Raw genomic sequence first — 57230 nt, forward strand, 5'->3', positions numbered from 1 at the left:
CTGCCCCATACTGCGTTGCGTGCAGCTCATCGGCTCGGTATGGCGTGTCGGGTTGCCCCTTGTGGTTGTCGCGAGCACCGCCCTCGCGCTGGTGTCAGCTATTCGTGCCCGAGCAGAGCCGTCACCGATCTCGCGTCCCCACGGCTGGCTCGTCGCCCTCATCTGCCTCACGCTGGCCGGCGATGCCGCACTCGGGGATCAGCGCCCAGCATTCGAACGGCAATGGAAGGGCGCCGCCGCAGTACTTCTCGGCCTGGCCGCCACTACCGTCCTGTGGAAGCACTACCGCTCGCGACGATGTGACCCTGCTACAACCCGGCAGAAGCAGCCCACCCCCGCGGTCACACTGGCCAACACCGCACGGCACGGCGACCTCGCCGTGTTTGTCACGATGCCGGCATTCGGCGAGCACGTCGTCGAGGCCACCGTGACACGCTGGCTCAAACATGTCGGCGACACCGTCGAGGCAGGCGAACCGCTGGTCGAGGTCTCCACCGACAAGGTCGACACCGAGATACCCGCGCAAGCTTCCGGCACCCTGCTGGAGATCAAGGTCGCGGCAGGAAAGACCGCACCGGTCGGGGCGGCAATCGCAGCGATCGAGCCTTCTGCCGGCACGTCCGACGGCAGCCAGCGGAGTAACTGACCAGCCGAACAACAGCACAGCCCGAACCGGCCGGCCAGTTCCCGGTTAACAGCTCGTAGCGCGCGGCTCGCGGCAATAGCGGATGTGCCGGGAAGGGCTTCGAGTGCCCGGTACGTTACGCCGTGAGGGTGGGGATGGTCCTCAAGGCTGGTGCCCGTACGCGGGCGAAGCTCGGCGTGCTGACTCCAAGGCGGATCGCCGCAGGGTGCTGATCAATGTTGCGGTGCTGGCTGTCATCGCCGGCCGCGCGACGGTCCGTGAGCGTTGCTATGCGGAGGCTCTCAGGGGCTCAAGGGCGGCTAGGACGAGGTCGAGGCCGAAGATGAACTCCTCCGCCGGGTCGTAGCCGGCAGCGACGAGCGCCGCGGCGGACTCGTTGAGGTAGGGGAACTCGTCGGGAGGAAGCTGGGGCAGGAAGACGTCCTCGGTCATGTCCGCGAGCTCGTCGGCGGTGTCGAACGGCAGGCTGGCTTCCTGCAGGGCGAAACCGTAGACATAGCTGTCGAGCAACCAGTTGGCGTGCGTCGCCATCACGACCGGGAAGCCGGCCCTGCGCAGGCAGGCGGTGACCGCTTCGCGGTGGCGCAGGTTCGCGGGCCCGGGCGATGTCCGCGACTCCATCAGGCCGATCGCCCACGGGTGGCGTGCGAGAACCTGTCGGGCGGATACCGCCCGCCGTCGCATCGCTGACTGCCAGTCGGTCTTTTCGGGCGGGAGCTCGATCTCCTCGAACACGACGTCGATCATGGCGTCCAGCAACTCCTCCTTGCTGGCCACGTAGTGGTAGAGCGACATCGCGCCCGCGCCGAGCGAGCCGGCCAGCCGGCGCATGCTCAGCCCGTCGACCCCCTCGCGGTCGGCGAGCCGGACCGCCTCGACCACCACCCGCTGCTTGCTCAGCCCCGCGTCTGACGCGACCTGGCGTTGTTCCCTGGCGGCCACGGGTCTCCTCGCTCCCTTGAACGGCTTGACGATCGTACGTTGTACGCCCATAGTACAGTGTACGACGTACAGCGTACGAGCCAGCGAAAGTCCACCGCGGACGTGAGGAGCTTCTGTGGGAACCGAACAGCGATCCAATGCCGGAGACCGCCTGGTGCCACGGGACGCAGTAAAACGCCTGCGTCCCAGCGGGCAACCTCGTGTCCGCGCCTGCCAACCTGTCGGTCGTGGACGCGGCAGCGGTCCCGACGCCGGCCATGACGGCGTTGCAGGCGTTACGCGACATCGCGAACGTTTCGACCGGGCCAGACGGCGCTGGTCACGGGCGCGTCGGGCGGCGTGGGCTCCTTCGCCGTGCAGATCGCCAAGGCGTTTGGCGCCGAGGTGACGGGTGTGTGCAGCACCCGCAACGTCGACCTGGTCCGATCGCGCGGTGCCGACCATGTCGTTGACTACACGAGGACCGACTTCACCCGCACCGAAAAGCGCTACGACGTCATCCTCGACAACGTGGAAGCCCAGCCCCCGGCGGATGTCCGCCGAGCGCTGACGCCCACCAGCACCCTCATCCCCAACAACGGACCCGGCGGCCGCCGGCTCGGCCCCCTCGGTCGGATCGTCAAAGCGCGCGTGCTGTCCGGGTTCACCCGTCAGCAGCTGAAGTCCTTCCTGTCGGTCCCGAAGCGCCAGGACCTGCTCACCCTGACCGCCCCCCTCACGACCGGGCAGGTCACGCCGGTCATCGACCGCACCTACCCCCTCGACGAAGCAGCCGACGCCCTCCGCTACGTCGGGGCCGGCCACACCCGAGGGAAGGTCGTCGTCACCGTCTGACAACCGGACCCGACGAGAACGACCCAACCCGTGCTCATGCACGCCCAGACCTGCCGCCACACCGGCGGACGGGCCGCTGCTGTCGAAGGAAGACCCGATGACCATCCGAACGAACACCCCGAACCTGCTCGACAACCCGCCATCGGACTGAAACGAAGGAGCAAGAGATGAGATCACCGCAGAACACCGCCACCACGCCAGCCCGCAGTTGGTTCGTTCGAGGCCGGCTCGTCGGCGCCGCGGCGATCGCGTTCACGGTGTCGGTGGCGATAGAGAACGCGGTGCTCGCGGGAACGGGCGCGCCGACCTACGGCGCTCCGATCGACAAAGTGCTGGCCTACTACGCGGCCAACCGCGACGCGGTCGCGATCGCGTCCGGTCTGGTAGCCCTCTACCTGCCGCTGCTGCTCGTGTTCCTGACCGGCCTGCACGGCCTCGTGCAGCGGCGCGGCGCAGCGGGCACCGACTGCTCGCGCCTCGCCGTGACCGCTGGCGCGACGCTGTCGGCCACCTTCGTGCTTGTCAACGCCCTACAGATCGGGCTCGCGCTCTCCGCCGGCGGGCTCGCCGAGCCGACGCCCGCGTTCGAGCTCGTCTGGCAGATTCACGCGGCGGCGTTCGCACTGGCGCTGCCGACGCTCGGCACCACCTGCATCGGCGCGGCCCTCGCCACGCACGCGAGCGGGCTGACTCCAGCCTGGCAGCGCCTGCTCGGCCTCGTGGGCGGGAGCCTGCTGCTCGCCGCGGGACTCGGCAACCTCGCGATCGCCGACGGCTCGCCGCTGATCTTCGGCGGGCTCCTAGGGTTCGCCGCCTGGCTCGCCTGGCTACTCGCGACCGGCGTACGCCTCGCCCGGTCCTGACCCAGACGAGGACAGCGCCAAGGTCGCGCCGAGGTCGCCGACCTGATCGCTATGCGGGACCTGGCGGTTGAGGATTGCCCGTCCGGATCAGTTCACGCAGAGGCAGAAGGGGTGACCTGCCGGGTCGAGGAAGACCCGGAAGGACGTACCAGGCTGGTGCGGGTGTTTTGTTGCGCCGATCGAGCACTGCCACCTCTGCGGCATCGAGGTCGTCAACGATTACATCGACGTGCATCTGCAGAGCACGCCGAGGACGATGCCAGACGGGCCCGGCTGATCCAGGTGACCGCCGATACGGACGTACCGGCGCCAGGTGATTCCACCTCGAAGCCTGACATCGTCACCGAGGACGACGGATCCGGTATGGCCGGCGGCGCTTCCGGCAGCAGCAGCGGTGGTTCCGGGATACCAGGCCACCCAGATGCTGCCCGCTGACTCGCACCGTGCCTCAACCGCCCAGTCCAGGGCTACCGGTAGGTGGAGCCTCAGGCACTATGCGGCCCGCCAGGGCGCAAGTCCAAAAGCTCCACCGGCAACACCCGCCTCATCGTCGACGCCAGCGTTGTCCTCGGCTGCGGAGATCGCGTTGGAACGCGCTGCGTACCGCGCTCGGACGGTTCAGCGTTGGCAGGAACAGCAGCGTGCCGCGGCTGAAGCCAAGCGCCTGGCCGGCTTCTGGCCTTTGTGGTGGATGCGCAGACATGGCCGCAGCGGGCCGGGTCGGCTGTCATGGTCAGGTTCTGCCTGGATGCGCGGTTGTAGCCTTGATCGTTTTGGGGTCACCTGCGGGTCGGCCAGCGCGCGGCCGGGTCGCGCATCGCGGCCACGAGCGCGCACGTCGCGGCGACCGCGATGCCTGACCAGCGCAGGTGGGCGGGCGTCCACTCCCGGCCGAAACCGACCAGCATCGGGGCCTGTGGAATCGACGCGGCCAGCAACAGCCCGGCTAGAAGCAGGGGCGTGGTGATGATGCCGGGCTGGTCGAATCCTTGGCGGCGGGCCCACGCGGCCACGGCCCATGTCACGGTGACCGCGGCGGCTAGCTCGGTCGTGAGGCCGAGGCCGAGGCTCCACCGATCGCCCGCCGCAGCCGAGGGGAGGTAGACCGCGAGCACCGCCGCCCACACCGGCGCGACGACCGCCACGGCACAGCCGATCCGCAGCCACAGCCGGCGCGCCAGGCCGTACGGGCTGGCCTGCAGCGTGATCGCGGCGCTGTCGTCGAGCGCGTAGCCGCTGCCCAGGGCCAGCAGCAGACCCACGACGCGCAGGTCGCCGATGGCGTCGTGCGGGTGGCCGAGGCGAGCCAGCAGGTACGCGGCGACAGCGGCGGCGCTGGTGGCGAACGGGGCCAGGCGCAGGCTGCGTACTAGGTGGCCGCTGCGGACCAGTTCTCGGGCCACAGGGGGTGTCATGGCAGCTGGAGCCCGCCGAGGACGAGGGTAGCGGCCAGGACCGGCCCGCCGATGAGGACCAGCCGGCGGCCGTGGGAGCGGTACACGGCGGCGATGGCGGCGCAGGCGCAGAGCCCGGTCAGGTACGCGACGTGCAGCCACGGCCGGCCCGGCGGCGGCTCCCAGCCCTCGAACGTCATCCCGGTCGTCCACCACATCCACCAGGTGCCGCCGTGGATGCGGCGGAACGCGACGAGACCGCCCAGCGTCGCGGCCAGGAAGGTGACCAGCACGCCGCCGGCGAAGGGCAGCCAACGGGCGGCGAGGACGCCGAGCAGTCCGGCGCCGGCGATGACGAGCGGAAGCTGGGCCAGCTCGCCGGCGTTCATCAGGTCCTTGGCCGGGATGTCGTTGAGGCCACTGATGACGGCCATGGCCGCCGCCGCGACGGCGCCGATGCCGGCCAGAGGCAGCGCGATGCCCAACGCCATCGCCCAGGTCCGGCGGGTGTCCGAGGTCGGGGTGACATGCAACATCTCCTCGGCCCGGCCGCGGCGGGCACCGCTGGCGACCAGGTTCGCCGCGAACAGCACGATGATCGGCCCGAAGAACGCGACGGCGATGAAGATGGTGACGTACCAGTAATCGGCGTCGCGGCCGTCGCTGGCCGAGTCAGCGGCGGAGGTCACGGCGACAACGACCGGCACCAGCCACAGCACGGGGTGCCGCAGGAGACGGCGGGCCTCCCGGCCGATCAGGATGGCGGTGCTCACGAGTGGGTGACCTCCAGATCGGGCTCGCCCATGAGCAGGAGGTACGCGTCCTCCAGCGTGGGTGGGATCAGCTCGGCGCCGGCCGGCGGGTCGCCGACGTTGCGGTAGACGCCGTCGCCGGTGCGCCACGCCGCGAGGGCGGCGGCCGACCTCTGGGTGCCGGCCCACACACGGCCTGCGGCCTGGGCGGTCAGCTCGTTGGGGGTACCGGTGAATCGGACCCGGCCCTGGTGGAACACGGCGATCCGGGTGCACAGGGCGGCGATGTCCTCGGTCTGGTGGCTGGACAGGACCACCGTGCGCCCCTCGCCGGCATGGGAGATCATCTCCCGGAACCGCAGCCGCTGCTCGGGATCGAGGCCGACCGTCGGCTCGTCGAGGACGAGCAGCTCGGGATCGCCCAGCAGGGCCTGGGCCAACCCGACCCGCCGCCGCATGCCGCCGGACAGGGCCCGGATCCGCTTGGCGCTGACCGACGCCAGCCCGGTCAGCCCGATGACCCGGCGAACCTCGTCGTGCCGGGCCCGCCGGTCGGTCATCTGCTTCAGGATCGCCACGTAGTCGACGAACTCGAAGACGGTGAACCCCCGGTGGAAGCCGGCGTCCTGCGGCAGGTAGCCCAGGCGTTCACGGATCCGGGTCCGGTCGTCGGGGCGCGACGGATCACGGCCCAGCAGCCTCACCGTGCCCCGGTCCGGCGCCAGGACGGTGGCGATGATCCGCAGCAGGGTCGTCTTGCCGGCGCCGTTCGGGCCCAGCAGGCCGGTCACCCCCTGGCCGGCGTCGAGGTCGACGCTGTCCAGCGCCGTCGTGCGACCGAAGGATTTCGTCGCGCCCCGCACCCGTACAGTCATCCACTTCTCCCCAGTTTGATCGTGACGGTGTTACGGGTGACGGCGAGCCACAGGCCGCCGCCGACGGCCACCGCGAGCCAGAAGATCTGGGCGCCGACGCCGAAGGCGACGTCGAGGTGGCCAGCCATGGCCGTCGGCGTGGTCACCAGCACCCAGGCCGTGGCCACAACGCCGACCGCGACGACCGGTGTCATCCGGGCCGTCAGCACCAGCGCGGCGCAGGTGAGCCCGGCCGTGGGCAGCAGCCAGGCAGCGGCCAGCCAGTGCGAGCCGGGTAGCGCGAGCCCGGCCGCGGCCACGATCGGCACCGTCACCGCAAGGACCGCGGCCGTGCGGATCAACAGCAGTCGCAGTCCCGAGTACGGCGCGGCCAGCCCGATCTCCCGGGTCGGATCGAGGCCGCCCGCGAACGCGAACGCGACACCGGCCAGCGGCCCGAGCGGAGCGGCCACGAGCAACATCCGCAGCAGGCGCTCGTCGACCTGAGCCGCCCAGACGGACAGCGCGAGTACACCCGCGATCCCCAACAGCCACGGCCCCCGCAGCGTCGGCGTGGCGGCGACCAGGCGCGCCGTGGCCTCGCCCACGCCGAGCCGGGCCAGCATCCGTTCGGGCCAGCTCGGCCGTGGCGCGTCGACCCGGTCGACCACCTCGTGCCAGATCGCCTCGACCCGCCGGGTATCGACGTGCGACGCGATCGCGTCCCGGCACGTCACGCACTTCATCAGGTGCGCCTCGGCCGACGCGGCCAGGCCCGGCGGGGCAATCCCCTGCGCGTACCGGCGGATCGCCTCCGGATCCAGGTGCCAGACGGTCATCGCAACCTCCCCGTCATGCCAGCCGCTCCCGCAGCAGGGCGCGGGCGCGCATCATCCGTGTCTTGACCGTGCCGGGCGGGATGCCCAGCAGCCGGGCGGCCTCTCGCGTGGTCAGCCCGTCCAGGACCGTCGCCTGTACGACCGCCCGCAGCTCCGGGGACAGGCTGGCCAAGGCCGCGCCGACATCGCCGTACTGGACGGCGAGCAGGACGTGCTCCTCGGCCGACCTCTCGACGCCAGCGAACCCGGTCAGCTCAACGCCCGGCGGCCGGCCCCGCCGCAGCGCATCGACCAGCCGGCGGATACCGATACCCCAGATCCACGCGGCCACCTCGCCCCGGCCGTCCCACCGCCCGGCCGACCGCCAAACCACCACAAACGTGTCCTGCACGACCTCATCGACAAGCTCCGGCGACGAGCACCGCCGCCCCAGACGTACCAACAGCCACGGCAGATGCCGCCGGTACAGCTCAGCGAACGCCTCCCGGTCACCATCCACGATCGCCGCGAGAAGCTGGGCATCCTCCCGACGATCCGGCGATCGCGTCAGCACGCGCGACCTCCCGGTTCTCGGACCTCGACGAGGCCAAGAGTCACATGCCCCGCGATCCGGCTCCCATCCACGCCCTGTTCGTCGCACCCGGCGGGGCGAACGGTTCACCAGACGTGGCGCAATCACTCAGAGTGAGCCTGCGCGGGTTCGACCCGTCTGGTCCGCCGGTGCCGCCGCTGGTGGCGGTGCGCGCGTTCCTCCAGGCACTCGGCGTACCATCCACGGCGATCCCCGCCGGCCTGGACGCGCAGGTCGGCCTTTACCGAAGCCTGTTGGTCGGCAGGCGAATGCTGGTCGTGCTGGACAACGCCCGCGACTCCGACCAGGTTCGCCCGCTGCTCCCCGGCTCGGCCGAATGCGTGGTCGTCATTACCAGCCGCCACCAGCTGACCAGCCTCGTCGCCGCCGATGGCGCGCACCCCCTTGGCGCTGGACCTTCTCACCCCTACCGAGGCACACCGGCTGCTGGCGCAGCGCCTGGGAGAGCACCGCCTCACGGCCGAACCCGCGTGCCTGCCGCCGCCAGCCTCGCCGGCATACCCGCACGCCGGGCACGACAACTCCTGGCCGAACTGAGCAGCGCCCACCTCACCACCGAACACCTGCCCAACCGCTACACCTTCCACGATCTGGCTGTGCGAGTACGCCAGCGAACAGGCACACGCCCACGACACCGGCGAACAGCGCCGCGCCGCCACCGGTCGAATGCTGGACCACTACCTGCACACCGCCAACACCGCCAGCCTCCTCCTCGGCCCGCACCGGGATCCGATCACCCTCGCCCCGCCCACCCCCGACCTCACGCCAGAACCGCTCACCGACCACGGCCAGGCACTGGACTGGTTCACCCGGGAACATCCGGCGCTGGTAGCGGCAATCCATACCGCTGGCACGCCGGCTTCTATGCCCACACCTGGCAACTCGCCGACGCACTCGGCCGGTTCTTCAACCGCCAAGGACGCTGGCACGACTGGCACAGCACCGCCCAGGCGGCGCTGCACGCGGCGCGGCGCGTACGCGACCGCCGTGCGCAGGCCAGCGCGCACTGCTGGCTCGCCGAGCTCTACGCCTGGATCGGCCGCCACGACACCACCTCAGCCGATACCAACAGGCCACCACCTGCTACCAGCGCGCGCTTGAGCTGTTCCGCGACCTTCGCAACCGCTACTACGAAGCCAAAGTCCTCAACCGCCTCGGCGACACCCACCACACCGCCGGCCAACCACACGCCGCACACCACACCTGGCCACTCGCCTGGACCATCCTCCATCAACTCGACCACCCCGACGCACCCACCGTCCGCGCCAAACTCACCGTTGAGTGCTTGACCTGCGATGAACAACCTCGAACGGGCTGCGCACCGGACAGCGCCCGACCGCCGAGCTTGTCGACCGCTACAACGTGCGCTGCAAACCGATCCGGGACCTGCTCGTGCGGTACTGCCAGGAACGCCGCGCCGGCATGGACTACGGCTCATTCCGCGGCCTGTCGGACTCCTCGCCGGCAGCTTCTGGGCCGACCTGGAACAGCACCACCCCGGGATCGACTCGCTCAACCTGTCCAACGACGTCGCGCTGGCCTGGAAGGAGCGGACCCGCCTCACCCGCGACCGGCGGTTCCCCGGCCGGGAACGACGTGACCGGGCCGCGTTGTTCTTCCGGGTCCGTGCCTTCTACCTCGACATCGCCGAGTGGGCGTTGGAAGACCCGTACTGGGTGCAGTTCGCCGCGCCCAGCCCCGTCCGCCGCAGCGACACCCGAGGGCTACACCAAGACCAAGAAGCAGGTCACCGCTGCGATGCACCAAGCGGGTCCGCGAACGTCTACCGCAACTGCCGGGCGGCATACTGGGTGGGTGCCGATGGGATCTGGCAGGTCGGCGCTACCGCCGATCGTTCAGCCGTGCGTGACTACCGCGAAGTCCTTGGGCACGCGGGCGCGCATACTGCTGTCGCGGGCCTGTCCTCCGGCTGGCGGCTAAACGTTGTGGACGCTCATGCAATTGGGCTCTGGCGATGATCTTGTGGTGAGTCAGCTGTTGGCGTGTCGCCTGCCGTCCGATATGGACTGTGGTAGCTGACCGCGGTGCGATCTTGAGCGGCTGTTGCCGCACTTGGCGGAGGTCACGATCGACCGGATTCACGAGGCCGACGGATCCTCGAGGCGGTGCGTGAGCGCGGTGTGCCGGCGCCCGGCACCGGCAGTGCGCACCGCGATCGCGAGGGCCTTGCGGCTGCCGACGAGCACGACGAGGCGTTTGGCGCGGGTAGCCGCGGTGTAGAGCAGGTTGCGTTGCAGCAGGGTATAGGCGGCCATGGTCAGTGGGATCACGACCGCCGGGTATTCGCTGCCTTGGGAGCGGTGCACGGTGATCGCATAGGCGTGCTGCAACTCGTCCAGTTCGTCCATTGAGGTCAAGGGCGCCGCGCACTACCTCCCGGCACACGCCGGGAACCTCGACACCATGACCACGGCCGGCCTCAAGGCCGCCGAGCGGATCGCCGCGAGCCGCGTGGCAGAAGCGGAGCGCGAGCGATGAGTGCCCCGATCTTCGTCCAGGATGGCACCCTACTCAACGGCAGGCACGCGGTACGCCACCGGCCACAGCCGAGAAGGTTGGCGAGATCGCGCGCGCGCCGGACGCAGCGGGTGTCGACGCGATCGAGGTCGCCGGTCGCGGTGTCACTCATCGGCGTAGACATCCTTCGCGGCTGCGACGCCGCCGCCCGCCGTCACCGAAACGCTGAAGCCGCGGAGCACCTGCTCCAGTGCGGCGAGCGTGGCTAGGACCGCGTCAGTCCGGGCGTTGTAGCCCATCGTTCCGATCCGCCACACCCGTCCGGCCAACGGGCCGAACGAGGTGCCGATCTCGATCCCGAAGTCGGCAAGCATGGCCGCCCGCGCCTTGTCGCCCGGCACGCCATCGGGTATCCGCACGGCGACCACGTTGTTCATTTTGTGCTCGACGTCGCCGAACACATCCAGCCCGAGCCCTGTGACGCCGGCGAGCATCGCCCGGCCGTGCAGCTCGTGGCGGGCGACCGCGTGGTCGATGCCCTCCTGGACCAGCAGCCGGGCGCACTCGCGGGCGGCATAGAGCATCGAGGTGGCCTCGGTGTGGTGGTTGAGCCGGCGCGGTCCCCAGTAGTCCATGATCTGCGCGAGGTCGAGGTAGTTCGACGCGATCGGGGTGCCGCGTTCGACGTCGTCGGCGTCGCGAATGCCCTCCTCGATGTGCTTGCGGGCGTCGATCACCGCGACCGCCCGGGGCGAAATCGTGATCGGCGCGCTTCCGGACGGCCCGCCGAGGCACTTCTGGAGGCCGGCGGTGACGACGTCGACACCCCACGCGTCGGTGCGGAACGAGTTCCCGCCGAGGGTCGCGGTGGCGTCGCAGTAGAGGAGGGCGTCGTACCGCCGGCAGATCTCGCCGACGTCGGACATCGGCTGGCACATGGTGGTCGCCGTGTCGCCGTGGACCACGGCGAGCACCTTCGGCCGGACCCGCGCGACGGCGGCCTCGATCAACTCGGGCTCGAACACCTCGCCCCAGGGCACCTCGATGGTGTGGACCTCGGCCGCGCAGCGCTTGGCGATCTCGACAAGGAGGTGGCCGAACCGGCCGAAGACCGGCACCAGCACCCGGTCACCCGGCTCGATCAGTGAGACCAGCGCAGCCTCGATGCCGGCCCGCGACGTGCCGTCGACCAGGAACGTCTGCTCGTTCGAGGTATAGAAGACCGCGCGGTACAGGGCCATCGTCTCGCTCATGGCGTGGGTCATCGCCGGGTCGAACTGTCCCACGAGCGGTGCCGCCATGGCGCGCAGCACCCGTGGGTCCGCGGTGATCGGGCCAGGTCCCATGAGCAGGCGTGGGGGTGGGTTGATCGGTTCTGGAACGCTCACGTGCTTCTCCTGAGCCGGAAGAGGAGGTCGTCCGCCGCCCATCGGGGTTTGGTTCACGCCAAGCTCACGGCGAGATCGAGCAGGTCTCTGTCGCGGCCGGTCGCGGCGACGAGGCAGACGCCGGTCGGGAGACCCGACTCGGTCCGCAGCGGCAGGCTGACCGCCGGGAGGCCGCCGAGCCCGGCGAGACACGTGAGCCGCATGGTGGCGTCGCGGACCGCCGGGAGCCCGCCGCCGGCCGGCGGGGCGACGGAGGACGCGCTCGGGAGCACGAGCACTCGGTCGCCTATCAGGTCGCGGATCGTGCGCCGGGCGGCACCGGCCGCCCGGCGAGCGGACGCTGCCGTGGCGGCGTCGATGGTGGCCGCGTGCTCGAACCTTCTCCGCACGTCGTCACCGAGGGTGTCGAGCCGGGTGGCCAGCCAGCCACCGTGGCGCTGCCAGGCCTGGTACGCCTGCCAGGTCTGGAAGGCCCGTCGCCAGTCGTCGATGCCGATCCCTGGCCACCGTTCCGTCGCCGCTCCCCGCACGCGTAGCCAGGCACCGACCGCCGCCGCTATCTCGGGTTCGGCGAGCGCCAGCAGCGCGGGTACGACGACCAGGTTGGTGGTGCCGCCCGGCCCTTCGGGAGGCAGCAGCACCTCGCCGACCGCTTTGAGGACCTTGGCCGACCGGGTCAGCCAGCCGACGGTGTCGAAGTCGGACGCGAGCGGCAGCAGCCCGGCTCTGTCGACGACACCGTGCGTCGTGCGGATCCCGAAGCAGCCCTGGTAGGCGGCGGGCACCCGGATCGAGCCGCCGGTGTCGGTGCCGAGCCCGACGGTGGCCTGTCCTGCGGCGACGGCGCTCGCGCTGCCGCTGGAGGATCCGCCCGGGAGCCGGCCCGGCGCCGCCGGATTGGGCGGGGTGCCGTAGTGGGCGTTGGTGCCGGCGAGCGAGTAGGCGAACTCGTCGGTGTGGGCGATACCGCGGACGGCGGCACCGGCGTCGAGCAGCCGGCGAACGGCGCCGGCATGGTCCGGCTCGACACGGGCGGCGGCAAGCCAGGCCGGATTGCCCGCGCCGACCCGCTCCCCCGCGACGGCGTAGAGATCCTTGACCGCGACGGTATGGCCGGTGAGGGGGCCGACTCCGGTGGCCGGCACCAAGGGGTCGCCGATGACTCGCCACACCGTTCCGGCGAACTCCGGCGTGCCCGCGGGTCCATCGCTCATCCGAAGTCTGCCTTGCGAATCGTGGCGTGCACGCCCTTCACCACGTCGACAACCTGGGAGATCCGGAAGTCGGTGGCGGCGGAGAGGTAGGCGTAGGCCAGGCGGGGGTCCATCCCGAACCCTGCCTGGAGCAGGGCGATCGCGGCGCGTACGCAGTCCTGCACCGCTTTGTCGAGATCCTCGTCGAGGCCGGTCGGGATCAGGTACTCCGTCGTCTCGGCCAGCGGCCCGACAAGTTGCCCGAAGCGCCGCAGCGCCTCCTCGCGGGCGACCACGTCGAACCGCAGAGTGACCCTCAGGCTCGCCTCCATGGCGGTCAGGGCGACCTCCCCGTCCCCCTGTGCGAAGTGCGGGTCGCCGACATAGGCGAGTGCGCCGGCGACCTGTACCGGTAGGTAGAGGGTGCTGCCCGCGGTGAGCAGGGCGATGTCGAGATTGCCGCCGTGCCGCCCCGGCGGCACGGAGCTCGGCCGTTCGCCGCCGGGCACCGCGACCCCCATCACGCCGAGGAACGGTGCGAGCGGGAACCGGACCCGCCGTTCGCCGCCCTCGACCAGCGGCAGCCGGCCGTGCCCGCCGTCCGCGTCGACCGTGGCGTACGCGCTGTAGACGGGCGCGTCGCCGAGGGGGTACTCGTCAGGTAGCGCGCCCTTGCGGTGGCGGTTCGAGATCACGCCGTACGGCACCCGCGGCGTCGCGTCGATCACGGTCATCGACAGCAGGTCGCCCACTCGTGCGCCGCGCACCTCGATCGGCCGCGACACCACGTGTGGGCCGTCGACGCCGAACTCGTGCGGGGCGGTGCTGCCCGCGAGCGCGACCGCGTCGTCGAGCACCTCGCTGGCGCCGTACCGCCCGAAGAACACCTTCGGATCGCGGCCCTGGTCCTCAAGGATCCCCTCATGACTGAGCGTGTCGACGGTCACCTCGGCGCCGGGGTCGATCCGCAGCACCGGCGCGTCGGCCGCGCACGGCAGGCGACCCCACAGCACGAGGTCGGGCGCGGCCGGTAGGTAGGTCGCCGCCCTGATCGGACCGGCGCCCGGCTGCAGGACGGGAGGGCCGGCGGTGACGTTCATGGCGTGGACCTTTCGCACGGGAGGAGACGCATCAGGAGACGGCGGACCTGGCGAGGAACCGACCGCGGCCAGGCGCACCGACATACCTGCCGTCCTCGACGATCCGCTCGCCCCTGCTCCACACCTGTGTGATCCGCCCCGACAGGACCCACCCCTCCCAGGGCGTGTAGTCCATGCGCTGATGCTGGGTGTCGGCACTGATCCGGGTTTCGCCGTCGGGGTCCAGCACGACGAGGTCCGCGTCGCTACCAGCCGCGATCACGCCCTTGCGCGGGTACAGGCCGAACTGCTTCGCCGGGGCGGTGGCGGTGAGCTCGACGAACCGCTCGATACCTAGCCTGCCGGTCGCGACACCCTGCCCGTACAACACTGGGAGCCGGTGTTCCACGCCGGGACCACCGTTCGGGATCTGCCGGAAGTCGTCCTTGCCGTAGCGCTCCTTGTCGACAAGGCAGTACGGGCAGTGATCCGAGCTGACGACGCTGAGGTCACCGAGCCCCAACCCGTCCCAGAGCGCGTCGCGGTGCTCCTCGCTGCGCAACGGCGGCGTGAGCACCACCTTGCCACCCTCAAAGCCCGGGGCCTCGTACATTTCGGGGTCGAGGGTGAGGTAGTGGGTACAGGTCTCCGCGGCGACCGCGCCGCCGTTGCGCCGGGCAGCCGCGACCGCCTCGACCGCCCCCGCTGTGGAGACGTGCACCAGGTAGATCGGTGCCGACGCCATGTCGGCGATCGCGATCGCTCGGCGAACCGCCTCAACTTCGGTCTTCGGGGGACGGGAGAGCAGGTGGCCGCGTGGGCCGGTCGTGCCGGCCGCCACGAGATCGGCGGCCAACCGGTCGATGACGTCGCCGTTCTCGGCGTGCACGCACACCTGAGCGCCGAGGCTGCCGGCCCTGCGAAGGACGTCGAACAGCTGACCGTCGTCGAGCATCAACGTTCCCCGGTAGGCCATGAACACCTTGAAGCTCGTGACGCCACTGGCGACCACGTCCGCGAAGTCGGCCATCGCGCCGTCGTACAGGTCGCTCACGCACATGTGGAACCCGTAGTCGACCACTGCCTTCCCGCGTGCCTTGTCCGCATGCGCGGCGAGCGAGTCCATCAGCCCCAGCCCCGGTGCCTGGGCCGCGAAGTCGACCAACGTGGTCGTGCCGCCCGCCGCCGCGGCGATGGTGCCGCTCTCGAAGTCGTCGGCGGTCTTCGGCCCGTTCAGCCCGGAGTCGAGGTGGGTGTGCACGTCGACACCGCCGGGCAGAAGGAGGCGCCCGCCAACGTCGACGACGTCCACGTCCATGGTCGTGGCCAGCTGGGACAGGTTACCGACCGCCGCGACGGCCTCGTCGACCACCAGCACATCGGCTCGGAGGCTGCCGGTCGCGCTGACGACGGTGCCGCCGGTGAAAAGCGTGCGAGTCATTCAAGGCTCCTGTCGTTTGACTAGTCGGTCTGCGTCTGCCTCGTGCCCGCGAGGCTGCGCCGGCGCGCGCAGCACGAGCGGCGTCAGGGGAAGGCGCGGACGCAGCCCCGCATCGAGTACGTCGGTCGAGACCCGCCCGCACCGCTGCGCCCACGCCGTCACCGCGGCCGCACAGCGCCGGCCCTGGCACAGCCCCATGCCCGCGCGGGTCACGGTCTTGACGTCCCGCGGCGTCGGCGGGTCCGGCAGCAACGGCACGATCGCCTCGAGATCGCCGAGGGTTACCCCCTCACACGGACACACGACGGTGTCCGCACCGGTGCCGGCGTCGGGGAGCGGCGTGCGCCCGGCGATGCCGGCCTGCCAACGGGCCAGCTGCCGCCCCCGCCTGACAGCCCTCCCGAGCGCGGTGCGCCGTCCCGGGGCGGGGCCGCCATCCAGGCCGATCAGCGTGGCGATCTCGTCCGCGACGAGCACGCCGTGCGCCGCGAGGCCAGCCGGTCCACGGACCCCGGCCGCGGCTCCAGCCGCCACGACAGGCAGCAGAGCGGCATCGTTGGCGACCACCCAGCCGCCGAGCACGGCGTCCCACGCGGATCGCGCACCGACGCTGCGAGCGAGCTCCGACGGCGGGATCCGCGAGTCGGCGACGATCACCCGGCGCACCGTCAGCGGATCATCCACGCCGGCACCGCGCGGATGCGCGCGCAGGGCGTCGCCGGCCCGCTCGATCGCGGCCAGCGCGGTCCCGAAACGGACGCGCACACCGCGACGGCGCAGCAGCGCCAGCAGCCGGACCGCCGGGAGGGCACCGACCCGCAGCAGTGCCGGCGCCCGGAGCAGATGTCCGAGCAGCGCCGCACGACCGAACGGAAGCCACACCTCGCGCGGCGTCCCGTGGCGCAGTGCGTCCTCGGTGGCACCGAGATGGCCACCGACGAGAAGCACGTCATCGTCGAGCGGCTCCCCCGGCTCACCCGCATGCTCGCCACCTGGAACGAGCGGTACCGTGCCGTACTCCGAGAGCGCGGAGACCACGGCACGACAACCGATCACGTCCGCCGGCAGCCCGTCCACGGCAAGGTCCACAACCATGCCCGCCGGGTCGCGGTCCCCCGCGCTGCCGGGGTCGCCCTCCTCCAGCGGTGTCACCGCCCAGACCTGGACCTGGCGGTCGTCGGCGAGGACCACCTCGGCGCCGCGGCGGCGCAGCTCGTCCACCACGGCCAGGGCCGCTTCGTCATGGCCGACCACGACCACGTCGACCGTGCGGTCCGGTCGTGGGTCACCCGCCGCCGGCGCACTCACCGCGTGCCTCCCGCGGCGACCCCGACAGCGGCGAAGCGACCGGGGGAGAAGGGCGTGAGATCGACGCCGGGATCCTGACCGAGTGCCAGGCGGGCCGCCGCCCAGCCACACGTCGGGCCGAGGGTGTAGCCGGTGTGACCGGCCACCGAGACGATCAGGCCGGGCTGGCCGGGTACTTCGCCGATGACCGGGATGTCGTCGGCGGGACTTCCGAGCAGGCCCTCCCAGGACCGGACGACGCGCAGCCCGTCGAGGCCGGGCACCACCCGTACGGCGTCGTCCATGCCCGCCCGCAGGCTGGCGCGCAGTGGCTCCGTACGCCAGCCGAGCGGGCCCTCCACGCGGACGACCCGGGCCGGGCGACCACCGCCGATCATCACGTTGCCGGAGGAGACCTGCTTGACGGACAGGGGCCGGGAGGTATGCATGACGAGGTGTTCCACCCGTCGGCTACCCGCTTCGGTGACCGACATGGTCAGGCCGCTGACCTCCATGGGCACCGTGGCGACCGGGCTCAGGACGCGCTCGGTCCAGGCGCCGGCCGCGACCACGACGATGTCGGCGTCCACGCCACCGCCCGGATCGGTGTCCACCCGCCACCGTCCACCGCTGCGGCGCAGCCCGCTCACGGCGCTGGTCAGGTCGAACCGGGCTCCCCGCTCGCGGGCGGCACGGGCCAGTTCGTAGCAGGCCGTTTTCGCGTCGACGTACCCCTCCCGGGCATGCCAGGACGCCCCGCGCACCCCGGACGCGACCTCGGGGACCAGGTCGACGAGGTCGGCCCGTTCGACGAACTCCGTCGTGAAGCCCGCGGCACGCTCCAACTCGACCTTCCGCCGCAGGATGTCGACGTCGTCGTCGGACTCGGCGACGACGATCCCACCGAAGTTGACCACTTTCACCCGGCCACCGGTCTCGGACGCCAGCGCCGTCCAGCGCCGATCGGCATCGTCGTTGAGCTCGATGATCCGCGCGTGCCGGCGGAACTCCTCTTCGCCGCCCTTCAACGCCGTGTAGCTCAGCTGGAGATGGAGGTTGGCCGCGGTCTGGGTGGATGCCTGGGTGGCGAGTCCCATCGGGTCGACGACGAGCACGTCGGCCTCGGGCGCGAGATAGTACGCGGCCGAGCAGCCGACGATGCCGGCGCCGATGACGAGGACGGAGGTGGCGGTCACAGCAGGCCGTGCCGCTCCAGCACTATGCGGAGACCCGCCACGGCGTGCTCGTCGAGGTCGCGCAACGGACGGCGCGGCCAGCCGCCGGGCTGACCGAGCATCCGCATCGCAGCCTTGATCTGGGATATCTGTGAGCCGTGGAGACCGACGAAGTTGTAGCCGATCATGTCGGACTGCTGCGCGTCGTACCGGTCGGCGTGCACGCGCGCGACGTCGATCTCTCCCTTCCAGTAGGCCTCGAAGAACGGCACGCCGTGCTGGGCGGCCAGTGCCCCGCCCTCGATGCTGCCCTGGCCACCGAGCTGGTCCATCACGCCGATACCGAGGCGGGTGATGTAGTTGGCGAAGAAGACCGACCGGGAGCCGAGTCGCGCGAGCGTGTCGAGGTGCTCGCCGTACTCCGGGGTGCTGTCCTTGACCGACACCACCTGTGGCAGGGCGACGAGCCGTTCGAGCAGGTCGGTGGACATGTTCACCGCGGTGCCTCGCGGCCAGTTGTAGACCATGGTCGGCCCGTCGACGGCCTCGGCGACCTCACGGTAGAAGTGGTAGATCTCGTCCTCGGTCGGGCGGGCGTACGGCGGCGGCGTGAAGAGGATGCCGTCGGCACCGTCGGCCAGTGCCGCTCGACCGAGATCGATCACGGTATCGGGGGTGAATCCGCTGACGCCCACCACGACGGGAAAGGCCCCGTTGACGTGTTCACACGCCACCCGGGCGACGTCGCGACGCTCCTGCGAGGTTTGGGCGTACCACTCCCCCGACGAGCCGTTGACCAGCACGCCGTGCACGCCCAGCTCCTGGTACAGGTCGAGCTGCTCGCGCCACATGGTGAGGTCGAGCCGCCCGTCCTGCGCGAACGGTGTGGTGGCGGCGGGCCAGTAGCCGCGCCACCGATCAGCGGGGATCACTGACAGTCCTTTCGACGTCGAGGAACTGGTGGGTGGATGGGTCCTCCGGCAGTGGCGGGAGAGAGGCCCACCGCGAGCGGGGCCACTGGGCCTGTCGGATGAACTCGGCCGCCGCGGGGTGCGTGCGCGACGAGCCGGACAGGCCGAGCTGGGCGAGTACACCCGCCAGCCGGACCGAGAGGGACAACGGCTCGATAACGGGGACGCCGACCTGGTCCGCGTCGGCCAGGCGCCGCTCGACGGCCGCCCCGGCACCCTGCATGGCGGTACAGCCGAGGACGACCACGTGGGCGCCGTCGTGTTCGACCGCGGCCTGGGCCTGCTCGCCCATCCGATCCAGCAGCAGGTCCTCGTCGTCGTGGAGCCGCTGGACCGGAACGTCGAGCGCGCGGGCTGAAGCGAACCGATGCCGCAGGCCCCACTTCCTGATCTGGTCCTCGACGACCTCGATGCTGCGCGGCAGGGTGACCAACACGCTGAAACGGCGTCCAAGCATGCACGCCACCTGGAACGTCGCCTGGGCCGGACCGACGACAGGGATACCGACGATCTCCCGGGCGGCCTGCACCCCGACGTCGCGCATGCAGCGGACCACGACCGCGTCCACGCCCTCGTCACGCGCGGCGACGACCCGGTCGACGACCTGACGCTCCACTCGCGCTACGTCATACGCCGCCTCGAGCGACTGCGGCACGTCGGCCATCCGGTCGACCTCGAGCCGCAGTCCGCCGGTCGAACTGATCACGGTCGCGTCGCCGTCCCAGGTCGAGCGCAACGGGACGACGATCCGGACGCGGGTGCTCATCGGCCGAGGTAGGACGTCGCGTCCGGATAGGTACGCCGGCTATGGCTGAGCCCCAGCTCGTGCAGGATCTGACCCACGCGGATCGTGGCCTGCAGCGGCTCGATGACCGGGATGCCGGGGTGCCCGAGCTCGGCCAGCCCGTCCCGCACCTTCCGCCCGATGCCGTCCATCGCCGTACATCCGAGGATGACGACGTGAGCGCCGTCCTCGACGACGGCGGCTTTGGCCTCCTCGGTGAGTCGCTTCACCAACAGCTCCTCGTCGTCGTGGAGGTGCTCGACGCCGATGTTGACCGCGCGGGCGGACGCGAACGAGTCCATCAGCCCGTGCAGCATGACCTGGTCTTCGACGACCTCGATGCTGCGGGGCAAGGTGACCAGCACGCTGAAGCGGCGTCCGAGCATGGCTGCCAGGTGCATGCTGGTCTGACCCGGTCCCAGGACCGGGATGCCGACCATCTCGCGCGCCGTCGCGATCGCGACGTCCCGCATGCAGTCGGTGACCACGGCGTTGGCGCCAGCACGCTCGGCGGCCATCGCGAGGTCGACCACTTCCCGCTCGACCCTGGCCACGTTGTAGGCGCACTCGAGCGTGGTCGGACCGTTCTCGTTGATGTGCACGATGTCGACGGCGAGTCCGTCACGCTCGAACGGCGCGGCGTCGCTGGTGCGGTTGCCGGAGTGCAGCGGGACGACGAGGTGGACGTTTGTCCGAGCCGAGTCGGAGTGGTGCTCGGTCATGCGCGGTCTCCTGTCGGTGGGATGGTTCAGGCAGTTGCCGTCGCCGAACGCTGGTCGCGCACGACCCGGCCGCCCTGGAGGACGTACTGGATCCGGGAGGGGGCGGCGAGTGCCTCGATGTCGTCGAGCGGGTTGCCGTCGGTCAGCACCAAGTCGGCGATCTTGCCGACCTCGACGGTGCCGAGATCGTCGGCACGTCCGATCAGTTCGGCGGTCGTGCGAGTGGCGGCCACCAGCGCGCGCTCGTTGCCGATGACGGCCGCCTTGTGGGTGAGCTCGCGGCCGCGGCGGTCCTGGACAGGCCCGACGATGTCGGAGCCGGACGCCATCTTGACCCCGCGGTCGACCATCACCCGCATTCCCTCGTCCCGGCGGCCCTGCATCGACTCGAGCTTGGCGATCTGGGCGGGCGTGATCCCGGCGGCCTCCCGCGCCTGGAGGAGGTCGTACGACACCGAGAGAGTCGGGACGACGAACACCCCTTCGGCGACGATCCGGTCGGCGGTCTCCTCGTCCATGTCCGTCCCGTGCTCGATGCACCGCACCCCGGCGTCCAGGGCGTTGTGCATCGTCGGTCTCGTGTGGCAGTGGGTGTGGACGTACGTGCCCCAGCTACGCGCCACGGTCACGGCGGCGCGAATCTCGTCCACAGTGAACTGCACGGACTCCAGGGGGTCGGTCGGGGACAACGCACCACCCCCCGCGAACATCTTGATCTGGGTCGCACCGCGGCGCAGCTGCTCGCGGGTCATCCGCGTGACCGCGTCGACCCCGTCCACCACCTCGGGACGCGCGACCAGTCCAGGGATCGTCGGCGGCCGCGAGCCGCCGTGGTGGGCGGGCCGAAGATCGCCGTGGCCGCCGGTCTGGGACAGCACTGAGCCCGACGGCAGGATGCGCGGGCCGCGGATCCTGCCGGATGCGACCAGGGTGGCGAAGATCGGCTCGGTGCCACATGCGTCGCGCAGCGTCGTGAATCCCTCGTCGAGGGCACGCCCGATGACATCGACGACCTGCAGGACGTGCTCGGCCCAGGGCAGGTCTCCATGGGTGCCGTCACTGCCGAGCAGCGCCACGTGCGCGTGGGCGTCCATCAGGCCGGGTACGAGAGTGAGCCCGGCGCCGTCGATCACGACGCCCGAGTCGCTGGACGCCGCCGCGGCGGTACCGCTCGGCGCTATCGAGGTGATCCGGCCGTTTTCGACGAGGACATCCTGCCGCTCACGGGTCGGTGCGCCGGTGCAGTCGACGACGTCGACGCCGACGATGGCGAGCGAGTTCATGGGGATTCTCCTGGTGGTGTCGGTGTCTCACAGCGGGCGCGACGCGCTGGGCCAGCCCCGAATGGCGTCGAGGAGGCGCTTCTCGAAGGAGGCGACGTGATCGACGAGGACCGTGCGAAGAACGGCCACGTCCCGGCGGCCCAGCGCGTCGGCGACCCGTTCGAAGGTGGGCAACAGGCCGTCGATGTGCTCGAACGTGGCGCCAGCGGCGTTGAGCATCCGCATGCTCTCGCCGACCAGCCGCCAGTAGAACGGCGCCAGGTACGGGTTGGCCGTCATGTCGAGGACTCGGCGGTGGAACTCGGTGTCGAGCGCGAGATCGGTCTCCACACCACCCTCGGCCTCGGCGGCCTTGCCGACGAAGGTGTCGAAGGCTTGGCACTGGGCTCGGGTCGCGTTCTTCACGGCCAGCTCGGCGATCACACCTTCCAACCCACGCCGTGCTTCGACCAGGGCGCCGTGGTTCTCGACCTCGACGCCGGCGACGTAGGTCCCCCGTCGCGGCATCACCTCGACGAGTCCGTCGTGGGCGAGCAGCCGGACCGCCTCCCGCAACGGTGTCCGCCCCACCCCCAGACGCTCCATCAGTTCGCTCTCCACGAGCACGGCACCCGCACGGAGGCGACCTAGCAGGATCGCAGCCCGCAACCGCTGGTACACGAGCTCGCCCTCGGTGCGGGACGGCTCGCCCCGCGGTGGCAGCACCGCGACCAGATCGTTGCTGATCACCAGGTCGTCCTCGGCCGGCGTCCTCAACGGTTGGCCCTCCTCATCAATGATCAGCTGGTTCAATGACTGTCGACGCGACCCGGCTACGCGGGAGCAGGTCCGAGATCCGGTGGGCGAACATGTCGATGTGCGCTCGCAGCTCGCGTTCGGCGGCATCCGCGTCGCGTACCTCGAAGGCGGCGACGATGGCACTGACGCTGTCGATCATCGCGGCCGGAGACGCCCGTACGTCACCGTGGCGCGCGATCGACATCTCCGCGTCAAGCTGCCGGATCAGCTCTTGCATCCGTTCGTTGCCGCAGTGTTGTGCGATCAGCCGGTGCATGGCGCCGTCGACCGCCTCGACATCCTCGGGCTCGAGGCTGCCACCCGCGCTGATCGTGTCGACCTGTTGGCGGAGCGCGGCGAGAGCATCGGTGGGTAGGTGCTCGGTCGCCACCCGCGCGGCGAACCCTTCGAGCAGCCAACGCAGCTGGTTGATCTCAAGCAGGTCGCGGACCGACACCTTGGTGACGCGTACCCCTTTGGTCGCCATCGGGGTGAGCATCCGCTCGCTTACGAGTCGCGCGACCGCGGTGTGCAGCAGCGCCCGGCTGGTCCCCAGCCGGTTGGCCACCTCGACCTGGTTGACCACCTCGCCGCCGCGCAGCTCACCGGAGACGATCAGGCCACGCAGCTCCTGGTAGACCCGTTCCCCTTCGGTGATCGTCCTCGCCATCGAGACCTCCTGTGTCGGCTCGGCACCTGGCTTGGTCAGGCGAGCGAGCGGCCAGGTGCGACCAGATCCGGAATCGTGAACTCGCCGCGAGAGACGATCTTCCGCCCATCGAGGTAGAAATCGTGGTTCCGAGTCGGGATGTCGCAGTGGAAGCTGGTCTCGTTCGTGCCGTCCGAGTGCCCGCCCGCGCTGGCACCGAACGCGATCATCATGTTGCCGTAGTAGCCCTCGGAGTCCATGACTCCCCCGCCTTCCCAGAAGCGCAGGCCCAGCGTCTCCCACTTCGCCCGGTGCTCGTTGCCCCACCCGATGTGGGAGATGAGGTACGCCCGGTCGTCGTTGGCCTGGCGGAAGAAGTCGGACAGCAGCCGGGCGTCGGCGCCCTCCCCGGTCATCGAGACGATCCGGCCGTTCTCGATGACGCACGTGATCGGCGACTGCACGTAGCGCTGCAGCGGGATGACGATGTCGCCAGCGTCGATGACGAGCGTGCCCTGGGCGGTGTAGTCCAGTGGGAAGCACGACGTGAACGCGGACGGCCAGTGGTCCCACCGGCCCGGAATGTCGCTGAAGCCCCACTGGCTCTTGCCCTTGCGGCCCTCCTTCGACATCACCAGGTCGGTACCCGCCTCGGAGGTGACCCGGATCTCCTTGGCCTCGTTCATCAGCTTCCCGCCGAACTCCCCGCGCTTCTTCAGCTCCTCGGTCGGGAACAGGCGGAGCAGGACGTCCTCGGGTTCCTCGATCATCAGGGTCTTCGCACCCGCGGCGAGCGCCTCGGTGTGCGCCTTGCTGTAGATCCAGTGGGTGTCCATGCTCGCGAGCAGGCCCACGACGAGCGTCGAGGACTTCCACGCCTCGACCACGGCACGGGATTCCATCCAGCCATTCCCGGCGGGCACGGTCAGCTGCAGGAACTCCGCCCCTACCAAGGCACTCGCGGCCATCAGAGCGGACACGTAGGACTCGTTGGACCTGGTGTTGGTGAAGGCGAGGACCGAATCGCCCGTGCCGATGCCGCACAGTTCCAGGTGGGCCTTGAACATCGGGGTCAGGTCAGCGCCGACGTGCGGGTTGGTGGGGACTCTGCGCATTGATGTATCTCCTCGTACTCTCGATCAGAGTGCTTTTCGGACTCGGTGGCTCACGCCATCCGCTCGGGCTCTGTCGGGCTGTCGCCCGGCTGGCGCCGCGGTGACCCGGGGTGACGCCTCCACGAGCTCCCGGGTGTAGTCGTTCTCGGGCCGATCGAAGATCTTGGCGGTGTCCCCGACCTCCACCATCTGCCCCCGCCGCATCACCGCCGTCCGGTCCGCGAGGTAACGGACGACAGCGAGATCGTGCGAGATGAACAGGTAGGACAGTTGTTCCTCGTTCTGCAGCTCGTGGAGCAGGGCGAGAATCTGTGCCTGGACCGACATGTCGAGAGCGCTGGTGGGCTCGTCGAGTACGACCAGGCTGGGACGGGTCACGATCGCCCGGGCGATGCCCACGCGTTGCGCCTGGCCGCCCGACAGCTCATGTGGATAGCGGCTGAGGAACCGCTGCGGAAGCCCGACCCGTTCGAGGACCTCGACCACCAGACGACGCCTTTCCGCGGGACCGAGATCTCGACGCAGGTGCAGTGACGAACCGACGATCTGCTCGGCGGTGTGCCATGGGGCCAACGAGTCGAACGGGTCCTGAAAGACCATCTGCATCGACGGGCGGAACCGGGCCAGCGCGCGCGGCGAGAGTCCCGTGAGGTTGCGGCCGTTGAGCAGAATGTCGCCGTCGTCCGGGGGTAGCAACGACATCGCGAGCCGCGCCAACGTCGTCTTTCCCGAGCCCGACTCCCCGACCACCGCGAGCGTCGTCCCCTTGTCGAGGGTCAGGCTGACGTCGTCGACCGCGCGGACCTTGCGTGCCTTCGGCCCGCGCCCGACCTTGAACGTCTTGCGGAGCCGGTGCAGTTCCAGTACGGGCGACTGCCGCGAGGTTTGGCCGGCACTCATACCTCGACCTCCTCGCTTCTGGTCGGGTGCCCGACGGCTGGGAGTTCCGCGTCCGCGACGGGATGGTGGCAGCGCACCAGTTGGTCGCCGTACGGGCGGGGAGCCGGATCGTCCGCCCGACACAGGTCGGTGGCGACGGCGCAACGCGGCGCGAACGCGCAGCCCTCGATCTGGTCACCCGGCGTCGGCACGGTGCCGGGGATCGCGACCGGTTCCACACCCTGTTCGAGGGCGACGGCGATGCCCTTCAGCCCGTGTGCGTACGGGTGTCCCTCGCGCAGCACGTCAGCGACCGGCCCGATGGCGACGACCCGGCCGGCGTACATGACCGCGACACGATCACACCAGGTGGCGATGACACCGAGATCGTGCGTGATCAACAGGCCGCCCCGGCCGTCGCGGACGAGCTGGCTCCGGAGCAGGTCCAGGATCTGCCGTTGCACGGTGACGTCCAGGCCGGTCGTCGGCTCGTCCGCGATGACGAGCTCCGGATCGTTGGCGAGCGCGATCGCGATGCACACCCGTTGGCACAGGCCACCGGAGAGCTGGTGTGCGTACGAGCGCATGACACGCTCTGGTTCGTGGACACCGAGACCGGTCAGGAGAGCGACCCCGCGCTTCCGGGCGTGCGTGCGGGACATTCGTCGACCGCGCCGGATGACCGCGACCAGTTGTGACCCGACGGTGAAGACCGGGTCGAGGGACAGCCGGGGGTTCTGCGGAACGAATCCCATCCGGGTGCCCCTCAGGTTGGCGTAGGCCCGCGGTGTGTCGAGTTCGGTGCCGTCGAACACGACGGAACCGGATATCCGCCGGGCCCCGTGCGGGAGCAGCCCGAGTACCGCTCGGGCGGTGAAACTCTTGCCCGCGCCGGTCTCGCCGACCACGCCGACCAGCTCACCGCGGCGGACTTCGAGTGCGACCTCGCGCAGCACCGGCACCTCGCCGCCGGCTCCGCGCACGGTCACCGAGACGTCGCGCATCTCGAGCAGGGCGCTGCGACTGTCCATCATCGACTCCTCCGCCGCCGCGGGTCCGCCCAGCGGGACAGGGACTCTCCGATGAGCGTGAAGGCCAGAGCCAGCAGCACGATCGCCAAGCCGGGGAACACCGATGTCCACCAGATCCCACGGGTCAGGCCCTCGGTCCCCGTCGAGATCATGTAGCCCCACTCGGGCAGTGGCGCCGGAACGCCGACGCCGACGAACCCGAGCGCGGCGGCCAACAGGATCGCCCACGCCGCCGAGGTCGCGGCCTGGGTGTAGATGACGCCCAGGTTGGCGGGCAGGACGTAACGCCGCATGATCTGGACCTCGGTGAAGCCCGAACAGCGCGCCGCCTCGACGAACATCCGGTCACGGATGGTCCGGGTCTGCTCGCGGACCAACCGGACGAAGGTGGGCGCCGACACGACTCCGATGACGACGCCCGTGATCCAGATACCTCGCCCGAACGCGCCCAGCACGGCGATGGCCAGCACGAGGAGCGGGAAAGCCTGGAAGACGTCGAGCAGTCGGGAAATCACGGTGTCGGTGGCGCGACCCCGGTACCCCGCGAGCAGACCGAGCGTTACCCCGACGACCAGAGCGACCGCGATCGCGATGAGGGCGATCAACAGGTCGTAGCGCGCGCCGTAGACGACCCGGGAGAAGACGTCGAACCCGCTGCGATCGGTGCCGAAGAGGTGCCCGTCCGTGCCGGGCGGGAGGTACTGGTCGGGGAGGTTCGCCTCCAACGGGTCGAACGGCAGATACAGCGGCGCGAGCAGGGTCGCGAGCAGGACGGTGGCGAGGATGCCGACGCCCAGGGCCAACCCCCTGGCACCCGTCCGGCGGCGAGGGCGTGGCGTGCGCGGAGGCGCCGCGCTGCTCACTTCACCACTCATGTGAGCCTCTTCCTGGGATCGAGATAGGTGTTGACCAGGTCGACGGCGAGGAACAGCAGGATGTAGACGGCCGCCGCCAGGAGGACGAAGCCCTGGACCGCCGCGTAGTCGTTGTAATGGAGCGAGTCGATCGCGTAGAGGCCGACGCCAGGCCAGGCGAAGACCTCCTCGACCACCACCGCGCCACCGACCAGAAAGCCGAAGATGAGCGCGGTCATCGTCGTCACGATCGGTGCGATGTTGCGCAGCACGTGCTTGAGGTAGACGACGTGCGGCGGTGTTCCGATGGCGCGCGTGTAGAAGAGGTGATCCGAGCGCAGCAGCGACGCGGTGGCCTCGGCGCTCAGCCGGATGATGGGAGCCGCGGCGGGGAGACCCAGGGCGAGGGCGGGGAGCAGGAGGTGGCCGGCGGCGTTGCCGAGCACCTCGAGGTCACCGGCGAGCAGTGCGTCAACGGTGATCAGGCCGGTCACGCCGTCCGGCGCGAGCACCCCGATGTCGAGCCGCCCGACCGGTGCCGGAGCGATGTCGAGGCTGGAGTAGAAGACGACGATCAAGAGCAAGCCGAGCCAGAACTCGGGAATGGACACTCCGAGTGTCGAGACTCCCCGGGCGAAGCGTTCGGCACCACGTCGTGCGCTTGCCCCAGCGGCGACGCCCAGCGGGACGCCGATCACCAACGCCACGGTCAGGGCGGCGAGGATCAGCTCGATGGTCGCGGGGAACCGCCCCATCAGATCGTCGAGAACACCGTGGCCGGTCCGGACCGACGTCCCGAGGTCGCCGCGCGCGAGCCCGGCCAGATAGTCGAGATACTGCACCCCCAGCGGCTTGTCAAAGCCGAACTGGGCACGGATCGCAGCGATGGCGGTGTCGGTCGCCTGGGACCCGGCGAAGATCTTCGCCGGGTCCCCCGGCATCGCCCTCGAGACGAAGAACGTGAGGGTAGCGACCCCGAGAAGGATCGGGACAACCCACGCCACGCGACGGGCAGTGTATCCAACCATGGCTGCTGCGATCCCTCGTCAGCCAGCCAGGTCCATGGTGCCGAACCGGATGATCTGATCGGTTCGCACTTCGTAGCTCACGATCCGGTCGGTGGTGCCCAGCGTCCAGTTGACCTGTCCCAACCAGGCGGCGGGAGCATCCTGCAGCATGAGCTTCTGGATCTCGGCGACCTCAGCCTTGAAGGGCTCGGAGCCGACGGGCTGCTGGAACGCCTTCTCCTTGACGCTGTCCACCTGGGTGTTCGTGTAACTGATCTTGTTGCCGTACGAGCCGGTCGCCCAGTACAGGTCGAGATGGTAGGAGGGGTTGTTGACCCAGGACAGCGCGCTGAAGATGAAGAGCTCGGTCTTGCCGCTGAAGAATGCCTCGTTCATCTGGGCAGTCGTCACGGGCTTGGTCTCGACGGTGATGCCGATCTTGCCCAAAGCCTGCTGGACGGCGATGGCGATCTCCTCGTATCCGGTCACCGAGTTGTCGTAGGTGAGCGGGATGCTGAAGGCGCCGGCGTGGTCCGACGCCGCAAGCGCTCGCTTCGCGGCATCGAGGTCCTCCTTGTAAAGGGCAGCGTCCTCGTCGAAGCCCGGCATGCCGGTCGGGATCGGACCGGAAGGCCCATCGGCGTAGCCGCCGTAGACGTTGGCGGCGATCGCGTCGTACGGCACGGCATAGCTGATCGCGCGGCGGACATTGACGTCGGCGGTCGGCCCGACCGCGTTGTTCATCATGAGGTTGACCTGCTGGTTGGACTTGCTCGCGTGGATGGTCACGCCGTCGGCCGAGGTCAGCTCCTTCAGCGATGCGCTGGGCAGCTCGGCGGCGATGTCGATGTCACCGTTCTTCAGCAGTGCGACCTGGTCGGAGGCCGAGGGCACCACCTGCATCACAACTTTGTCCGCCTCGGGCTTCGCACCCCAGTATTGGTCGAAGCGACTGAGGGTGAGCGACACACCGCGCTCGAACGACTCGAGCTTGTACGGGCCCGACCCAGCATCGTGGTCAGCTAGGTAGTCCTGCGCCCACGGGTCGTCCCCGGTGGCGTTCTCCTTCATCAACTTGGAGTCGTAGATCGCGATCGTGGGGTTGGCGAGCATCTGGAGCGTGAACGGCGTGGTCCGCGTCATCTTCATGACGGCGGTGCGCTCGTCAGGAGTCGTGATCTGGGTGCTGGGGTCGGACAGGCCGATCGTTTTGAGGTCGAACCAGCCGCCCTCCTGCAGCTTCCAGGCTCGCTCGAAGCTCCACCGGACGTCCGCGGAGGTGACCGGGTTGCCGGAGTGGAACGTCGCCTCGTGCAGGCGGAACGTGTACGTCAGCTTGTCCTCGCTGACCTCGATGGTCTCCGCGAGTGCTCCGGTCGGCGCCTCGGAGTCGGCAACCAGCAGACCCTCGTCGTTCTTGGTCAACTTGAACCCGACGAGCGTGTCGTAGACGTTCGCCACGTACTGGGCTGACCGCTTCTCGAACGAGAGCCGGGGGTCGAGCGTCGAAGGGTCCCCGGAGATCGCCTGAACGATGGCGTTGCCGCGAGCCTCCCCGGAGTCGGACGAACAAGCAGCCAGCGCTGCGGCGGCTACGGCCAGTGCGGCGGCACCACCGAGAAGTCGTTTGGACCTGATGGACATGAGCGGCTCCCTTGCTGCTCGAAAAGCTGCAGTGCGGGCGGCGGGCGATGCCCCCGAGATGATGTCAGCGTCAAATACATCTTCTTGCTAGCATCAGATATATCTGTCGCATGCATCGCAGGCAAGAGCTCCAGAGGCCCCTGGCCACAGATTGACGTGCCGTTAACAAGGGAGCACATCATCGAAACATCCGCAGGTGAGTCGCTGATCGTCGTGGACTCGCACACTGCGGGCGAACCCACCCGGGTCGTCCTCAACGGTCTCGACTCGCTACCTGGCGCCACGCTGTCCGAACGCTCGCACGCGCTGCACGCGCGCCATCCCCGGCTGATCTCCGCCGTTGTCGGCGAGCCGCGCGGGTGGGCACCCTGGCACGCCGTCGTGCCCGTGCAGCCCGACGATCCGCGGGCGGACATCGCCGTGCTGATCTTCTCCGCGCTCGGCCAGCTGGACATGTGCGGGCACGCACTCATCGGCACCGTCACCACGCTGATCGAGGAGGGTGTCGTGGCCGCGTCAGAGCCAACGACCGAACTCACGGTGCAGACGGGCGCCGGACTCGTCCGAGTCGCCGCGACCGTCGAGCGCGGCCGGGTACGGCACGTGAGCTTCGAGAATGCGGCGTCGTACGCTTTCGCCACCGACAAGGTCGTCGCCGTGCCAGGCCTGGGTGAGGTCCGCTACGACCTCGCGTACGGAGGTCTCTGGTACGCCGTGGCCGACGCCTCCAGCCTCGGCCTGGCGATCGCCCTCGACCAGGTCCACCGGCTGATGGCGCTGTCGGAACGCATCCGGGCCGCCATCAATGCCTCACTTCCCGAGCATCCGGACGAGCCGGACGGCCCCACGTTCGTTCCGCAGCTGCTGTGGACCACCACCGAGGGCGCCAGGAGTGGGACGAACCTGGCGACGTCGACCCAGCTCGGATTCGACCGCTCCCCCTGCGGCACCGGATCATCTGCCCGCACGGCCATCCTCCACGCCGCGGGCGCCCTCGCGATCGGCGATACGTTCGATCACCACAGCGTGCTCGGCACAACCTTCACGACCGAGGTCGTGCGAAAGCTCGTCCTCCCGTCAGGCCGCCCCGCCATCACGCCCAGAGTGACCGGATCGGCATGGATCACCGCCCGTTCCGAACTCGTCTTCCGTAACGACGACCCACTCGCCGACGGCTCCTTCGTGCCACCCTTCGACACCGACGGTCCGTGACGCGCAGCCGCAACACGCACGTCACTCGGGCTTGCGATGCACCATCCGAGCTCCTGGGCAAGAGACCCACTGCATTGTGATGATCCAGGTTTGGTAGTATGGTTAGCCCATTCTTAGTCGCGTTTCCATACCGCGAGAGGTGACCGTTTCGTGCCCAGAGTGACCTTCCTCGGCCCTTCCGGCGTGGCCAGGGCTGTCGAGGCCCGCACGGGCGACTCCCTGATGGCGGTCGCGGTGCGCAACGGCATCCCCGGAATCGTCGGAGAGTGCGGCGGCAACGCCTCCTGCGCGACCTGCCACGTGTACGTCGACGACGCCTTCCAATCGCGGGTCGGTCCGCCCAACGACGTGGAGGAGGACCTGCTCGACCTGGGCGTCAGCGACCGGCGCGAGTCCAGCCGGCTGGCCTGCCAGATCGCTCTGACCGAGGAGCTCGACGGCCTCGTCGTGCACACAGCGGACGAGCGGTTGTGACGGGCGGCGCCTTGGTCGTGGGGGCGAGCCAGGCCGGCGTGCAGCTCGCCGTCTCGCTCCGCCGGGCCGGCTACCGCGGACCGGTGACGCTGGTCGGGGCGGAGAACCATCCTCCGTACCAGAGGCCGCCGCTGTCCAAGGCGTTCCTGACCGGAAAGGCCGACGCGACCACGTTGCATCTGCGCACGCCGGAGTTCTACCGGGAACACGGCATCGACCTGGTAACCGGCGAGCGGGTCACCCACCTGGAGGTGGACGCGGACGGCGCCGGACGCGCGCGCACCGCAGGCGGCCGGACGCTCCCCTTCGACCGGCTCGCACTGGCGACCGGCGCCCGCCCCCGCCGGCTCGAGGTGCCGGGCGCGCACCTCGATGGCGTGCTGCACCTGCGCGACCTGGACAGTGCGACACGGCTGCGGCAGCGGCTCACCGCGGGGGCCACCCTCGTGGTCGTCGGCGGTGGCTTCATCGGTCTCGAGACCGCGGCCGTAGCGTCCGCGCTGGGTGCGAAGGTCACCGTCGTCGAGGCGGCCGGCCGGGCGATGTCCCGCGTGGTCGCGCCCGCCGTGTCCGCGTTCTTCCAGGAGGCCCACGCGCGGCGCGGGGTCGAGGTGCGGCTCGGCGCGGCCGTCGCGGAGTTCCTCGGCGGGCAGGGGCGGATCACCGGCGTCGCGCTCGCCGACGGCACCGTGCTGCCCGCCGAAACGGTGGTCGTGGGTATCGGCGTGGTGCCCCGCACCGACCTGGCCACGGATCTCGACCTCGCCTGCGACGGCGGCGTGCTCGTCGATGCCTGCGGCCGCACGTCGCGACCGTCCATCGTGGCCGCCGGTGACTGCGTCGCCGCGCCGCATCCCACCCGCCCCGGCCAGCGGATCCGGCTGGAGAGCGTGCCAGCCGCCATCGCGCAGGCCCGCGCGGCCGGGGCAACGCTCGCCGGCCAACCCCAGCCGAACCAGGAGGTGCCCTGGTTCTGGTCCGACCAGTTCGACCTCAAGCTGCAGATGGCCGGACTCACCGACGGGTACGACCGCCACGTGCTGCGCGGCGACCCCGGGGACGAACGCTTCTCGGTGCTGTACTACCGCAGCGGGTCATTCGTCGCCATCCACTCGGTCAACGCTCCCGCTGACTACGTGGCCGGCCGGGCGGCCCTGGCCCGTGGCGCCTCGATCCCGCCGGAGCCGGCCGCCGACCCGACCAGGAGCCTCAGGTCGCTCATCACCCCGACCGCCGCCGTACCGGCCGCTCAGTAGGGCAGCTGCGGGTAGACCCGCCGCGCGTTGCCGGCGTAGACCTTCTGCCGGTCCTCCGGGGTGAGGTCGAGGCGCTCGACGTACCGCCGGGTGTCGTCCCACGCGCCGCCGGTGTTCGGGTCGACACCGCGTACGGCGCCGAGCATCTCGGAGGCGAAGAGCACGTTGTCCGCCCCGATGACGTCGAGCAGCAGCCGTACGCCCGGCTCGTGGTAGACGCACGTGTCGAACCAGACGTTGGAGAGCAACGCCGACGGGTCCGGCCAGCCGTACCGCTCGGCGAGCCCGCGGAACCGCCCCCAGTGGTACGGCACCGCGCCCCCGCCGTGCGGAACGACCAGTCGCAGTCCAGGAAAGCGGGTGAACAGGTCGCTGCCCATCAGCTGCACGAAGGCGGCCGTGTCGGCGTTGAGGTAGTGCGCGCCGAGCGTGTGCGCGTTCGGGTTGCACGAGGCGGAGACGTGCACCATCGCCGGCACGTCCAGCTCGACCAGCGCCTCGTAGAGCGGGTACCAGGCGGGGTCGGTCAGCGGCCGGCCGGACCAGAAGCCACCGGACGGATCCGGGTTGAGGTTGCAGCCGACGAAGCCAAGCTCCGCCACGCACCGGCGCAGCTCGCGCACCGGCTCGTCGAGGGAGCCGTCCGGCGTCTGCGGCAGCTGGCACACGGCGGCGAACCGGCGCGGAAACAGCGCCACCACCCGGTGGACCAGATCGTTGCTGACCCGGGCCCACTCCGCGGCGGCTGCGGGGCCGGGCACGTGATGGCCCATCGCGGACGCCTTGGGCGAGAACAGCGTCAGGTCGATCCCGCGCTCGTCCATGTGCGCGAGCTGCTTTCCCTCGACACTCTCCCGGATCTCGTCGTCCGATATGGAGGGTGGCGAGACCCTCTCACCGCCGGCGGCGAGGCGAGCGGCGCGGAAGCGGTCCAGCGCCGCGGGGGCCGTCGTGTAGTGACCGTGGCAGTCGATGATCATCCGGTGCCCTCCGCGGCGTGGTCCACATAGGTCAGTCCCTTGCGGCGCAGCCGCTCGCGCATGCCGGACATGTCGAGGCCGAGCTCGCCGGTCGCGTACCGCGCGCGAGTCCGCGCCTCCCGGGCGTCCCTGTCTCGGGCGGCCTCGGCCACCGCGGCGGCCTCCGTACGCCGCACCACGACCACGCCGTCGTCGTCGGCGATCACCACGTCGCCGGGTGCGACCGCCTGCCCGGCACAGACCACCGGTACGTTGACGCTGCCCAGCGTCTCCTTGACCGTGCCCTGCGCGCTGACGTGCCGGGACCAGACCGGGAAGCCCATCGCGGTGAGCCGGGCGACGTCGCGGCAGCCGGCGTCGATGACCAGCCCCACCGCTCCCCGGTACTGGGCGGCAGTGGCCAGTAGCTCGCCGAAGTAGCCGGCGTCACACGGCGAGGTGGGCGCCACGACGAGGATGTCGCCGGGCTGGACCAGCTCCATCGCGACGTGCAGCATCCAGTTGTCGGCCGGCGGCACGCTGATCGTCAGCGCGCTCCCGGCGACGTGGGCGCCGGCGTAGATCGGGCGGAGCGCCGAGGAGAGCAGCCCGGTGCGCCCCTGCGCCTCGTGCACGGTGGCGACGTCGAGTGCCGCGCAGGCGGCCAGGATCTCCGGGGCGGGACGGGGTGCGCCGCGGACCACTGTGGACACGGTCAGCCCCACGGGAGCACGGACACGTGGACGACGTCCTCGCCCGCCTCGCCGCCGACGCTGCGGATCGCCTCCGGCACGGCGTCGATGCCGAACGTGTGCGTGGTCAGCCGCTCCAACGGGAACCGACGCGACGCGAGCTGGGCGACGGCGAGCTCGCAGGAGCGGTAGCTGTGGCCCCGCGCGCTCCTGAGGGTGATCGCCTTCTCGGTCATCAGCTTGACCGGGAAGTCCGGGAAGCTCGCCAGCTCGCCCTGGATCAGCAGCGTGCCGCCGCGCCGCTTGAGCACGTCCACGCCGAGCAGCACCGGGCCGGTGCCGGCGCCGGCCGTGCAGTCCAGCACCACGTCGACGCCGCGGCCTCCGGTGAGCTCGGCGACCCGGCTGCGCACGTCCTCGGCGTCCACGTCGATCACGTGGTCGGCGCCGAGGTCGGCGGCGAGCTTCAGCCGCGCGGCGTCCCGGGCGGTGCCGGAGACGATGATCTGCGAGGCGCCGGCCTGCTTGCACGCCACCACCTGCGACAGGCCCTGCTGGCCGGGACCCTGCACGAGCACCCGGCTGTCGTACCCGACACCGGCGTCGAAGAGCGCCCACTCGATTCCGTTGGAGAGCGGAGTGAGGATGCCGGCCAGCTCCATCGGCAGGTCGGCGGGGATCCGGTGCAGCACCGCGTTCCACGGCAGGTACATGTAGCCGGCGAAGCCGCCCCACAGGTGGTACGGGTTCGTAGCGGAGGTGTAGCCATAGCGGCGGGCGTCCGGGTTGGTCCGCCAGTCGGTGGCCACGCAGTGCCGGTACTCGCCCTGGTGGCACCAGTCGCAGGCGAAGCAGGGCACGTAGTGCTCGACGAAGACCCGGTCGCCCTCGCGGAAACCCTTGCGGCGCACGAAGTCCGGGCCGGCGCGGACGATCGTCCCGACGTTCTCGTGGCCCATGATGACCGGTTCCTGGATGACCGGCTTGGCGTACATCTTCACGTCGGTGCCGCAGATGCCGGCGACCTCGACCCGCATCAGCGCCCCGTCGGCGGGGATCTCAGGAAGCGGGAACTCGCGCATCTCGATGGCGCGCGCGCCGGTCCGCACGGCGGCGAGTACTTTTTCCGTCACCAGCATAGTATGGTCTAACCATTAGTCAAACTCAAGATCGGCCAATCGGGAGGCGATGGTGGCGCCGACACTCCGCGCGGTGACCCGCACTCAGGGCAACAACGCCGACGTCACGTCTGGGCGGGTGCCGGTCGAGGGCTTCACGCTCGCGTTCGAGGAGGTGCCGGTCCTGGTCGACGCGTTCCGCCGGATGGTGCGGGAGCTGGCGTACGACGTCTGCGAGATGGCGTTCACCACGTACCTCTGCGCCCGCGAACACGGCGTGCCGTTCACCGCGCTGCCGGTCTTCCTGGTGCGCGGGTTCCACCACGGCGCGATCGTCCGGGCGGCCGGCGGCCCGGTGCGGCACCCGAAGGACCTGGAGGGGCGGCGGGTCGGCGTCAACCGCGGATACACGGTGACCACCGGCGTCTGGGCGCGGGCGGTGCTGGCCCGGGAGTACGGCGTCGACCTCGACCGGGTCACCTGGGTGCCCTCCGGCGACGAACACGTCGAGGCGTACCGGCCGCCCGCGAACGTGGCTCCGCTCGGCCCGGGACGCTCGCTGAAACGGGCACTGCTCGACGGCGACGTCGACGCGGCGGTCGGCGTCGGCGCGGACGGCCCGGACATCGTGCCGCTGGTTCCCGACCCGGACGAGGCCGGGTACGCCGCGCTGCGCACCGGCGGGCTCTACCCGATCAACCACCTGGTCGTGGTCCGCGACGACCTGCTCGCCGCACACCCCTCCCTCGCCACGGCGCTCACCCGGGCGTTCACGGCGGCGAAGGAGGCGTACGTGCGGCGGCTGGCGGATGGAGTGGTGGCCGATCCGACCGACGCCATGTACGCGCGGGTGATGCGCGAGACCCGCGCCGATCCACTCCCGTACGGCGTGGCGGCCAACCGGCCGATGATCGACGAGCTGATCGAGAACGCCCTGCGGCAGCGGATCCTCACTCGCGCCCCCGCGGCGGAGAGCCTCTTCGCGGCCGGAAGCTAGCCGCGCAGGAAGTCCAGCAGCACCGGAATGGTGGCCTCCTCGGTCTGGCCGGCGACCCGCATGTCCCAGTGACGGGCGGCGGGCAGGCACTCCTGCAGGTACCGCGCTGCGGAGGGGGCGTGCGAGGTGTCCTCCCCCGGCACGACGAGCGCCGGCGCGGCCACCCGCATCAGCTCCTCGGGCTCGGGGCCCGGTACGGTGTCGCGGTCGAAAAGGGTGCGGGCGGTGCCGCGGAGCACGAGCAGGTACCACTGCGGGTCGAGGGCGGCGTACGCCGCGGCGAAGGCCGGGTCCGACCTGATCACCGGCGCCCACGGGCCGACCCGGGCGTCCTCGCTGAACCCCGCCCGTCCGGCCCGGACGAGGTCGACCACGGCCCTCGGCCCGGCGCCGCGGACGAAGACCTCGTGCTCGGCGAAGCGGGCGTGCTGGAGCATCCGGTACCGGACGCCGCCGGCCGGCGAGTAGAGGACCAGGCGGTCGGTCGCCTCCGGGTACCGCACGGCGAACTCGACCGCCACCGAGCATCCGACGCAGCCGCCCATCAGGTGCGCCCGGGGCAGGCCCAGATGGTCCAGCAGCGCCTTGCCCTGCACCGCGTAGTCGTGCCAGGACAGACTCTGCACCCGCCCGCCGGAGCGACCCGACTCGCGCCGGTCGAAGAGCACGAGGCGGAACTCCGTCGAGAGCCGGGGCACCAGGTTGAGCCCGCGGTAGACGCCGTGGCGGCGCCAGTTGTCGGCCGTCGCGTTGAAGCCACCGGGTGCGAACATCAGCAGTGCTGGGCCGTCCCCGACGACCTCGTAGTGCGTCGCGATCCCGTCGAGGTCCACAGTGGGCATACCGGTCCTCCGTCAGCCGCGCACGCCGCGCAGGTGCCGCCCGGCGCGCACGTCCGCCGCGTAGGCGCCGATCGCGTCGAACGCCACCTGGGCCACGTTCGCGTAGGCGCTGGGCGGGTCGTCCCTGTCCAATGAGGACGCTGAGTAGCCGAGCGCTGCCGCCGCCATCCGCATGCGGCCGTCGAGCCACGGCCCGCCGCCGAAGCCGCCGAGCACCGGGATCCCCACCGCCGCGACCACCGCGGGCCCGGCGACCGGGCCGGAGTTGGTGAAGTTGAGCAGTGCGGCACCGGCGGACTCGAGCAGCTTCGCCTCGGCCACCATCCGCTCGGTCATCGCCGCCGGCACCTCCTGCCCGGTGCCCGGCTCCGCGGAGTAGATCACGCCGTACCGCAGCGCGGTCTGCGGGGTGATGCCGAACTGCGCGAACACGGGGATGCCGGCCCGCGTCACCGCCTGGACCGCCTCCGGGAAGTCCGCGGCCCCGTCCAGCTTGACCAGGTCGGCGCCGCCCTCCTTGACCAGCCGAATCGCCGCCCGCACCGCGCTGTCCGCCCCCTCCTGCAGCGGCCCGTACGGAAAGTCGCAGCTGACCAAAGCACGGGTGACACCGCGCCGCACCGCCCGGCAGACGGTCACCATCTCCTCCATCGTGACCTCGAACGGCGTGCGGTGGCCCCACATGTTGACCCCGACCGTGTCGCCCACCGAGACGATCTCCACACCGGCGCGGTCGACGATCCGAGCGATCTGGTAGTCCCAGGCCACCACACCGACGATCTTCTCGCCCCGCGCCTTCATCCCGTGCAGCCGCGGGAGCGTCACCTCATCTGCCATCGCGGCCCTCCATCCGTGCCGTCACGCGCGCAGCGCCGTCAGCACCGCGGCGATGTCGTCCTCGTCGCCGGTCAGCAGCAGCACCCGGGCGTACGGCCGCAGCATCGCGACGGCGTCGAGTGCGCCGGCGCCGCCGTCGACCACCAGGCCGGCGGTCATGGTGCCGCGTGCCCGGCAGTGCTCGCCGACCGCGGCCGCCGCCCGCGCCCCGTCCGGTGACGTGGCGACCAGCACCGCGACGTCGGCACCGTCCAGCTCCGCCGAGATGTCCACTGTGGAGACTCCGACCAGCGGCCGCACCCGCCCGTCGCCGGCGTGCCCGAAGAACCGGGCGGTCGCCCACGGCCGCGCCGCGATCCTTCGCACGATCTCCTCCGCGGGCCCGTCCAGCGCGAACACCCGGGCGCCCCGGGACGGGACGATCGGCGCGTCGATCCGGAACCGGGCCTCCGCCGCCGTGGCCGCCCGCGCGCAGCTGTTGAGCAGGACCGGTCGCATCGTCGTCGGCATCACGTGGCCCGCTAGACGGAGGACTGGCGCACGCCCGGGCGCACGCTGACGGCGTCGCGGCAGGACTCGATGAACGACTCGTGCCGGGGCAGGACGACGGCCGCCGACCGTACCCGCTGGTGCTCCGGCTCGGTGCCCGGCGGCGGCGTGCCGTGGTCGCGCAGGGCGACCGCCGCGCGGCGCAGCTTCTGCCGGGCCTTGATGATGCCGCTGTCGGCGGGGACGAGCCGCTCCTTGCTCCGGTCGACGATCGGCCCCATGCTCTCCTGCAGCGAGGCGTCCTGGATCGCGATGCCGCGCACGCCGGAGAAGTTTTCGCCGCTGCGCTGGGTGGCCCGGTCCATCAGGTAGTCGTTGTCCTTGTTCTGCACCGGCCGGTACGTGCCGGGGATGTTTTCGCTGTGCACGCCGAAGCCGTCCATCATGGCCTGCCGCTCCTGCGCCGTCAGCGCCCGCACCGGGTGGTAGTCGAACGTGTAGACCCAGCAGTTCTCGTCGTCGATCGGCACCCAGAAGTGACCGTGCACCGGGTGGTCTCCGCGTGGCGGGACGACCGTAAAGCTCGGCATCACCCAGGGCGTGATCCGCCAGTAGTAGTGCCCGTCCTCGGCGTTGCGCCGGGCGCCGACGAAGAGCCCACCCGGCGACTCGGCCACCTCGAAGAACGGCTTGAAGTCGCTCAGGTTGTACTGGTTGCCCTTCGCGCCCTTGAAGAGCGGGTCGGTCTTGAGCTGCCCGGAGTGCAGCCACGAGACGTGACTGGAGTCGATGCCGCCCTCCAGGGCCTGCAGCCAGTTGCTCTCCTGCCAGCGCTTGGAGGTGAACGTCTGCTCCGCCGGCACGTGCACGAACTCGAACTCCGGCAGCGGCGGCTGGTTCTCCGGCTCGCCCAGATACGCCCAGAGGATGTCGCCGACCCGGACGAGCGGGTAGGAGCGAAGCTTGACGTTGCTGCAGAACGAGCTGTTGTCCGGCTCGGACGGGACCTCGACGCACTGCCCGGTGACGTCGTACTTCCAGCCGTGGTACGCGCAGCGCAGACCGCCCTCGGCGACCCGCCCGAACCAGAGCGACGCGCCGCGGTGGGCGCAGAACTCGTCCATGAGGCCGTACCGGCCATGGCTGTCGCGGAAGGCGATCAGGCGCTCGGAGAGGAGCTTGACCCGGACCGGTGGGCTGTCGGGTTCCGGCAGCTCTTCGGCGAGCAGCGCGGGAAGCCAGTACCGCCGGAACAACTGGCCCATCGCGGTGTCCGGGCCGGTCCGCGTCAGCAGCTCGTTGAGTTCACTGGTCAGCACACAGCACCTCCACGCTTGAGCGCAAAACATAATACCATTTGAACATCAGAGCAATCGCGGAACGGTCAGGACGTGGGCGGGAGGGTGGCGAGCTCGGCCGCGTACGCCTCGTCCATCCGGGGCTCGGCCCCGTTGCGGCGCAGCGCGTCGTCGAACATCGCGCGTACGACCGGCGACTCGTCCGCGTAGTCGATCTGGTGGCCGCCGACCCGCCGGCTGATCCACGCCTTCGGCACGCCCTGCCCGTTGCGGATGGCCACGCCCTCGTGCTTGAGCGCCAGGTATCGGGCCGGTGTGGAGCCGGTGTTGAAGTGCTGGTGGTACCACATGTTCGGCGGCACGATCAGCGTGCCGACCTCCCAGTCGTAGCGGCGCGGCTCCTCCCCCTCGGCCCACATCAGGCTGTACCCCTCGCCGGACAGGATGATCACGTAGGCGCCGGGACCGTGCGCGTGCGCCTTCTTGTACGTACCGACCGGAAACTGCGAGATGTGGCTGTTCATCGAGCCGTTCGCCAGGGCGAACCGGATGTGCCCGCCACCCGCCCCACGCTCGGCGGCGGAGATCAGCGGCAGGTTCACCGCGTCCGCGACGAAGTTGGTGCGCAGCAGCAGGCCGTCCTGCTCGCCGCCGTCGGCGAAGTAGTCCGGCTCGCCGTCGAACCGCCCGGCGAAGTCGTGCGGCGTGTCGAAGACGAACTGCGGGTCCTCGTAGAGGTTGATGACCGGCGGGGCGTTCGTCACCGCGACGTACCGTGCCGGCGCGTCACCCGCGGTGTTGTAGTGCCGGTGCCAGGTGTTCAACGGGATGGCGAAGAGCGCACCCGCACGCCACTCGAACGACACGCGTTGCCCCTTGTCGTTCCAGACCTCCGTGGCGCCGTTACCGCTCAGGACGAGGATCATCTCCTCGAAGAGCTGGCGCCGCGGGGCCAGCTCACCGGCGGGTGGGATCTCCATCACGTAGCTGTCGTTGGAGGTGCGAGAGGCGTCGTGGTTCAGGAACACCGCGCTGCCGCCGCGCCGTGCCCACGGCTTCAGCTCCACCGTCCGCAGGTTGCGCACATAGATGGCGGGCAGGATGTCCAGCCCTTCACCCGCCACCCATCGGGTGTAGGGAGAGTCTTTCTCGGTGGCGAACTTCCTCGCCATCTCGTCCGACACCAGGGCGGTATCCGTCATCGTCGCCTCCTCGCGATCCCGTTGACCGGTGATCGTAGCCTAGCTAAGGTCTTAATGTTAGTCCAATCGTTTGCCGAGGTGGGATGCATGGACCGGGGCCACAGCCTCCACGAGCACGCGCTCGGCGCGTACGCGTCGCATGAGCACGGGCCCGACGCGGACCACGACCACGACGACCCCGCGACCTACGGCCCGCCGGAGGCAAGCCCGCTCTACGCGCAGGACAACGTCACGCTGACCAGCGTCGGCATCGACATCGGCTCGGCCGGCACCCAGGTCGTCTTCTCCCGCATCCACATGCGACGGTTGGGCGAGCGGCTGACCAGCCGGTACGTCACGGTGGGCCGGGAAGCGGTCTACCGTTCGCCGGTGCACCTGACGCCGTACGCCGCCGAGCACCGGCTGGACCACGTGGCGCTGGCCGAGTTGGTCGACCGGGCGTACCGCGCCGCCGGTCTGCGCCCGGACGGCCTCGACACCGGTGTCGTCATCCTCACCGGCGAGGCGCTGCGGCGCGAGAACGCGGCCGGCGTCTCGGCGGCGCTCGCGGCCGACCGCGGCGACTTCGTCTGCGCCTCGGCCGGCCACCACATGGAGGCGATGCTCGCCGCTTACGGCTCCGGTGCGGTACGCCGCTCGCACGGCACCGGCAAGCGCCTGCTCAACATCGACATCGGCGGCGGCACCACCAAGCTCACGCTCGTGGCGCAGGGGCAGGTCGCCCGCACCGCCGCGTTCCATGTGGGCGGTCGGCTCGTCGCGGTGGACGGCCGCGGCACGATCGCCCGGCTCGAACCGGCGGGCCGTCGCCACGCCAGCCGCTGCGGGTACGACTGGCGGGTCGGCGACCCGGTCGCTCCGGAGGCGCTCGACCGCGTCGCCCAGGACATGGCCGACCTGCTGGTTTCCGCGCTCGTCGAGTGGCCGCCGGGGCCGCGGGCACGCCCGTGGTGGCTCACCGACCCGTTCCCGGCGCTCGACGGCGTCGACGCGGTGATGTTCTCCGGCGGCGTCGCCGAGTACGTCTACGGGCGCGAGCGTCGCGACTTCGGCGACCTCGGCGCTCGGCTGGGACCCGCCGTGCGGGAGCGGCTCGCGGCCCGCCGCCCCGACCTGGCCGTCCTCCCCGCCGGCGAGTGCATCCGGGCCACCGCCCTCGGCGCCTCCGAGCACACGGTCCAGCTTTCCGGGAACACCTGCCACATCTCCCACCCCGGCACCCTGCTGCCCCGCCGCAGCCTTCAGGTGGTACGGGTGCCGGTCCCGCTCCCTACCGACGTCGACCCGGCTCGGGTGGCGGCCGCGCTCCGCGAGCGGCTGGTCGCGTTCGACGTGGCCGACGAGTCGGACGCCGCGATCGCGATCGGCTGGCAGGGGCCGCCCTCCCACCGCCGCCTGCGTGCCCTCGCCGACGGCCTGGTCACCGGACTCGCGAAACGCACCGCGGCCGGGCGGCCGCTCCTGCTGATGCTCGACGGCGACGTGGCGATGTCACTCGGCGCGATCCTGGCCGGCGAGTGCGGCGTGCGGGCGGACCTGCTGGTCCTGGACGGGCTGGCCCTGCACGACTTCGACTATGTCGACATCGGACGCGTACGCCTGCCGTCCCGCACCGTACCGGTAACGATCAAGTCACTCGTCTTCGCCGTGGAAGGCGCCGCCGCGAGCGGTACAGTGGTATGACATCATTCCTTTGGTCCCCGGTGTCGATCGCTGGAGTTTTGCGGACCCCCGTCACCACTGCGAGGATTCATCGCCATGGCATCCACGAAGGCGAAGCCGGTCGGCACCGGTGACGATGTCGGCATGTTCAAGGCCGTGTCGCTCAACCGGGTCTCCCAGGCCATCGTCGACCAGGTGAAGGAGCTTCTGCGGCAGGGCCGGCTCAAGCCCGGCGACCGGCTGCCCAGCGAGCGCGAGCTCTGCGAGCGCTTCGGCGTCAGCCGGGTGACCGTGCGCGAGGCGCTGCGCGTCCTGGAGGCGGGTGGCCTCATCGAGATCCGGGTCGGCGCGCACGGTGGCGCCTTCGTCACGACGCCCACCTCGCAACAGGTCGGCGAGGGCCTTGCCGACCTGCTCAACCTCTCCCCACTCACCGCGCTGCAGGTGACCGAGGCGCGGCAGGTGTTCGAGCTCGGCATCGTGCCGCTCGTCGTCGACCGAGCCACCGACGACGACATCGCCGCACTGCGCGAGATGGTCCGCAAGCAGCAGCTTGCCCTGGAGGCGGGCGAGTACACGATGGCGATGTCGGCCGACTTCCACACCGGCGTGGCCGCCTGCACGCACAATCCGGCGATCGAGATGCTGGTGCAGTCCTTCCACGGCCCCCTGCTGATGTCGCTGCTGGAGGCGCAGGTCGTCGCCCCGTTGATGGGTCACCGGGGCACCGAGGAGCACTCCGCGTTCATCGACGCGATCGCCGACCGTGACGCCGACCGGGCGACGGCGATCATGCGGGAGCACCTGCAGCGGACCGCCGACCGGGTCAGCCACCCGTCGGAGTGAGGCCGGTCGGCGCGTGGCCTCCCTCAGGGGCGGTCGCGCGAGCGGCGGCCTGGCACGGCGGCCAGCAGCTTCCGGGTGTACTCGTGCGCCGGCTCGGTGAAGACCGCGCGTACGTCGCCCTGCTCGACGATCGTGCCGCGGTACATCACCGCGACGCGGTCCACCAACTGGGCCACCAGGGACAGGTCGTGGCTGATGAACAGGTACGACAGCTCGTACTCCTCCTGTAGGTCCTGCAGAAGGTTGAGGACCTGGGCCTGCACCGAGACGTCCAGGGCGGATACCGGCTCGTCGCAGACCACCACCTCCGGCCGGGTCACCAGCGCCCGGGCGATGCCGATGCGCTGGCGCTGGCCGCCGGAGAACTCGTGCGGGTACCGGCGGGCGTCCCGCGCACTGAGCCCCACGCTGTCGAGCACCTGCGCCACCCGGTCCCGGCGCTCGGTCGCGGTCGCGCCGATGCGGTGCACGACGAGTGGCTCGCCGACGATCTGACCGACCGTCATGCGGTTGTTCAGCGAGGAGTACGGGTCCTGGAAGACGACCTGAAGCCGGCGGCGGGTGCGGCGCATCTCGCGGGCGTTCATCCGGGTCAGGTCCTGGCCGGCGAAGACCACCTGGCCCGAGGTCGGCGGGTCGAGCATGAGCAGCGCGTTGGCGAGGCTGCTCTTGCCGCAGCCGGACTCACCGACGAGGCCGAGCGTCTCGCCCCGGTACAGCGTGAGCGAGACGCCGTCGACCGCGCGCAGCGTCTCCGCCCGGCCGCCCCACCGGCTGGCGTGCACCCGGTAGTGCTTGTGCAGGTCACGGACCTCCAGCAGGGGTACCCGCCCGTTCGCCGCGGCCGCCAACGGCGCGGGCACGGGCGCGTTCTCGATGGTCATACCGTCTCCCGTTCCTGCGCCGCCCGGTCCAGGTGATGGCAGGCGACCAGCGCGCCGTCGGCCACGGGGCGGGGCTCCGGGCGTTCCTGGGCGCAGATGTCGGTGGCGAGCCGGCACCGCGGGTGGAAAGCGCATCCCGGCGGCGCGTGCCCCGGCGCCGGCGGGTTGCCCGGGATGGCCGGCAGCCTTGTCTTGTACCGGTCCAGCCGCGGCGCCGAGGCCCACAGCCCCTGCGTGTACGGATGCCGCGGCCGCCGCGACAGCTCGTCCACCGGTCCGGTCTCCACGATCCGGCCGGCGTACATCACGTACACGCGGGAGACCACCTCGGAGACCACGTCGAGGTCGTGGCTGATGAAGATCATGCCCATCCGCCGCTCCCGCTGGATCTCCCGGAGCAGATCGAGGATGCGCGCCTGCACGGTCACGTCGAGGGCGGTGGTCGGCTCGTCCGCGATGAGCACCTCCGGCTCCAGCGCGAGCGCCAGCGCGATCATGATGCGCTGCTGCATGCCGCCGGAGAACTCGTGCGGATAGCTGCGCAGCCGGTTGCCGGCGTCGCTGATGTGGACCGCGTCGAGCAGGTCGACCGCCGCCCGCCGGGCGTCCGCGCGGCTCATCCCGCGGCGCTTGACCAGCACCTCGCAGAGCGTCGTGCCGATCCGGAACACCGGATTGAGCGCGGTGAACGGGTTCTGGAAGACCATGGCGAACCTCTTCGTCGCCTGCCCGCTGAAGCCCGGTCTGGTCACCGCCGCGCTGAGATCCTCGCCGCGAAACCGCAGGTGGTCGACCTCGATGCGGGCCGGTGGTGTGCGCAGCAGTCCGAGCAGCGTACGGCCGGTCACGCTCTTGCCGGAGCCGGACTCGCCCAGGATCCCGACCGCCTCACCCTCGCCGACCGTGAGGCTGACGCCCCGTACGGCCGGGACGGTGCGGTCGGAGAGGCGGAAGGTGACCCGCAGGTTGCCGAGGTCCACCAGGGGTGCGGGGGGAGTGTTCAACTGCGGTACCGCCCCTCGGGGTCGAAGACGTCGCGCAGGCCGTCGCCGAGGAAGTTCACGCCGAGCAGGAGCAGCGTCAGCCCGAGGCCGGGGAAGATCGCGTTCAACGGCTGCCGGGTCAGAAAGGACTGCGCTTCGCTGATCATGTTGCCCCAGGTCGGTTCCGGCAGCTGGACGCCGATGCCGAGGTAGCTCAGGGCCGCCTCGTACAGCACCGCGTCGGCGAAGCCGAGCGTCGCCTGGACCATCGCCACGCCGAGCACGAACGGGCCGATGTGCCGAAGCAGCAACCGGGTGTGCCCCATGCCGACCGCCCGTCCGGCCCTGACGAAGGGTCGCTTGCGCACCGAGAGCGTGGCGCCGCGGACCACCCGGACCATCGCCGGGAGCTGGTGGATCGAGATGGCGATGCAGACGTTCTGGATACCCGGCCCGAGGAAGGCCACGATCGCGATGGCCAGCAGGATGCCAGGCACCGCCAGCAGCACGTCCACGATCCGGCCGACGATCGAGTCGACCAGGCCGCCGGCGTATCCGGCGACCAGCCCCAGCACCCCGCCGACCAGCAGCACCGTCGCGGTGACCACGAAGCCCACGAAGATCGACACCCGGGAGCCGAGGAGCATTCGGCTGAACACGTCGCGGCTGTAGCCGTCGGTGCCGAACCAGTGTGCCGCCGACGGCCCGGCGAACCGCTGTGTGGAGGTGGAGACGAGAGGGTCGTGTGGCATGATCCACGGCGCCAGCGCCGCCACCACGATGACGAACGCCACCACCGCGAAACCGGCCAGCGGCATCCAGCCCAGCTCGCGCAGCACCGCGGCACGGCGGCGCGGCGGCGCTTCCTCCTCGGGTAGCCCTTCGGCGGTCGACGTGGGGTCGGTCAGCTCACTTGTCCGCATAGCGCACCCGCGGGTCCAGCATCGCGTACACGATGTCGACGATCAGGTTGATCACCACGTAGGTGAGCGTCACCAGCAGGACGATCGCCTGGATGACTGGGTAGTCCCGCCGCTCGATGCTGGACAGCAGCAGCGTGCCGAGGCCGGGCAGGTTGAACACCCGCTCGGTGACGAGACTGCCACCGAGGAGGCTGCCCAGGTTGAGCCCGACCACGGTGACGATGGGGATCAGCGCGTTCTTCAGCGCGTGCCGGTACAGGATGCGGCGCCGCCCGAAGCCGGACGCCTGCGCGGTGACCACGTAGTCCTGCGACAGCACCTCCAGCATGGAAGTGCGGCTCATCCGGGTGACGATCGCCGCGTACAGCGCGCCGAGGGTGATGGCGGGAAGCACGAAGCCCTGGAGCGAGGTCCACAGCCCCTCGCTGAGCGGCCGGTACCCGGACGTGGGGAACCAGCGCAGGTTTACCGCGAAGACCAGCATCAGCATCATGCCGACGAAGAAGCTGGGCACCGAGACGCCGACCAGGCTGGCGGAGAGCGCCACGCGGTCCGCCGCCTTCCCCTTGTGCGCGGCCGCCACCACGCCGGCGGGAATCGCCAGCACGACGGTCAGGAGCGTGGCGAGCAGCGCCAGGGTCAGCGTGACCGGCACCCGCGGCATGATCAGGTCGGTGACCGGGCGGCGCAGCTGGACCGAGTTGCCGAAGTCGCCGCGCGCCAGGTCACCGAGCCAGGTCAGGAACTGCGTGTAGATCGGATCGTTGAGGTGCAGCTGCTCGCGCAGCCCTTCGATCTGCTCCGGGGTGGCGTTCTCCCCCACCATGGCCAGCACCGGGTCACCAGGCACCACCCGGACCAGGATGAACAGGCCGACGGCGAGAAGAAAGAGGGTCGGTATCGTGTGCAGCAGCCGCTTGACGATGTACCTGAACACCGGTCACCTCCTTCTTCTCGTCCGCGCCCAGTCCGTCACGAAGGCGTCTAGTCCGCGACCCAGACGTTCCACATCCGCACGGAGTCGAAGGTGTCCGCCTGCAGCCCGTTGACCCGGTCGTTGACGCCGTAGAGCGTCGAGCTCAGGTAGAGCGGCAGGATCACCGCGTCGTCCTTGAGCTTCTTCTCGAGCTGGGCGAAGAGCGCCTTGCGCTTCTCCCGGTCGACCGTGGCGGTCGCCTCGTCGTAGATCTTGTCGTACTCCGGGTCGCAGTAGCCGTACCGCTTGCTGGCGTTGCAGTAGTAACGCACGTAGAACACGTCGGGCGTGGTCATGAACGTGCCGCCGGCCGAGTTCATCTGGTACTTGCCGCCGGCGCCCCGGGACAGGAACGTGGCATGCTCCAGCTTGTTCACCTTGACGTTGAGGCCGACCGCGGAGAGCTGCTGCTCGGCAACGACGGCGTTGGAGCCCTGGTACGGCGGGCCGCCGGCGATCAGCTCGATCGGCTCGTTGTGGTAGCCGGCCTCGGCGAGCGTCTGCTTGGCCTTCGCCGGGTCGTAGTTGTACGGCCAGTAGTCGTGCGCGCCAGGCACGTACCAGTTCACCTCCGGCGGCACGTACCCGCCGGTGACCCGGCCGTAGCCGAAGTTCGTGGTGTCCAGGAACTTCTGCCGGTCCAGCGCGTAGGTGATCGCCTGCCGCACCTTGAGGTTGTCGATCGGCGGGCCGGAGGCGAGGTTGAGCGAGAGCACCACCCAGCTCGACCCGTCCGCCTTGAGCACGCTCACGTCCGGCAGGGCGTCCAGCCGCTCCACTTCGGAGGGTGCCACCCGGATGTCCACGTCGAACTGCCCGGTCTCCAGGCCCGCGGCCGCCGCACCGTCCTCCGGCACGACCTGGAACTCGATCCGCTCCAGCATCGCCTGCCGGCGCCCGGAGAGACCGTCCGGCTCGGCGTCCACCGGCTTGTACTTGTCGAACGGCACGATCACCGCCCGCACCTCGGGCTCGAACGACTCGACCTTGTACGGCCCGCTGCCGATCGGGCGGGTCGCCTGGGCGCCGTTGTCCGCCGAGCCCTTGGGTACGATCACCGCACTGATCGGGGCGGCCAGGTCGTCCACAAGGGACGCCTTAGGCTCGTTCAGCTTGATGGAGACGGTCAGGGGGTCCACCAGGTCGACGCTCTTCACCTCGCCGAGCTCGTTGTCGAACTCAGCGTTGGCGTTGAAGTAGTCCAGCGAGTACTTCACGTCCTCGGCGGTGATCGGCTGGTCGTTGTGGAAGTACAGCCCTTCGCGGATCTTGAAGGTGAACTCGGTGGCGTTGTCGTTGACGGTCCACGACTCGGCGATCAGTGGCTTGGGTTCCAGCCGGCTGTCGACCGTCACCAGCCCTTCGAAGACCTGCCGGTAGAACTGCCAGCTCGACGTGTTGCTGTCGCTGAACGGGTCGGAGCTGCGCATGCCCGCGTACTGGCGGACCACGATGCTCCCGTGGGGCGCGTCTCCCGGCGCGGGCCGGGCGCTGTCGCCGCCGCTGCTGTCGCCGCTCTCTGACGAGCTGCACGCCGTGGCCACCAGGACCGTGGCCAGTACCACGGCGACGGCTCGGGGCACCGTGCGCGCTCGGGGTAAGAAAGAAGTCATCTCTGTTCTCCGCCTCCAGCCGATGGCCCGGATGATCAATGGACCATTGGACTAACCTTAAAGTCCTTGTGTTTCGCCGCAAGATGCCGGGATGGCCCGCGGCCGGATGTAATCGGATCGTTGCCCGACCTCCACCGGACGGGCGGTGCCGTGTTGGCAGGTCAGGCGCCTGCCACCGCCAACGCGTCCACCCGCCGGGCCAGGAAGTCGCCGACCGTGGCGGCGATGTCGTCCGGTGCGTCCACGTGCATGTAGTGACTCGTGTGGAAGAACCGCACCTCTGTGCCGGGGATCCCGCTGCCGTACGCGAGCTTCTCGCCCTGCCGCCGCTCGTCGCTCGTGGAGGCGACCAGTAGGAGGGTCGGCGCGGTCACGTTCGCCAGGTAAGGGCCGACCTCGTCGGAGTCGACGCGGGCCGCCCGGAGCTGGGCCAGCACCTCGCGGGGCAACTTGCCGACCAGCTTGCCGCCCTCCTCGCGCAGCCCGAAGCGGAGCCCGCGCAGCCGGTCCTCGGACCAGACGGCGAGCGGGTGCGCCCGCTTGGCGTTCGCGATCGCGTCGTCGAAGGTATCGAACGGCCCCAGCCCGCGACCCACCCGCTCGTAGAACGCGTCCGCCGCCTCCAGCGAAGGCCACACCATCCGCGCCGGGTCGACCAGCACCAGACCGGCGACCTCGTCGGGGAAACGGCCGGCGATGTACGCACCCATCCAGCCGCCCCGAGAGTGCCCGATCAGCGTCGCCGGGCGATCGGTCAGCTGTTCCCGCACCGCGAGGACGTCCTGGGCACAGACGTCCGGCGTGTACCCGGTGGACGGCCGCTCGCTGTCCCCACAGCCGCGGTGATCCAGGGCGACGACGTGCACCCGGTCGCCGAAGCGCTCGGCGAGCCGCTTTCCCAGCGGGTACCAGTTCCAGCAGTTCGAGCCGCAGCCGTGCAGCAGCAGGACCAGGTGGGCGCCGTCGCGGCCCCGCCACTCGATGCCGTGCTGTCGGATGCCGTTCGCCTGGATGTTGATGTCGGAGGGTTCGGACACTGCTTCCCGTACCTTTCGCTAGAACACGCTGCGGGGCGCCGCCGTATGCGCTGGCGCCCCCGCGTCGCCGGTGCCGGAGCCGCCGTCGACGTGCAGGATCTCCCCGGTCACCCAGCCGGACTCCGGAGCCGCGAGGAAGGTGGCGGCCGCGACGACGTCCTCGGGCCTGCCGAGCCGGCCCAGCGGCAGGCTGCGCCGCACCGCCGCGCGGTAGTCGTCGGTGGAGACGTGCCCCGACCGCGGCACGAGGCCGGGCGCGACCGCGTTCACCGTGATGTCGTGCTCCCCCAGCTCCAGGGCGAGCACCTTGGTGAGCATGTTGACCGCCGCCTTGGCGGCGGAGTGGGAGGCGCCGCCCTTGCGGGCCTTCCGCGCGGCGCCCGAGCTGAACAGGATGATCCGGCCGCCCCGCCCGCTGGCGACCATCGCCCGCCCGGCCGCCTGCGCCACATTGAAGCTGCCGGTGACCGTGCTCTCCAACTCCTGCCGGAACAGCTCCGCCGGCATCCGCAGCGCATGCCCGAACGAGCTGCGCCCGACGCTGCAGACCAGGATGTCCAGCCCGCCGTGGATCCGGGTGACCGTGTCGACCCAGCGGGCGCAGTCGGCCGGCTCGCGCACGTCGCCGGTGAGCGCCACCACCCCCGGTGGCGGATCCCCCGGCGCCCAGCTGGCCGCCGCGGCGTCGTCCACGACGGTGCCGGTGCCAGGGCCCGCCGCGACCACCTCCCCCGCCGCGGCGGCCAGCGGCTCCGGGCGCAGGTCGGTCAGCGCCAGGTGTACCCCGCCGGCCCGCCACGCCCGCGCGATCGCCAGTCCCATGTTCTCGCCCACGCCGGCGATCAGTGCGACCTTGCCGTCCAACCGGAAGCTCGGGTACGCCATGCTCACCGCACCTCGTCCAGGACGGTCGCGTCGAACCCGTCCAGCAGCGGCGCGAGCGCCTGGAACAGCGGCATCGGCACGCCCGCCTCCTCGGCGACCGCAATCGACCGCTCCACCCCTCGCCGCGGGTGGTTGGGATGGTGGTACGCCCAGTCGGTCAGCGCCCGGTTGGCACCGCTGCCGGCGCCGATGAACGGCCGCAGCTTGTTCGGCTCCACGCCCAACGCGCGGGCCAGCCGCAGCGCCTCGTAGTCGGCTCGGAGGGCGGCGAAGAGCAGCAGGTTGTTGACCATCTTGGCGACCTGCCCGGCACCGACCGGGCCGACCAGGCACACATGCGTGGCGAACGCGGCCAGCGCCGGACGGCAGGCGTCCAGCACCGCTTCCGCGCCGCCGCACATCAGCGTCAAGCCGCCGGTACGGGCCCCGTGCTCGCCGCCGACCAGGGCGGCGTCCATCAGGTGTACCCGCTGGGCGGCGGCCCGGCCCGCCATCTCCCGGCAGGTGTCCGGGCGGATCGACGCGCTCACCGCGACGACCGTGCCCGGGCGGGCGGCGCCGAGCACGCCGTCCGGCCCGCCGAGCACGTCGCGCACCTGCGCGTCGTCGACCACCACGACGAGGACCAGGTCACTGGCGGCGGCGACCTCGGCGGCACCGGCGACGGACCGGGCCCCCGCCTCGGCCGCGGCCGCCCGCGCGCCGGCGCTGACGTCGGTGGCCACCACGCTCCAGCGGTCGCGCAGCAGCCAGCCGCCGATCTCCCGGCCCATCTTGCCCCAGCCCACGACGCCCACCGTGGACTTCTCCCGGGTCAGCGGCGCCGGCGCCACCAGCTCAGGCATCGACGGTTTCCCGCGGCGTCGCCGGCTCGCCCGCCGGGTGGCTGGCGGACGCCAGTACCGCGGTGGCCACCTCGTCGCTGGTGGACAACCACACGCCGTCGCGACCCTGGATGTGGTCGATCAGCTTGGCCAGCGCGTCGCTGCGGCCGGGCCGACCGCTGATGAACGGGTGCAGCGAGTAAGGCACGTACACCGGCGCGTCCACCGACTCCGCGTGCAGCGAGTCGAAGGTGCTGCGCCAGATCGCGAACGCCACGTCCGGGTCGCCGCCGAAGCCGCTGCGCCCGTACGTGCGCATGTCGCCGTACGGCTGCCGGACCACCTCGACGCCGGTCCGGTCGCCCATGGTCAGCAGGTACGGCAGGTCGGTGATGAACGAGTTGCTGTTGTACTTCAGCCCTTCCTCCAGTACCAGCTCCGGCGTGTGCGGGCTCTGGTGGCAGGAGCGCCAGCCGGTCACCGGCGCCCCGGTCAGCTGTCGCAGCAGCCCGAGCGTGGTCTGGAAGATCTCCCGCTCCTGCTCCTTCGGCAGGTTGGTGGCGATCTCGTGGTGGTAGCCGTGGCCGGCGATCTCGTGCCCATCCGCGGCGATGGCCAGGACGGTGTCCGGGTAGTGCTCGGCGATCGCCCCGCAGATCGTGAACGTCGCCTTTACGTCCCGCTCGCGCAGCACCCGCAGCACCCGGGCGATGCCCTTGGTGCGCCCGTACTCCTGCTCGGTGTACGTCTCGTAGTCCACCCGCCCGTTCGACCCGACCCGGGTGTTGGCGGCCTCGTTGCCCTGGTAGTTGAAGACGATGTTGACGGCCGTCCGGTAGGGCGCCGGCCAGGTGATCTGGTCGTCGATGAAGCGCTCCGTTGCGGCCGACCCGCTGTCGGTCCGCTGCCGGCACACCGCGCAGTCGTGAAGCATTCTGGACACCTCCGGGGTGAGGGGCTGGCTAGTCGAGGACGCGCTGGAAGTACTCGGCGGCGTCGCGGCGCCGGCAGATCCAGACGTTGGGGTGGCTGCGGGCGTACTCCACACACTCGACCAGCGCCGAGATGCCGAAGGGCCGGCCGTAGTAGGTGGGGTGGAGCGTGGCCGAGACGATCCGGGGCTGGTCGCTCACCTCGCGCCGCACCTGGTCGAAGCCGCGCTTGAAGATCTCCACGTAGACGCTGGGAGGCGCGCCGAAGCGGCGAAAGAGCACCGCGTCGTTCACCTCGTCCATGCGCGGCATCGCGATGAGCTTGCGGTCGCCGTCCCGCCCGACCACGACCGGCTCGTCCGCGTGGCGGAAGTCCTTGCAGTAGCGGTACCCCTCGCGCAGGAGGCTGGCAACGGTGTGGTCACCGCGCTGTCCGCCCTGGCTGGACCAGCCGACCGGCCGTACGCCGGTCATCCGCTCCAGGATCTCGGTGCAGCGCTGGACCTCGGCCAGGTCTTCCTTCTCGTCGAGCATGAACATCCGCTGTGCCTGGGAGTACCCGTGACCGACCAGCTCGTGTCCGGCCGCGACCAATTGGTTGGCCAGGTCGGGGTAGAGCTCGACCGCGCGAGCGCTGGTGGAGAGCGAGACCTTCACGTCCAGCTCGTCGAAGACCCGGGCGAGGCGGGGCAGGCCGGTGGTGGCGCCGTACTCGTACCACGACACCGAGGTCCAGTCGGTCTTTCCCAGCCGCCTGGCCTCCTCCGGAAACTCGGGTGTCATGGCCATCTTGGTCATCGGCAGGCCGTCCCAGGCCTCGAACGCCACCCCGATGGTGAAGATGACCTCGGTACCCGGCGGCATCTCCACATCGACGGAACCATCCACGTCCGGCATGCGACTCCTCATGCATCTAGATATAACCATTGGTCCATTTGCGGCGCAGCAAGGCCGACACCGGCGACCGTTGATCAGGCATTTTACACAGGCTATGGTCATAATGTCAGTCCAATAGCCCAAGTTTTTGATCGACCTTGCCGGGGCGAGCTACGCGAACCCTTGTGGCCCGCACTCGGACACGCGGCGACGGATCGCCGCCCCACTCGTCACACACAGTCAGGTCAGGGCGAGGAGCACTCGGCACGCGGGCGGCGCTCCCCTATCGAGCACGCAGGACCAGGAGTCCCACGACGAGTCGATCGACGTGGCTCCGGATAGCCGCGGCAAGGGACTGTAAGAGCGACCAGCTCACCGGCGGTGGGGGCACCGGAGGCTTGTCTTCGGACACCGAGGTTTGGCCGTGCACTCTGGCTGGCGTCGCCCGTGAGGTCGGACTGTCCGCTGAGGACTCCGAGTCGACGCGGCCCTCAGGGGTCGGCGGTGCCGCCGAGTCCGGCGTCGCGGGCTTGGATGATGGCTTGGCTGCGCTGGATGAGGTGGCGTTTGGCGAGGATGGTGGTGATGTTGGCGACGGGTTTGCCGGACAGGTGTAAGCGCTGGCCGATCTGGGCGTTGATCAGGCCGGCGGCGAGGTGGTCGAGAATGTCGCGTTCGCGCGGGGTGAAGTGGGGAAACGGGACATCCAGGGCCGGTCCGCGCCGCCGACATGCCGCTCGGGGTCAACGTGTCCACTCCGACGACGTCCCCGGTGCCTCCACCTGCTTAACCGTCATCTTGGCGAAGACGTTAGACGCGCCCGGTCTGGCACCCTTTGATCCGCACCGCCGCGAGCCGGCCGCGACTGGACCGGGCGACCGGCATCACTCCACAGTCGACTTCTTCACTCCCGTGGTCGACAGCCCGTACGCCTGGGGCTGGATCCGCCGCCACGAACGCACTCTCCGACGTGTAGGTCATGTGCCACTCACAATGAACCCGAACGAGCGGATCTCACAAGCATTTACATGCTCCGGTGTTCAGGAGTCGGCGCGCCAATCTCGTCGAGGCGGTGGCAGGCTGCCTGGCTGGTTCCGGCCGGTCGTAGCAGCGGGACGCTGCCACAGACGTCGGCCGTGTGCGGGCAGCGCGGCCGGAACGCGCAGCTGTCGACCTGGCTGGCGGCTTCGGTTCAGCGAGGAGAGCGGGTTCTGCGGCACGAGCTGGACGGCCCGCCGGTGCCGGCGCAGCGCGCGCCGCTGGCTGATGTCGGTGTCGCCGACAGCGTCTGCCCCTGGAAGATCAGCGCCATCGTCGCCGCAGCCCTCGTCATCCTCCACGTCGAACACGACCGAACCACCTGAAGACCGCTACACACAGTCCCTCAGAACGCGACCCCCCGTCTTGCTGGTGGTCGCTGAGCCAGGCCGGCACGATCCGCTCCGCAAAGGTCGAGATGGCTGCTGTGAGCCGTCGGCGTTTGTCGTCAGGTCAGGCGTTGGGCGAGGACGGCGCCTTGCTGCTCGTGGCTGTATGGCATGACGATGAGGGTGGCGTTGTCGGCCATCTCCGCGGCGGTGAGCTCCGCGCCGTCGGGGGTGAGCCCGGCGGCGACGTCGTACGACTGGCCCTGGTCGGCGTCGAGGACGCGGAGGTGGTCGGTCGGATCGGAGCTGTAGATCTGTTCGTCGACGTACAGGATCGTGCGTGCGTCCGCGCTGATCTGGATCGGGCGGGTCCGCCGGCCACCCTTGGCGAGGAGGACGACGTCGGATGGGTGGATGACGTTGGCGCCGACGGGCGTGCGGGCCAGGCCGTCGGGGTGGTCGGGCGAGCCGAACGCCGGGTCGTATCTCCAGTCCGCGGCCATCGTGGTGCCGTCGCGGGATATCACGAGGTCGTGCAGCGAGGTGCGCTCTCGCACGATATCGTCGGTTTCTGGGTTGAGGATGGTCAGCGCGCCGCTCGCGATGTCCAGTTTGTACGCCACGGTGTCCGTGGAGGAGAGCACCACGGTCGCCCCAGCTTCGTCGACGTCAAAGTAGCTGCAGAAGTACATCGCGCTCTCGGTGGAGGGGCACGGCAGGCGCTGCGGTTCGCCGGGACCGGTGGTCAGGTACATCTGTTCACCGAAGCCATAGCCGAGCACGTAGATGGCGGCTAGGCCGTTGCGGATCATCCTGACGGGCACAGCGTGCGTGTGCGGGGCGAGTTCGGCCCGTGCCCCGAGGGAGGTGGTGGTGGCGGTGTCCAGGTCGTGGACGAGCAGTTCCGCTGGCTCGGTGAGGGTGTCCGGCTCGCGCACGAACACCACCTTGTTGCCGTCGTAGTTCACGTCGAAGGCATCCACTCCGGTAACCGTCGCTGGGGTGTGCCCGTCGAGCCTGCGGCTGGCGAGCTTGATCTCGCCGGTGACGAGGTCCTTGCGGAGCAGGACGTTCCCACCGCTGGCGCAGCCGCTGTGCACCTCGGGTGGTGCGAGGTTGCTGCAGACGCTGGCGCCGAAGACCACGTATCGGCCGTCTCCGGAGACCGCGACGCCCAGCCCGCCGGCCGTGCGGGTGTTGTCGGGGCTGCCGCCGGCATCGACCGCGACGTTGAAGACATCGCCGTCGGGTCGCAGCGCGCCGTTCGGTGTGACGGGAGGGGTCGCCGGCGACGCGGCGCTGATGCCGATCACGTTGATCGCGTGGACGGTGAACTGGTACGGCGTGAACGGGGTGAGTCCGCCGATCCGGGTGCTGGTCTGGTTGCCTGGCACGTAGGTGGTGGGTCCGTCGGGCAGGGTGACGACCGCGTAGTAGACGATGGGCGACCGGCCGTCGGTCTGCGGTGGCTGCCAGGAGACGTCCGCGGCGAAGGGCGCCGCGGTGGCGGTGGGTTCGCGCGGCGTGCTGGGCACGGTGGTGCCGGTGATGATGATCGGCGTACGGCCGCGCATCTCGCCGAAGGGGCCGGTGTCGCTGACCGCCTCGATGACGGCGGTGCCGGAGATCGGTGACACGAAGGTGCCGTCCGGCGTGATGGTGCCCGGGCCGGAGACGACGCGCCAGGTGACCGGCTCACCGCCGGGCCATCCGGTGGCGTGCGCGGTGAACCGCTGCGGTTGGTCCGGCTGGAGTGTCGGCTGCTCCGGGTCGATCATCAGCCCGTGGAACGGCCCGTCGGCCTGGGCCAGGGTGAGGAAGAAGTTGACCAGGTCGTCCCGCCGGAACTCGAACTTCCTGCCGAAGAACTCCCGGCTCTGCAGGAACACGCCCAACGTGATCCCCAGCCGCAGCTCCCACCAGGGGTTCTGCGTCGTGTCGACCTTCAGTTGGAGGTACGGGCGCACGACGAGGCCGGGCCCGGCGGTGCTGTAGAAGTAGATGGTGAACTCGGTGGCGAGGGAGAAGGTGAGGTTGGCGTCGCCGTAGATATCCAGGTTGTGCCGCGCCGGCCCGTTGGGGTCGTTGATGCCGGCCGCGTTGGTCACTGTGCCGTTGTGGGTCGACATCTGGCTGCCGAGGATCCGGCCGAAGCCGACGGCACCGGTGATCCCGATGGAGCCGTCGACGTCGAGCCGCGGGCTGAGGTCGAGCTCCGGGCAGATGACCACGGGCACCGGGCCGACCGGAATCGTCTGGCAGGGCACCTTGAGCTTGAGGCCGGCCTTCTCGAGCTGTCTGGCCATCATGAATCCGAACTTGCCGCGCAGCTCGGTCTTCATGATGACCAGGTTGAGGTGGTCGGTCTTGACGCCGTCGCGCAACGAGATGGAGATCGAGTTCTTGACCTCGGGATCCAGGTCGAGCTGGGCCTCGATCCGGCCGCCGACCGGGGGCGACCTGTCGGCGTTGCCGAGCGGGTCCTCCGCCTGGTAGTTGTCCGACATGCCGATCTCGACGATGAAGTTTCCGTCGCGGATGCCGATGTCCACGCCGGCGCCGGCCGCCTTCGC

The 57230-nt window shown here is 70.4% G+C and carries 54 protein-coding genes and 2 pseudogenes (1 of these 56 running past the window's edge); 11 read left to right on the forward strand and 45 right to left on the reverse strand.

The window, feature by feature from the left end; translation table 11 throughout:
- Positions 1–391: 391 nt before the first annotated feature.
- Positions 392–601: pseudogene (locus RB614_RS30460) on the forward strand (biotin/lipoyl-containing protein); the annotation flags it as partial.
- A 312-nt stretch (positions 602–913) separates the two neighbouring features.
- On the opposite strand, the gene RB614_RS30465 reads toward RB614_RS30460, so the two are convergent.
- On the reverse strand, positions 914–1588 hold the full coding sequence (locus tag RB614_RS30465) for a TetR/AcrR family transcriptional regulator (RefSeq protein WP_428983144.1): 675 nt from the start codon (positions 1586–1588) through the stop codon (positions 914–916).
- Positions 1589–1942: 354 nt separating this feature from the next.
- Between RB614_RS30465 and RB614_RS30470 the strand changes: the two genes are divergently transcribed.
- Both RB614_RS30470 and RB614_RS30475 read left to right on the forward strand, forming a co-directional pair.
- Positions 1943–2422 (forward strand): zinc-binding dehydrogenase, encoded by a 480-nt coding sequence (locus tag RB614_RS30470; protein ID WP_308716134.1) that lies wholly within the window; start codon positions 1943–1945, stop codon positions 2420–2422.
- Between the two features lie 167 nt (positions 2423–2589).
- Positions 2590–3285: a hypothetical protein gene (locus RB614_RS30475; RefSeq protein WP_308716135.1), complete on the forward strand. Its 696-nt coding sequence runs from the start codon at positions 2590–2592 to the stop codon at positions 3283–3285.
- 779 nt (positions 3286–4064) lie between these two features.
- On the opposite strand, the gene RB614_RS30480 is transcribed toward RB614_RS30475, so the two are convergent.
- Genes RB614_RS30480 through RB614_RS30500 form a run of 5 tightly spaced genes read right to left on the reverse strand, consistent with a single transcriptional unit; the run spans position 4065 to position 7677 of the window.
- Entirely contained in the window at positions 4065–4688 is a 624-nt protein-coding gene (locus RB614_RS30480; RefSeq protein ID WP_308716136.1) for a hypothetical protein, read from the reverse strand.
- A gap of 8 nt (positions 4689–4696) precedes the next feature.
- Positions 4697–5452, reverse strand: a complete 756-nt coding sequence (locus RB614_RS30485) for a hypothetical protein (protein WP_308716137.1) — start codon at positions 5450–5452, stop codon at positions 4697–4699.
- Positions 5449–6306 (reverse strand): ABC transporter ATP-binding protein, encoded by an 858-nt coding sequence (locus RB614_RS30490; RefSeq protein WP_308716138.1) that lies wholly within the window; start codon positions 6304–6306, stop codon positions 5449–5451. Before RB614_RS30490 ends, RB614_RS30485 begins: the two co-directional genes overlap by 4 nt.
- Complete coding sequence (locus tag RB614_RS30495) at positions 6303–7124, reverse strand: hypothetical protein (RefSeq protein ID WP_308716139.1); 822 nt, start codon at positions 7122–7124, stop codon at positions 6303–6305. Before RB614_RS30495 ends, RB614_RS30490 begins: the two co-directional genes overlap by 4 nt.
- Positions 7125–7137: 13 nt before the next feature.
- Positions 7138–7677: an RNA polymerase sigma factor gene (locus tag RB614_RS30500; RefSeq protein ID WP_308716140.1), complete on the reverse strand. Its 540-nt coding sequence runs from the start codon at positions 7675–7677 to the stop codon at positions 7138–7140.
- 1334 nt (positions 7678–9011) lie between these two features.
- Here RB614_RS30500 and RB614_RS30510 point away from each other — a divergent pair.
- Positions 9012–9695, forward strand: a complete 684-nt coding sequence (locus RB614_RS30510) for a hypothetical protein (RefSeq protein WP_308716142.1) — start codon at positions 9012–9014, stop codon at positions 9693–9695.
- A 120-nt stretch (positions 9696–9815) separates the two neighbouring features.
- Here RB614_RS30510 and RB614_RS30515 read toward each other — a convergent pair.
- From RB614_RS30515 to RB614_RS30610, 19 genes and pseudogenes are all read right to left on the reverse strand, one after another.
- A pseudogene (locus RB614_RS30515) lies at positions 9816–10082 on the reverse strand (ATP-binding domain-containing protein); the annotation flags it as partial.
- A gap of 276 nt (positions 10083–10358) precedes the next feature.
- Complete coding sequence (locus tag RB614_RS30525) at positions 10359–11582, reverse strand: pyridoxal-phosphate-dependent aminotransferase family protein (protein ID WP_308716143.1); 1224 nt, start codon at positions 11580–11582, stop codon at positions 10359–10361.
- Between the two features lie 53 nt (positions 11583–11635).
- The gene (locus RB614_RS30530) at positions 11636–12796 is read right to left on the reverse strand and encodes an amidase family protein (protein ID WP_308716144.1); all 1161 of its coding nucleotides are present in this window, start codon (positions 12794–12796) and stop codon (positions 11636–11638) included.
- Positions 12793–13875 carry an acetamidase/formamidase family protein gene (locus RB614_RS30535; RefSeq protein ID WP_308716145.1) on the reverse strand — a complete coding sequence of 361 codons (1083 nt, stop codon included), beginning with the start codon at positions 13873–13875 and terminating at the stop codon, positions 12793–12795. The genes RB614_RS30530 and RB614_RS30535 overlap by 4 nt, the downstream gene beginning before the upstream one ends.
- Before the next feature lie 31 nt (positions 13876–13906).
- A complete protein-coding gene (gene hydA, locus RB614_RS30540) occupies positions 13907–15295 on the reverse strand; it encodes a dihydropyrimidinase (RefSeq protein ID WP_308716146.1) in 1389 nt (462 codons plus the stop codon).
- Positions 15296–16603: a (2Fe-2S)-binding protein gene (locus RB614_RS30545; RefSeq protein WP_308716147.1), complete on the reverse strand. Its 1308-nt coding sequence runs from the start codon at positions 16601–16603 to the stop codon at positions 15296–15298.
- The gene (locus RB614_RS30550) at positions 16600–17778 is read right to left on the reverse strand and encodes an NAD(P)/FAD-dependent oxidoreductase (RefSeq protein WP_308716148.1); all 1179 of its coding nucleotides are present in this window, start codon (positions 17776–17778) and stop codon (positions 16600–16602) included. Before RB614_RS30550 ends, RB614_RS30545 begins: the two co-directional genes overlap by 4 nt.
- Positions 17775–18689: a dihydrodipicolinate synthase family protein gene (locus RB614_RS30555; protein WP_308716149.1), complete on the reverse strand. Its 915-nt coding sequence runs from the start codon at positions 18687–18689 to the stop codon at positions 17775–17777. Before RB614_RS30555 ends, RB614_RS30550 begins: the two co-directional genes overlap by 4 nt.
- Positions 18676–19494 carry an aspartate/glutamate racemase family protein gene (locus RB614_RS30560; protein WP_308716150.1) on the reverse strand — a complete coding sequence of 273 codons (819 nt, stop codon included), beginning with the start codon at positions 19492–19494 and terminating at the stop codon, positions 18676–18678. The genes RB614_RS30555 and RB614_RS30560 overlap by 14 nt, the downstream gene beginning before the upstream one ends.
- Positions 19491–20234, reverse strand: coding sequence for an aspartate/glutamate racemase family protein (locus RB614_RS30565; RefSeq protein ID WP_308716151.1), 744 nt, complete (start codon positions 20232–20234; stop codon positions 19491–19493). The genes RB614_RS30560 and RB614_RS30565 overlap by 4 nt, the downstream gene beginning before the upstream one ends.
- Positions 20235–20260: 26 nt before the next feature.
- Complete coding sequence (locus RB614_RS30570) at positions 20261–21517, reverse strand: metal-dependent hydrolase family protein (protein ID WP_308716152.1); 1257 nt, start codon at positions 21515–21517, stop codon at positions 20261–20263.
- Between the two features lie 27 nt (positions 21518–21544).
- Positions 21545–22273 (reverse strand): GntR family transcriptional regulator, encoded by a 729-nt coding sequence (locus tag RB614_RS30575; RefSeq protein WP_173155310.1) that lies wholly within the window; start codon positions 22271–22273, stop codon positions 21545–21547.
- Between the two features lie 16 nt (positions 22274–22289).
- On the reverse strand, positions 22290–22964 hold the full coding sequence (locus RB614_RS30580; protein ID WP_308716153.1) for a GntR family transcriptional regulator: 675 nt from the start codon (positions 22962–22964) through the stop codon (positions 22290–22292).
- A 35-nt stretch (positions 22965–22999) separates the two neighbouring features.
- Positions 23000–24058: a 2,5-dihydroxypyridine 5,6-dioxygenase NicX family protein gene (locus RB614_RS30585; RefSeq protein WP_308716154.1), complete on the reverse strand. Its 1059-nt coding sequence runs from the start codon at positions 24056–24058 to the stop codon at positions 23000–23002.
- 24 nt (positions 24059–24082) lie between these two features.
- Positions 24083–24958 (reverse strand): ATP-binding cassette domain-containing protein, encoded by an 876-nt coding sequence (locus tag RB614_RS30590; RefSeq protein ID WP_308716155.1) that lies wholly within the window; start codon positions 24956–24958, stop codon positions 24083–24085.
- Complete coding sequence (locus RB614_RS30595) at positions 24955–25968, reverse strand: ABC transporter ATP-binding protein (RefSeq protein ID WP_308716156.1); 1014 nt, start codon at positions 25966–25968, stop codon at positions 24955–24957. Before RB614_RS30595 ends, RB614_RS30590 begins: the two co-directional genes overlap by 4 nt.
- Positions 25968–26771, reverse strand: coding sequence for an ABC transporter permease (locus RB614_RS30600; protein ID WP_308716157.1), 804 nt, complete (start codon positions 26769–26771; stop codon positions 25968–25970). Before RB614_RS30600 ends, RB614_RS30595 begins: the two co-directional genes overlap by 1 nt.
- Positions 26772–26839: 68 nt before the next feature.
- Positions 26840–27850 carry an ABC transporter permease gene (locus tag RB614_RS30605; RefSeq protein ID WP_308716158.1) on the reverse strand — a complete coding sequence of 337 codons (1011 nt, stop codon included), beginning with the start codon at positions 27848–27850 and terminating at the stop codon, positions 26840–26842.
- 18 nt (positions 27851–27868) lie between these two features.
- A complete protein-coding gene (locus tag RB614_RS30610) occupies positions 27869–29473 on the reverse strand; it encodes an ABC transporter substrate-binding protein (protein ID WP_308716159.1) in 1605 nt (534 codons plus the stop codon).
- 84 nt (positions 29474–29557) lie between these two features.
- On the opposite strand from RB614_RS30610, the gene RB614_RS30615 reads away from it, so the two are divergent.
- The 3 genes from RB614_RS30615 (at position 29558) to RB614_RS30625 (ending at position 32415) form a co-directional block, all read left to right on the forward strand.
- Positions 29558–30685 carry a proline racemase family protein gene (locus RB614_RS30615; RefSeq protein ID WP_308716160.1) on the forward strand — a complete coding sequence of 376 codons (1128 nt, stop codon included), beginning with the start codon at positions 29558–29560 and terminating at the stop codon, positions 30683–30685.
- 150 nt (positions 30686–30835) lie between these two features.
- On the forward strand, positions 30836–31159 hold the full coding sequence (locus tag RB614_RS30620; RefSeq protein ID WP_308716161.1) for a 2Fe-2S iron-sulfur cluster-binding protein: 324 nt from the start codon (positions 30836–30838) through the stop codon (positions 31157–31159).
- The gene (locus tag RB614_RS30625; protein ID WP_308716162.1) at positions 31156–32415 is read left to right on the forward strand and encodes an NAD(P)/FAD-dependent oxidoreductase; all 1260 of its coding nucleotides are present in this window, start codon (positions 31156–31158) and stop codon (positions 32413–32415) included. The genes RB614_RS30620 and RB614_RS30625 overlap by 4 nt, the downstream gene beginning before the upstream one ends.
- Here the strand turns inward: RB614_RS30625 and RB614_RS30630 are convergent.
- From RB614_RS30630 to RB614_RS30640, 3 genes are read right to left on the reverse strand one after another with little or no spacing between them, the layout of a single operon-like run.
- A complete protein-coding gene (locus RB614_RS30630; RefSeq protein WP_308716163.1) occupies positions 32409–33395 on the reverse strand; it encodes an amidohydrolase family protein in 987 nt (328 codons plus the stop codon). The genes RB614_RS30625 and RB614_RS30630 overlap by 7 nt on opposite strands.
- Positions 33392–34099 (reverse strand): 4-carboxy-4-hydroxy-2-oxoadipate aldolase/oxaloacetate decarboxylase, encoded by a 708-nt coding sequence (locus RB614_RS30635; protein WP_308716164.1) that lies wholly within the window; start codon positions 34097–34099, stop codon positions 33392–33394. The genes RB614_RS30630 and RB614_RS30635 overlap by 4 nt, the downstream gene beginning before the upstream one ends.
- Positions 34090–35199, reverse strand: coding sequence for a zinc-dependent alcohol dehydrogenase (locus RB614_RS30640; protein WP_308716165.1), 1110 nt, complete (start codon positions 35197–35199; stop codon positions 34090–34092). The genes RB614_RS30635 and RB614_RS30640 overlap by 10 nt, the downstream gene beginning before the upstream one ends.
- A 79-nt stretch (positions 35200–35278) precedes the next feature.
- On the opposite strand from RB614_RS30640, the gene RB614_RS30645 reads away from it, so the two are divergent.
- Positions 35279–36181, forward strand: coding sequence for an ABC transporter substrate-binding protein (locus RB614_RS30645; RefSeq protein ID WP_308716166.1), 903 nt, complete (start codon positions 35279–35281; stop codon positions 36179–36181).
- On the opposite strand, the gene RB614_RS30650 is transcribed toward RB614_RS30645, so the two are convergent.
- The 5 genes from RB614_RS30650 to RB614_RS30670 all read right to left on the reverse strand — a co-directional run bounded on the left by RB614_RS30650 (position 36178) and on the right by RB614_RS30670 (position 40849).
- Positions 36178–37023, reverse strand: coding sequence for an alpha/beta fold hydrolase (locus tag RB614_RS30650; protein WP_308716167.1), 846 nt, complete (start codon positions 37021–37023; stop codon positions 36178–36180). The two genes, RB614_RS30645 and RB614_RS30650, sit on opposite strands and share 4 nt — an antisense overlap.
- Positions 37024–37035: 12 nt before the next feature.
- Entirely contained in the window at positions 37036–37860 is an 825-nt protein-coding gene (locus RB614_RS30655) for a 3-methyl-2-oxobutanoate hydroxymethyltransferase (protein WP_308716168.1), read from the reverse strand.
- 21 nt (positions 37861–37881) lie between these two features.
- Entirely contained in the window at positions 37882–38358 is a 477-nt protein-coding gene (locus RB614_RS30660) for a hypothetical protein (protein WP_308716169.1), read from the reverse strand.
- A 23-nt stretch (positions 38359–38381) separates the two neighbouring features.
- Positions 38382–39668, reverse strand: a complete 1287-nt coding sequence (locus RB614_RS30665; protein ID WP_308716170.1) for an aromatic ring-hydroxylating dioxygenase subunit alpha — start codon at positions 39666–39668, stop codon at positions 38382–38384.
- A gap of 65 nt (positions 39669–39733) precedes the next feature.
- The gene (locus RB614_RS30670; protein ID WP_308716171.1) at positions 39734–40849 is read right to left on the reverse strand and encodes a cupin domain-containing protein; all 1116 of its coding nucleotides are present in this window, start codon (positions 40847–40849) and stop codon (positions 39734–39736) included.
- An 87-nt stretch (positions 40850–40936) separates the two neighbouring features.
- On the opposite strand from RB614_RS30670, the gene RB614_RS30675 reads away from it, so the two are divergent.
- Complete coding sequence (locus RB614_RS30675; RefSeq protein WP_308716172.1) at positions 40937–42532, forward strand: ethanolamine ammonia-lyase reactivating factor EutA; 1596 nt, start codon at positions 40937–40939, stop codon at positions 42530–42532.
- A gap of 75 nt (positions 42533–42607) precedes the next feature.
- Complete coding sequence (locus RB614_RS30680; RefSeq protein ID WP_308716173.1) at positions 42608–43357, forward strand: FadR/GntR family transcriptional regulator; 750 nt, start codon at positions 42608–42610, stop codon at positions 43355–43357.
- Positions 43358–43380: 23 nt separating this feature from the next.
- On the opposite strand, the gene RB614_RS30685 is transcribed toward RB614_RS30680, so the two are convergent.
- The 11 genes from RB614_RS30685 to RB614_RS44390 all read right to left on the reverse strand — a co-directional run bounded on the left by RB614_RS30685 (position 43381) and on the right by RB614_RS44390 (position 54000).
- On the reverse strand, positions 43381–44241 hold the full coding sequence (locus RB614_RS30685) for an ABC transporter ATP-binding protein (RefSeq protein WP_308716174.1): 861 nt from the start codon (positions 44239–44241) through the stop codon (positions 43381–43383).
- Positions 44238–45245 (reverse strand): ABC transporter ATP-binding protein, encoded by a 1008-nt coding sequence (locus RB614_RS30690; protein WP_308716175.1) that lies wholly within the window; start codon positions 45243–45245, stop codon positions 44238–44240. The genes RB614_RS30685 and RB614_RS30690 overlap by 4 nt, the downstream gene beginning before the upstream one ends.
- Complete coding sequence (locus tag RB614_RS30695; protein ID WP_308716176.1) at positions 45242–46147, reverse strand: ABC transporter permease; 906 nt, start codon at positions 46145–46147, stop codon at positions 45242–45244. Before RB614_RS30695 ends, RB614_RS30690 begins: the two co-directional genes overlap by 4 nt.
- A complete protein-coding gene (locus RB614_RS30700) occupies positions 46134–47084 on the reverse strand; it encodes an ABC transporter permease (RefSeq protein WP_308716177.1) in 951 nt (316 codons plus the stop codon). Before RB614_RS30700 ends, RB614_RS30695 begins: the two co-directional genes overlap by 14 nt.
- A 47-nt stretch (positions 47085–47131) precedes the next feature.
- Positions 47132–48736 (reverse strand): ABC transporter substrate-binding protein, encoded by a 1605-nt coding sequence (locus RB614_RS30705; protein WP_308716178.1) that lies wholly within the window; start codon positions 48734–48736, stop codon positions 47132–47134.
- A 161-nt stretch (positions 48737–48897) separates the two neighbouring features.
- Positions 48898–49773, reverse strand: a complete 876-nt coding sequence (locus RB614_RS30710) for an alpha/beta fold hydrolase (protein WP_308716179.1) — start codon at positions 49771–49773, stop codon at positions 48898–48900.
- Positions 49774–49791: 18 nt separating this feature from the next.
- Positions 49792–50658 (reverse strand): SDR family NAD(P)-dependent oxidoreductase, encoded by an 867-nt coding sequence (locus tag RB614_RS30715; protein ID WP_308716180.1) that lies wholly within the window; start codon positions 50656–50658, stop codon positions 49792–49794.
- Positions 50659–50660: 2 nt separating this feature from the next.
- The gene (locus tag RB614_RS30720) at positions 50661–51503 is read right to left on the reverse strand and encodes an NAD(P)-dependent oxidoreductase (protein WP_308716181.1); all 843 of its coding nucleotides are present in this window, start codon (positions 51501–51503) and stop codon (positions 50661–50663) included.
- Positions 51496–52416: a polysaccharide deacetylase family protein gene (locus RB614_RS30725; RefSeq protein ID WP_308716182.1), complete on the reverse strand. Its 921-nt coding sequence runs from the start codon at positions 52414–52416 to the stop codon at positions 51496–51498. Before RB614_RS30725 ends, RB614_RS30720 begins: the two co-directional genes overlap by 8 nt.
- A 28-nt stretch (positions 52417–52444) precedes the next feature.
- A complete protein-coding gene (locus RB614_RS30730) occupies positions 52445–53311 on the reverse strand; it encodes a polysaccharide deacetylase family protein (protein ID WP_308716183.1) in 867 nt (288 codons plus the stop codon).
- Between the two features lie 470 nt (positions 53312–53781).
- Positions 53782–54000: a response regulator transcription factor gene (locus tag RB614_RS44390; RefSeq protein ID WP_428983145.1), complete on the reverse strand. Its 219-nt coding sequence runs from the start codon at positions 53998–54000 to the stop codon at positions 53782–53784.
- A 426-nt stretch (positions 54001–54426) separates the two neighbouring features.
- Between RB614_RS44390 and RB614_RS30735 the strand changes: the two genes are divergently transcribed.
- Positions 54427–54654, forward strand: a complete 228-nt coding sequence (locus RB614_RS30735; RefSeq protein ID WP_308716184.1) for a hypothetical protein — start codon at positions 54427–54429, stop codon at positions 54652–54654.
- Between the two features lie 122 nt (positions 54655–54776).
- On the opposite strand, the gene RB614_RS30740 is transcribed toward RB614_RS30735, so the two are convergent.
- Positions 54777–57230, reverse strand: partial view of a fibronectin type III domain-containing protein gene (locus RB614_RS30740; RefSeq protein ID WP_308716185.1) — the final stretch only. Its footprint extends 2679 nt past the window's final position; 2454 of the gene's 5133 nt are visible here — the last part of the coding sequence; its start codon lies beyond the right edge, outside the window; its stop codon occupies positions 54777–54779.

The organism is Phytohabitans maris, from assembly GCF_031085175.1.
GTDB lineage: Bacteria > Actinomycetota > Actinomycetes > Mycobacteriales > Micromonosporaceae > Phytohabitans > Phytohabitans maris.

What these genes read in the sequence shown, in the direction of transcription:
- RB614_RS30475 (WP_308716135.1), top strand. Translation starts at nt 2,590, where the DNA reads ATGAGATCACCGCAGAACACCGCCACCACGCCAGCCCGCAGTTGGTTC.
- RB614_RS30490 (WP_308716138.1), bottom strand. Translation starts at nt 6,306, where the DNA reads ATGACTGTACGGGTGCGGGGCGCGACGAAATCCTTCGGTCGCACGACG.
- RB614_RS30495 (WP_308716139.1), bottom strand. Translation starts at nt 7,124, where the DNA reads ATGACCGTCTGGCACCTGGATCCGGAGGCGATCCGCCGGTACGCGCAG.
- RB614_RS30510 (WP_308716142.1), top strand. Translation starts at nt 9,012, where the DNA reads ATGAACAACCTCGAACGGGCTGCGCACCGGACAGCGCCCGACCGCCGA.
- RB614_RS30530 (WP_308716144.1), bottom strand. Translation starts at nt 12,796, where the DNA reads ATGAGCGATGGACCCGCGGGCACGCCGGAGTTCGCCGGAACGGTGTGG.
- RB614_RS30535 (WP_308716145.1), bottom strand. Translation starts at nt 13,875, where the DNA reads ATGAACGTCACCGCCGGCCCTCCCGTCCTGCAGCCGGGCGCCGGTCCG.
- hydA (WP_308716146.1), bottom strand. Translation starts at nt 15,295, where the DNA reads ATGACTCGCACGCTTTTCACCGGCGGCACCGTCGTCAGCGCGACCGGC.
- RB614_RS30560 (WP_308716150.1), bottom strand. Translation starts at nt 19,494, where the DNA reads ATGAGCACCCGCGTCCGGATCGTCGTCCCGTTGCGCTCGACCTGGGAC.
- RB614_RS30565 (WP_308716151.1), bottom strand. Translation starts at nt 20,234, where the DNA reads ATGACCGAGCACCACTCCGACTCGGCTCGGACAAACGTCCACCTCGTC.
- RB614_RS30570 (WP_308716152.1), bottom strand. Translation starts at nt 21,517, where the DNA reads ATGAACTCGCTCGCCATCGTCGGCGTCGACGTCGTCGACTGCACCGGC.
- RB614_RS30580 (WP_308716153.1), bottom strand. Translation starts at nt 22,964, where the DNA reads ATGGCGAGGACGATCACCGAAGGGGAACGGGTCTACCAGGAGCTGCGT.
- RB614_RS30585 (WP_308716154.1), bottom strand. Translation starts at nt 24,058, where the DNA reads ATGCGCAGAGTCCCCACCAACCCGCACGTCGGCGCTGACCTGACCCCG.
- RB614_RS30590 (WP_308716155.1), bottom strand. Translation starts at nt 24,958, where the DNA reads ATGAGTGCCGGCCAAACCTCGCGGCAGTCGCCCGTACTGGAACTGCAC.
- RB614_RS30595 (WP_308716156.1), bottom strand. Translation starts at nt 25,968, where the DNA reads ATGGACAGTCGCAGCGCCCTGCTCGAGATGCGCGACGTCTCGGTGACC.
- RB614_RS30605 (WP_308716158.1), bottom strand. Translation starts at nt 27,850, where the DNA reads ATGGTTGGATACACTGCCCGTCGCGTGGCGTGGGTTGTCCCGATCCTT.
- RB614_RS30610 (WP_308716159.1), bottom strand. Translation starts at nt 29,473, where the DNA reads ATGTCCATCAGGTCCAAACGACTTCTCGGTGGTGCCGCCGCACTGGCC.
- RB614_RS30630 (WP_308716163.1), bottom strand. Translation starts at nt 33,395, where the DNA reads ATGATCATCGACTGCCACGGTCACTACACGACGGCCCCCGCGGCGCTG.
- RB614_RS30650 (WP_308716167.1), bottom strand. Translation starts at nt 37,023, where the DNA reads ATGCCCACTGTGGACCTCGACGGGATCGCGACGCACTACGAGGTCGTC.
- RB614_RS30655 (WP_308716168.1), bottom strand. Translation starts at nt 37,860, where the DNA reads ATGGCAGATGAGGTGACGCTCCCGCGGCTGCACGGGATGAAGGCGCGG.
- RB614_RS30660 (WP_308716169.1), bottom strand. Translation starts at nt 38,358, where the DNA reads ATGCGACCGGTCCTGCTCAACAGCTGCGCGCGGGCGGCCACGGCGGCG.
- RB614_RS30670 (WP_308716171.1), bottom strand. Translation starts at nt 40,849, where the DNA reads ATGACGGATACCGCCCTGGTGTCGGACGAGATGGCGAGGAAGTTCGCC.
- RB614_RS30675 (WP_308716172.1), top strand. Translation starts at nt 40,937, where the DNA reads ATGGACCGGGGCCACAGCCTCCACGAGCACGCGCTCGGCGCGTACGCG.
- RB614_RS30680 (WP_308716173.1), top strand. Translation starts at nt 42,608, where the DNA reads ATGGCATCCACGAAGGCGAAGCCGGTCGGCACCGGTGACGATGTCGGC.
- RB614_RS30685 (WP_308716174.1), bottom strand. Translation starts at nt 44,241, where the DNA reads ATGACCATCGAGAACGCGCCCGTGCCCGCGCCGTTGGCGGCCGCGGCG.
- RB614_RS30695 (WP_308716176.1), bottom strand. Translation starts at nt 46,147, where the DNA reads ATGCGGACAAGTGAGCTGACCGACCCCACGTCGACCGCCGAAGGGCTA.
- RB614_RS30705 (WP_308716178.1), bottom strand. Translation starts at nt 48,736, where the DNA reads ATGACTTCTTTCTTACCCCGAGCGCGCACGGTGCCCCGAGCCGTCGCC.
- RB614_RS30715 (WP_308716180.1), bottom strand. Translation starts at nt 50,658, where the DNA reads ATGGCGTACCCGAGCTTCCGGTTGGACGGCAAGGTCGCACTGATCGCC.
- RB614_RS30720 (WP_308716181.1), bottom strand. Translation starts at nt 51,503, where the DNA reads ATGCCTGAGCTGGTGGCGCCGGCGCCGCTGACCCGGGAGAAGTCCACG.
- RB614_RS30725 (WP_308716182.1), bottom strand. Translation starts at nt 52,416, where the DNA reads ATGCTTCACGACTGCGCGGTGTGCCGGCAGCGGACCGACAGCGGGTCG.
- RB614_RS30730 (WP_308716183.1), bottom strand. Translation starts at nt 53,311, where the DNA reads ATGCCGGACGTGGATGGTTCCGTCGATGTGGAGATGCCGCCGGGTACC.